Genomic DNA, 56,855 nt, shown 5'->3' with positions numbered 1-56,855 from the left:
ACCAGAACGCGTCCTCGGAGACGCCGAGCTGTTCCTCGCACAGGGGTGAGAGATAGCGGAAGACGCCGACGAAGAGACCGGAGTGGATGAACTGGGTGAGGAAGGACGGCTCCTCGGTGAGGAGTACCGCGCGCACCTCGTCGGGCATGGTGGCGTGTTCCGGCAGCGGGTGGGCGCTGATGTTGACGTCGTCGACGAAGTCCTTGATGGCGAGCCGTACGGGCACGTCGCTCTCGTCGAACACGACGATGGCGTTCTCGCCGTGCGGGGAGAAGACGGTGCCGTAGCGGTAGAGGAAGTGCAGCAGGGGCGGCAGGAGCGCGGCGAAGAGCCGCTTCAGCCAGGCGTCCGGGGAGAGGCCGGAGCGCTCGACCAGCTCCGCGGTGAACGCGCGGCCCGCCGGATCCGTATGGAGGAGGGAGGCGAGCGTGCGGGCCCTCTCGCCCGGGGCGAGGCGGGGCGGCAGGGGCTCCCGCCAGATCGCGCCGAGGAGTTCCTTGTACTGGTAGGGGGCTTCGGGGAGATGGTCGTAGAGCGGGTGCTCGACGGCGACGGAGGCGACCTCGCCGAGGAGGACGACCCGGCAGGTGTCGCGCAGGAACGCGTCGTCCTCGCAGAGCCCTTGGACCCAGGCGGTGACGGCGGGGGCGGCGAGGGTCCGCTCGGTCGGCAGGCCGCGCCAGACCAGGGTGTTGAGGATGGAGAGCGGGAGCTTGACGGTGTGCCGCTCGGGCCGTTCGATGTTCGCGAAGGTGCGGATGGACTGCTGCGGGAGGCGGGCGTCCCCGTCGCCGTGCAGGGCGACGATGTCGCCGTCAGCGATGGCCGGGGCGAACAGGGGCACGATCCACTCGTCCCACTGCCAGGGGTGTACGGGGAGGTAGAGGTAGTCCCGCGGGTCGCGCCCCCGGGCCCGCAGCACCTCCGCGAAGGCCTCCCGGACGTCCTCGTCGAGCTCGCCGGCGTACAGCTGCTCGGGGGTGCCGACGGGGCCCACGCCCCGGTACTGCGCGATGCGGGTGCTGACCGCGATCCACGGCAGCCGGAGCGGGCTGCGGGTCTCGGGGGTGAAGCGGGACGCGTCGGCGGCGGAGAAGCCGAGCCGTCCCTTGCTCGCCACCAGCCAGGGGTGGCCGGTCTGATGGCCTTCCAGCTCCGCGTAGTCGAGCGCGGCGAGCTGTTCCGCGGTGAGCGCGGTGTGGTCGAGCCGGGCGTCCGCGGAGAGCGTCAGGGTCAGTTCGCGGATGAGGTGGCCCAGCGTCGTGCCGTCGAGTCCGAGGAGGCGTCGGGCCCGGGTGAGGAAGGTCAGCGGGTCGCGGAACGGCCGGGGGCCGACGGCCGCGCCGTTGGACCGCGCCTCGGCGCTCACGGCGCCGGGTGTGCCGTTGGCCTGGGCGGCCGACGGCCCCGTCGTGGCCTCGATCGAGTCGGGGTCGACGCGCCAGCTGCCGTAGACGCCGCGTCGGGCCGTGAAGGCGAGTGCTCCCCCGTCGTCGAGGGTCAGCCGGTGGCGTCCGCCGGTCCCGGGCTCGGGGACCGGCTCGATGATCTTCTCGTAGGCGAACTCGCCGAGCATCTTGGCGAGGAGCCGTGCGGCGGCCCGGTCCCAGATCTGTCGGCTCAGCTCCGGAGGGCTGAACAGCTGCGGGGACTCGGCTGATTCACGGCTCGCGGGATATATCGGCACGGGGACTCCTCCGGATGGAACCTCTGGGGTTCGAGCGGTGTGGAAAGTGCGGTGAGTAAGTCACAGCTGGGCTCGGTACGTTCGGTCGCGGATCATCAGCGCGGCGCGTTTGTCGGGGAGATCCACTTCGGCGGAGAAGCGGAAACCGGCGCTGAGGAACGCGGATACGGAGGGGGTGTTGCGCAGGTCCGGCTCGGCGACGACCCGTCCGCACCGCGGAAGGTTGTCCAGGACGAGGTCGGCGACGGCGCGGAGCAGGGTGGTGCCCACGCCCCGGCCGCGGTTGTGCACGCCCCCGATGAGGAGGTGGATCCCGGTGTCGTGGGGGCGGGCGGGGTAGTGGCGGGCCAGGGGGTCGAGGTCGGCGCGGTAGATCTCCCAGTAGCTCATGGGGGTGCCGTCGAGCACGCCCAGGCACGGGATGCTGCGTCCGTCCCCTTCGAGCTGGGGCCTGAGGTGGTCGGCGGTGACGGATTCGGGTCCGGCCAGCTCCCAGAAGGCCGCCACGGCAGGATCGTTCATCCAGCGGCTGACCACGGCGAGATCACGCTCCGGCCGGACGGGGAGGAGGGCGAACTCTCCCGCCGTCGTGGCCGCGGGCGGCCAGGCCCCCGGGTCGCCCAGCAGCTCGTGGGTGACCCGGGTCCGGGCCGCGCCGGTGTCTCGATCCCCGGCGATGAGGGCGAGGAGCTCCTCGGTGAGCTCCAGGTCGAGGGTGTCCTCGACGCCGGCGCCGCCGTCCTCGCGGCCGCCGGAGCGCTCGCGGAAGGGCGGTTCGCTGCCGGTTCGTTCGCTGATGGGCCGTTCGGGCCGGGACCGTTCGGTGCCGGACCGCTCGGCGGAGCCTCGGCCGGCCGGTATCGCGTCGGATTCCGCTGAGGGTTCGGCGGGAGGCACGGTGGCGCTCTCCTCTCTCGACCGGGTGCGGTCGGTGGGCGTCTCCGGAGGGGTGCGGTCGGATTCTGCCCGGGGCGGGTGGTGCTCAGCTGTACAGCGGGTTGGCGATGGTGACGTACACGGACTGGGTGTCGACCGGTCCGACCAGCTCGTCGAGGCCGTGGAGCCGGGTCAGCAGGTTGGCCTTGCAGCGCAGTTGCCGGTTCTGCAGGAGATACGCGGGCAGGGGCGAGCCCAGTTCCGCGGTCTCGGTGAGGAAGTCGCTCAGGACGGTGAGGAGTTCCCGCTCGTCGGCCAGGCGCTGGGCGCCGAACGCCCCGATCAGGCCGAGGACGTTGTTGATGCCGAGGTAGTAGGCGAACCGTTCGTCGGTGACGGGGTCGGAGACGAAGGTGTCGCTGACGGCGCCGATGCCGGGGAGGCGGCGTTCCAGCTCGTCGCGGCGGGAGTCGCGGAAGTAGTAGCCCTGGTTGTCCCGGTAGCGGCCGCCGACGGGCCAGCCGTCCGGGTCGAGGAGGACGAGGGTGTTCTGCTGGTGGGCCTCCAGGGCCACTCCGGCGTGGGCATCGAGCCAGAGGACGGGGCGCACGACGTGGTGCAGATAGCGGCGGAACCATTCGGTGGAGACGGCGCCGGCACCGCGGCCGCTGCGCGCGGCCAGACCGGAGACGACCTCGGCGAGCCGGGAGCGCATACCGGGCCGCCCGGGCCGGGGGCGCTCGGCGGTGAGTCCCGCGATGCAGGCGGCGTCGTCGCCGGGGCCGAAGGGGTTGTGGCGGAGCACGACGTCGAGCCCCGTGACGGGCGCACCCTCGGGGTCGTCGACGGCGAGCCAGGCGGGGTCCCGGACCACGTCGAAGCCGGGGTGCTCCCGCTGCCAGCGCTCGGCGAGTCCGGTCGACAGGAGGCGGTGGACCTCGACGCCCCGGTGCAGTTCCTTGCGGAGGTTCTCCCGGCGGGAGTTGGTGATGCGTACGCCGAGGGAGAGCTTGAGCATCACCCGCGCACCCGGCCGGTGCACGGTGCGGATGGAGGAGGTGGGGTGCCAGGGTTCGCCGTGCGGGCCGAGGTCGTGGAGCAGGCCGGTGTCGGCGAGGGCACGGACCTGGGGGCGGTGGATCAGGTCGGCGGCCTGCCAGGGGTGTACGGGGACGGCGACCGTGCCGGGGGGCAGGGCCAACCCTTCGGCGTGCGGGGCGAGCAGTTCGTCGGCGGTGGCAGGGCCGCCCTCGGTCCAGGCGGAGTCGGTGGCCACCAGAGACCGGTCGACGGCGAACCAGTGGAGCGGGAAGGACCCGTGGAGCTCGGGGGAATAGCGCCGGGACTCCGCTTCGGAGAGGCCTTCGCGGCTCTTGGGCGTGGGGTGGAGGGGGTGGCCGAGCAGCAGGGACTGTTCGGCGGTGAGGAAGAGGTCGGCCTCGGCGGGGTCGGCCGGGTTGCGCCGCCGCTGGTCGATGAAGCCGGCGGTGTGGCGTACGGAGTCGGCGACCCGGCCGACCAGATCGCCCGCGCCGCTCTCGCCGCCCTCGCGGCCGATGAGGACGGCGACGGTGGCGGCGTCGGCGTGCGGAGCCCCGGCGGGGGCGTTCTCCAGGACGGGCGGGCCGAAGCGGTGGGTGCCGGTGGCGGACCAGTAGTGGACGGGGACGAGCAGGGCGGTGCCGCTGGCGGGGAAGGGGATGCGCAGGGTGTCGCCGGCCGGGCGGGGCAGGTCGCTCTCTCGGGTCCAGCAGCGCAGCAGGCTCTCCGTGCCCGCCGCGTCGGCGGCCCGCAGCGGGTCCGGGTCGTCGAGGGGGTCGGGGGCCGGGCCCTGGCCCGCCGGGGCCCGGAGGTCCGGACCGGGCGCGTACGCGGCGGGGTCGGGATCGCGCGGGGACTTCTGGCGGGGCACGGTCGTCGCCTCGACCGTGCCGGGGGCGGCCGGTCCGTCCTGCCCTCGGTGCTGGGGGGTGCCGTGGCCGTCGGCCTCGGACGCGGGGGTGGGGTTCACGGCGTTCTTCCTTGTGGGGATTCCGGGTTCAGGTGGTCGGCCCGGCGGTGGTCCGACGGTGCGGGGAGCGCGTCGCGGCTGCCAGCGCGTCGGCGAGACGGTCGACGACGGCACTCGCCTGTTCGTCGGTGAGGGTGAGGGGCGGCAGGAGGCGGACCACGGCGTCGTGGCGGCCGCCCAGTTCGACGATGAGGCCGCGCCGCAGACATTCCTGCTGGACGGCGAGGGCGAGGGCCGGGTCGGGGGGTGGGGCGGGGTGGTCGTCGCCTGCTTCGGCGGGCAGGGGCGCACGCTCGGGATCCACCAGCTCCATGCCGATCATCAGTCCACGCCCCCGTACGTCACCGATTCCCGGGTGATGTGCCCGCAGCTCCCCCAGACGGGCGAGCATGCGGGCCCCCAGGACCGCAGCGCGGTCCGCCAGTTGATTCTCCCTGACGTACGCGAGCGTGGCCGCGCCCGCCGCCATGGCGAGCTGGTTGCCACGAAACGTACCCGCGTGTGCGCCCGGCTGCCAAAGATCCAGTTCAGCGCGGTAGACGATCACGGCGAGGGGCAGGGAACCGCCGATGGCCTTGGAGAGGACCATGACGTCGGGGACGACGCCGCTGTGCTCGACGGCCCAGAAGGCGCCGGTTCTGCCGACCCCGGTCTGCACCTCGTCGGCGATCAGGGGGATGGAGCGGTCCTGGGTGATCCGGCGCATGCGGCGGAGCCAGGGGTCGGGGGCGGGATGGACACCGCCCTCGCCCTGGACCGGCTCCACGATCATGCCCGCGGGGGCCGGGACCCCGCCCTTGCGGTCGTCCAGCAGGTGTTCGGTCCAGCGGGCGGCGAGCTCCGCGCCGCGCTCGCCGCCGGTCCCGAACGGGCAGCGGTAGTCCTGCGGGAAGGGCAGCCGGGTCACCGTGACGTCGGTGGCGCCGCCGGAGGCCGCGAGGGCCCCGGCGGTCATGCCGTGGTAGGCGCCGGTGAAGGTCAGCAGGCCGGTGCGGCCGGTCGCGGTGCGGACCAGCTTGAACGCGGCCTCGACGGCGTCCGTGCCGGCCGGGCCGCAGAACTGGATGCGGGCGTTGTCGGCGAACTCGCGCGGCAGGGTGGCGAACAGCTCGGTGGTGAAGGCGTCCTTGACCGGGGTGGCGAGGTCGAGCACGTGCAGGGGCGCGCCGGAGTCGATGACCTTCCGGATCGCTTCGAGCACGACGGGGTGGTTGTGTCCGAGGGCCAGGGTGCCGGCGCCCGACAGGCAGTCGAGGTAGCGGCGTCCGTCCGCGCCCTCGATGGTGAGCCCCCGGGCGCGCACCGGGACGATCGGCAGGGACCGCGCGTAGGTCCGGGCCGCCGATTCGCGCTGGGTCTGGCGGCGGAGAATGCCCTCGTGGGCGGGGGGCGGCACCACCGGAGCGGGTTCGGTCACGGACACGGCTCTTGATCCTCCTGCGGTAACGGTCGCGTTGCACGTCGGTACGGTCTCGCCCGGACGCACCAAGGGCGTGAACGCCGTCCTGGTGTCCCCCGTCCGTACCAACGACGCCGTCCGCGATGGATCACGGGTGATTCGGAACATCCTCGCGGCGACGGAACCGTGGACCTGCCGCTCACCGTCACCATCGGCACCGGCATAGTGGGGGCCGCACAGCGGCGCGGAAACACCTGCTCCGGCGCCCGAAGTGTCCGCAATGCAGCACGAGTACCGAGTGACGAAGTCCCAGGGGGATCACGAGATGCGACCCATTCGCCCGACCGATACCGCACGGCGCGCCAGGCGCGCACGGCGCATGCCCTCCTCCGCGCTCGCCGCGACCGCCGTCGCCGCCGTGCTGGCGCTCACCGCCACGGCGTGCGGTCCGGAGGAGGACAACCCGGGCGGTACGCCCAGCGCCTCGGCCGAGCAGCCGTCCGACGGCAAGGTCGTCATCCCGGACGACCTCAAGAACCGGCTCAAGGAGCACGGGATCGACCCCGACAAGTGGCGGGACGGGGAATGGAAGAACTGGGACAAGGACAAGTGGCTGCGTGAGGCCAAGGACTTCGTCAACCCGATCATCGACGGGCTGTGGGACCCGGACCGGATGCGGGAGGCCGACAAGCCCCCGGAGAACCCGGTCGACAACGACATCTCGGGCGACGACGGCGTGACGGACCCGACGCCCGCCCCGGTCCGGGCCGCCGGAGTCGCGACGCCGTACCACGACAACGCCCCCGAGTCCGGGAAGCTTCTCTTCGACGGTCCGCAGGGCTCGATGGTCTGCTCCGCGACCGTGGTGAAGGACCCGGCGAACCCCGGCAAGTCCAACATGGTGTGGACGGCCGGGCACTGTGTGCACGCGGGCAAGAAGGGCGGTTGGTACCGCAACATCGCCTTCGTCCCGGCGTACAACAACGACGGCCTGTCGACGGCCGAGCTGGAGAACGCGCCCAAGGAGAAGATCGCTCCCTACGGTGTGTGGTGGGGCCAGTGGGCCCAGACCTCCGAGCAGTGGATCGAGCAGGGCGCTGCGGTCGGCGGGCAGGGCGCCCCGTACGACTTCGCGGTGCTGCACGTGACCCCGGAGAAGGGGGCGGGCGGCAAGTCGCTGGAGGAGACGGTCGGTTCGGCCCTGCCGGTCGAGTTCAACGCTCCCGCCGTGCCGGAGATCGACTCCATGACGGCCACGGGTTACCCGGCCGCGCCGCCGTTCGACGGCCAGAAGCTGCTCCAGTGCCAGGACGAGCCGGGTCGGCTCTCCGTCTTCCAGGACCAGCCCACGATGTACCGCGTCGGCTGCACGATGACCGGTGGTTCCTCCGGCGGCGGCTGGGTCGCGGCCGGGCAGGACGGCAAGCCCGCCCTGGTCTCGAACACCTCGATCGGCCCGGTCACCGCGGGCTGGCTGGCCGGACCCCGGCTCGGCAAGGAGGCCGAGGGCGTCTACCGCGCGGTGAGCGAGAAGTACGCGGGCCGGTAGGGCTCGCGAGCACATAGGGCCGAGCGCTCCGGGGTGTCCAACACCTCGATCGGCCCGGTCACTTCGGGCCGGCCCGCCCCCGGCTCGACGACGACGCCCGGCGTGCCTGCACGATGATGAGCGACAGGTTCGCCGGGCGGTAACCACGGCCGCCGACCGCCCGACAGGACGAAGGCCCGGCCCCGACTCTCCGGAGAGTCGGGGCCGGGCCTTCGTCCTGTCGGGCGGTCCCTGATCCGTCAGTGCGCGGCGGGGACGAACGTCCCGAGCTCCGCGGCCAACTCCTCGTGGACCTGGGCCTTGAGCAGGGTGCCCTCGGCGGTGTGCTCCTCGGAGAGCACCTCGCCCTCGGCGTGCACCCGGGAGACGAGAGCCCCCTGGATGTACGGCACGAGCACCTCGATCTCGACGGACGGCCGGGGCAGCTCGGTGTCGATGAGCGCGAGCAGCTCGTCGATTCCGGCGCCGGTCCTGGCCGAGACGGCGATGGCGTGCTTCTCGTTGCGCAGCAGCCGCTGGAGGACCAGGGGGTCCGCCGCGTCCGCCTTGTTGATCACGACGATCTCGCGCACATCCACCGCCCCGACGTCCCGGATCACCTCGCGGACCGCCGCGAGCTGCTCCTCGGGCACCGGGTGGGAGCCGTCCACCACGTGGAGGATGAGATCGGACTCGCCGACCTCCTCCATGGTGGAGCGGAACGCCTCGACCAGGTGGTGCGGCAGATGCCGGACGAACCCGACGGTGTCGGCCAGGGTGTAGACACGGCCGCTGGGCGTCTCGGCCCTGCGGACGGTCGGGTCCAGGGTGGCGAACAGGGCGTTCTCCACCAGGACACCGGCTCCGGTCAGACGGTTGAGCAGCGAGGACTTGCCCGCGTTGGTGTATCCGGCGATGGCGACGGAGGGCACCTTGTTGCGCTTGCGCTCCTGCCGCTTGATCTCGCGGCCGGTCTTCATCTCCGCGATCTCCCGGCGCATCTTCGCCATCTTCTCGCGGATCCGTCGCCGGTCTGTCTCGATCTTGGTCTCACCGGGACCACGGGTGGCCATGCCGCCACCGCCGCTGGAACCGCCGCCGCCCATCTGGCGGGAGAGCGACTGGCCCCAGCCGCGCAGCCTGGGCAGCATGTACTGCATCTGGGCCAGCGAGACCTGCGCCTTGCCCTCACGGGACTTGGCGTGCTGGGCGAAGATGTCGAGGATCAGGGCGGTCCGGTCGACCACCTTCACCTTGACGACGTCTTCCAGGTGGATCAGCTGGCCGGGACTCAGCTCACCGTCGCAGACAACGGTGTCGGCACCGGATTCGAGCACGATGTCCCGCAGCTCCAGCGCCTTGCCCGAGCCGATGTAGGTGGCCGGGTCCGGCTTGTCGCGCCGCTGGTACACCGCGTCCAGCACCTGCGCGCCCGCCGTCTCGGCGAGTGCGGCGAGCTCCGCGAGGGAGATCTCCGCGTCGCGCACCGTCCCCGAGGTCCAGACGCCCACCAGCACCACGCGCTCCAGGCGCAGCTGGCGGTATTCGACCTCGGTGACGTCCTCGAGCTCCGTGGAGAGACCGGCCACGCGTCGCAGCGCGGCACGCTCGGAGCGGTCCAGCTGGTCGCCGTCCCGGGCTCCGTCGATCTCGTGGCTCCAGGCGACGTCCTCTTCCATCAGGGCGTCGGCCCGAAGGCTCTCGGTGAGGCTCTCGGTGGTGTTCTCCGTGGCGCTCCGCGCGTCCTGCGCGTCCTGGGGAAGGGAAGAAGAGGAGGTCATTGGATCCTTACGTCGATAGAAGTCTTTACGTCAGTCACAACGTGTGATGTTCCCGGATGATTCCCTGCCGGGAACTCCGGTGCGGTCCGCCGCGCCGACGCGTCGATAGTGGCACGGCCCCACCGGGCGCGTCACGCGGGTTTCGCGCTGCTCCAGTCGGGGTGGCCCGGCATCGGCGGGGTCTTCTTCCCGTACAGCCAGCCGTCGAAGAAGGCGGTCAGATCACGCCCGGCGATACCGGACGCCAGCCGGGTGAAGTCGGCGGTGGACGCGGTGGAGTCCCGGTGCACCCGGACCCAGGTGCGCTCCAGCCGGTCGAAGGCGGCCTCGCCGATCTCCTGGCGCAGGGCGTAGAGCACGAGGGCGCTCCCGTCGTACATGACCGGCCGGAAGAGGCTGAGCTTCTGACCCGGGGCCGGTCCGTCCGGGTGCGCCGGAGGGCCGCCGTCGGCGCGCCAGCCGTCGGAGAGGCGGTAGGCCTCGCGCATCCGCCGCTCCAGGGTCCCGCCGCCGTTCTCCTCGGCGTACCGGGCCTCGTACCAACTGGCGTGCCCTTCGTTGAGCCACAGGTCGGACCAGCTAGCGGGCGAGACGCTGTCGCCGAACCACTGGTGGGCCAGCTCGTGGATCATCACCGATTCGACATACCACTCCGGGTAGGCGGGCTCGGTGAAGAACGACTTCCCGAACAGCGACAGCGTCTGGGTCTCCAGGGCGAACCCGATGGGGCTGTCGGCGACGAGCACCCCGTACGTCTCGAAGGGGTAGCGGCCGACCCGCCGCTCCATCCACTCCAGCTGGGCCGGGGTCTTCCTGAGCCAGGGCTCCAGCTTCTTCCGGTCGGCGGCCGGGACGACGTCGCGCACCGGCAGTCCGTGCGGGCCGGTGCGGTGCGGCACGGCGGAGCTGCCGATGGAGACCTGGGCCAGCTCGGTCGCCATGGGGTGCTCGGTGCGGTAGGTCCAGGTGGTCGTGGCCCCGTGCCGGGTCTTCCCCGCCGGCAGACCGGAGGCCACCGCCGTCAGCTTCTCGGGCGCGGTGATCCGGAAGGTGAAGTACGCCTTGTCGGAGGGGTGGTCGTTGCCGGGGAAGACCCGGTGGGCGGCGTCGGCCTGATTGGCCAGGGCGAGGCCGTCGGCGGTGCGGACCCAGCCGCCGTCGTCCCCGGATCCGCTCGGGTCGCTGGTGTGCCGGACGGTGATGTCCAGCGGGACGCCCGCGGGGAGGCGGCGGGGGGCTTGGACGACGAGGTCCTCGCGCTTGCCGCCGAAGTCGGCGGTCCGCCCGTTGACCTCGACGCCGTGGACGGTTCCCCGGGCGAAGTCGAGGTTGATCCGGTCCAGCGGGGCGGTGGTGCGGGCGCTGATCTTCGTGACCGCGTCCAGGGGCCGGGTGTTGCGGCCGTGGTACGTGAAGGCGATGTCGTACGCGAGGACGTCGTATCCGGGGTTGCCCAGTTCGGGGAAGAGGCGGTCGCCGATGCCCAGGGGCTCGGGCGCGGGCAGGGCGGCGGCGACGAGGGTGGCCGAGGCGGTCGCCAGCAGGGCGACGCGCAGGCGGCGGGTGAGGGACGGCATGGACTACCGCTATCAGCGCGTCGCCGCCCGGCCGGGGAGCCGCGCGCCGCACCACCCGAACGAGGTCGGCCCGCATGGGAGGACGGGTTCGGCCGGCCGGTACGCGCTGCCTCGGGCCGGGCGGCCTGAGGAGATCACCGCCGCGGACCGCTCCCGGTGCGCGCCGCTTTCGTGGGGCGGCTCAGCCGGCCGGGGCCGGGTGCTGCGCGCGGCTGACGTCGTAGACCCCGGCGACCTCGCGCATGGCGCGCATCAGGGCGGGAAGGCCCGCCGCGTCGGGAAGCTGGAGGGTGTACGTGTGGCGGACGCGCTGCTCGCTGGGCGGTTCCACGGTGGCGGAGACGATCGCCGCCTCGGCTGTGGCGATGGCCTCGGTGAGGTCGGCCAGGAGCCGGGGGCGGCCGAAGGACTCGGCGACCAGGGTGACCCGGCAGCCCGCGTCGGACTCCCGGCCCTCCGCGGCGGCCCAGCGGGCCCCGACCGGGGCACGGCCGATCTCCCGCATGGCGGCCACGGCGGGGCACTCCCGGCGGTGCACGGTGACGGCGCCGCCGCGGACGACGAAGCCGGTCAGCTCGTCGGGGGGCACCGGCGTACAGCAGCCGGCGAGCCGCACCGGGGCGTCCGGCCTGTCGACGAGGACGCCGGTGGCGCGGGGGCCGGAACGGGTGCGCGCCGGCGCGGCGGGCTGGGCGTCGCGCTCCGGGGCGGCGGCCCCGTCCGCTCCGGGTCCGCCCGCGTCCACGGTCTCCGGGTCGGGCTTCGCCTCGTCGGGGTGGTCGGCGAGCCAGCCGGTGATCGCGATCCGGGCGGCGGGGGTGCGCGCGTGGTCGAGCCAGTCGGGCGAGGGGCCGGAGGCGGTGTCCTGGGCGAGGAGCAGCTGCACCGTGTCGCCGTCGCCGAGGACGGTGCTCAGGGTGGCTAGGCGCCCGTTGACCCGGGCTCCGATCGAGGTGTGGGCCCGGTCGCCGTACTGCGCGTAGGCGGCGTCGACGCAGCTGGCCCCGGCGGGCAGCCCGAGGGTGCCGCCGTCGGTGCGGAACACGGTGATCTCGCGGTCCTGGGCGAGGTCGTCGCGCAGGGTGGTCCAGAAGGTGTCGGGGTCGGTGGCGGACTCCTGCCAGTCCAGCAGCCGGGAGAGCCAGCCGGGCCGGGTGGGGTCGGCACGCTCGTCGGTCGGCTCGCTGGCCGCGTTGGCGGCGTGGTCCTGGGCGTACGGGTTGCCCAGGGCGACGACGCCCGCCTCGGCGACCTTGTGCATCCGGTGCGTACGGATGAGGACTTCGGCGACGGCTCCCCCGGGCCCGACGACCGCGGTGTGCAGCGACTGGTACAGGTTGAACTTGGGGGCGGCGATGAAGTCCTTGAACTCGGAGATCACCGGGGTGAAGCAGGTGTGCAGCTCACCGAGGACGGCGTAGCAGTCGGCGTCGTCGGTGACGAGGACGAGCAGCCGGCCGAAGTCGGTGCCGCGCAGCTCTCCGCGTTTCCTGCGGACCCGGTGCACGGAGACGAAGTGGCGGGGCCTGATGAGGACTTCGGCGCTGATTCCCGCGTCGCGCAGGGTGCCCCGTACGTTGTCGGCGATGGTGTCGAGGGGGGCGTCCGGGCCCGTCGCGGCGGCGATCAGGGCGCGGGTGTGCTCGTACTCCTCGGGGTGCAGGATCGCGAAGACCAGGTCCTCCAGCTCGGTCTTGAGCGCCTGCACGCCGAGCCGTTCGGCGAGCGGGATGAGGACGTCCCGGGTGACCTTGGCGATCCGGGCCTGTTTCTCGGGGCGCATCACCCCGAGGGTGCGCATGTTGTGCAGCCGGTCCGCGAGCTTGATCGACATGACCCGGACGTCGTTGCCGGTGGCGACGAGCATCTTCCGGAAGGTCTCCGGTTCGGCGGCGGCGCCGTAGTCGACCTTCTCCAGCTTGGTGACGCCGTCGACGAGATAGCAGACCTCGTCGCCGAACTGCTCCTTCACCTGATCGAGCGTCACCTCCGTGTCCTCGACGGTGTCGTGGAGCAGGGAGGCGGTGAGTGTGGTGGTCTCGGCGCCGAGCTCGGCGAGGATCAGGGTGACGGCCAGCGGGTGGGTGATGTAGGGCTCGCCGCTCTTGCGCATCTGGCCGCGGTGCGAGGACTCCGCGAGGACGTAGGCCCGGCGCAGGATGGTCAGGTCGGCGTCGGGGTGGTGGGCGCGGTGCGCCTCGGCGACATGCCCGATGGCGTCGGGCAGCCGGTCGCGGGAGACCGGGCCGCGCAGCGCCACCCGGCCCAGTCTGCGCAGGTCGATCCGGGGGCGGCTCCGCCTGCGAAGGGGAGCGCCCGGATCGGCGGCCTCTGCACTCATGGGCACCTCCGGCGACGTCGACCGGCACGGGGGAGGAGCGGATGCCCCTCGGGGCCGGTGCTTGATGCTACCGACCCCACCACGTGGCGCAGTCCCGCTCTCGCCCAGCGTGAAACGGATCACCCATTCGAGCGAAGCTCGGGGCGGTCATCGTTTCGAGCGAGCCATTCCTCAGGAGGTTTCGAGCCACGCCCGGTCGATGACGCCCTCGGCGACGATCACCGCGGGGCCGGTCATGTCGATCGCGCCGTCGGGGTGCTCGGTGATGACGAGGGTGCCGCCGGGGAGGTCCACCCGGTAGGTGGCCGGGAGGCCGGTCGTCGCGGGGTCGGCGCCGTCCCGGCGGGCGGTGGCGACGGCGACCGCGCAGGCGCCCGTCCCGCAGGAGCGGGTCTCGCCGGAGCCGCGCTCGTGGACGCGCATGCCGACGTGGCGCGGGCCCCGGTCGACGACGAACTCGACGTTGACGCCGTCGGGGTAGACGGTCCCGGGGCTGACGGGCGGGGCGGTGAGCAGGTCGCCGGCGTGGTCGAGGTCGTCGACGAAGGCGACCGCGTGCGGGTTGCCCATGTTGACGTTGCGGGCGGGCCAGCTGCGGTCGCCGACGCTGACCGTGACGCTCTCCCCGGGCAGCAGGGCGCGTCCCATGGAGACCGTGATGTCGCCGTTCTTCGCGAGGTGCACGCGCTTGGGGCCGCCCCGGGTGGCGACGGTGAGGTCGCCCTCCTCGACGAGGCCGGCGCGCTGGAGGTAGTGGGCGAAGACGCGCACCCCGTTGCCGCACATCTCGGCGATCGAACCGTCCGCGTTGCGGTAGTCCATGAACCACTCGGCCGCGTCCGCCATGGACCGTGCCTCGGGGTGCGCGGCGGACCGCACGACGTGCAGCAGGCCGTCCCCGCCGATGCCGGCCCGGCGGTCGCAGAGCCGGGCGACGGTGGCGGCGGGCAGGGTGAGGGCGTTGTCCGGGTCCGGGACGATCACGAAGTCGTTCTCGGTGCCGTGGCCCTTGAGGAAGGCGATCTGCGAGGTGCTCACAGGCCAACTGTACGAGGCGGCGCCGACCACCCGCACGGGCGGACCCGGCCGCGCGCCGACTCGCCGCGACGCCGTCAGCGCAGTCGGGCCACGCGCCAGACGGCGAGGGCGACCAGGGCGCCGCCGGTCGCCACGTACAGCGCGATCACCCGCCAGTCGGGGCGGGCGCCGGAGCCGCGGGAGGGCAGGCCCGGCCAGGTGTGCCCGACCCGGCGGGCGGCCATCATGCCCCAGCCGGCCGCGCAGCAGCTGATCAGGAGCCCCAGCATGGCGACGATGGCGCCGCCGTCCCCGAACTCGAAGGCGAGGGGGAAGGCGAACATCAGCGAGCCGACCGCGGCCAGCACCACGATGGGGGCGAGCTGCCAGATCCGCAGCTTGCGGGTGGGCCGCAGCTCGACCTCGACCTCGGGGGCCACGTCCTGCTCGTCGGGCCCGTCGGGACTCAGCCGTCCCGCGGTCTCCCGCGGCGACGGCACGTCGTGCTCGGTGTCGCGCTGCTCCGTGTCGCGAGGGCCGGCCTCCATCGCCACGCGCCCTCCCAACTCGGACTCCACTGGTGGATCGATGCTCGATGATGGCACGATCACGGGTGCCGCATTGACGGCCGGAGCTTCCCGATGCCATCACGTGATCAGGCTGTGACCGCCCGTTCGACCAACGTCAGCGCCCGGTGCGGGAGTTCCCCCCGGTCACGGTGTCCGCCGCCGAGCCACACGACACGCGCGTCGCGGCGGAACCACGAGTCCTGACGGCGGGCGAAGCGCTTGGTGGCGCGTACGGTCTCGGCCCGGGCGTCGTCCTCGGTGCACTCCCCCGCGAGCACGGCGAGGATCTGCTGGTATCCGAGGGCGCGCGAGGCCGTGAGGCCCTCGCGCAGACCGGCCGCCTCCAGGGCGCGCACCTCGTCCACGAGCCCCGCGTCCCACATCCGGTCGACGCGCCGGGCGATGCGCTCGTCCAGTTCGGGGCGCTCCACGTCGACGCCGATCTGCACGGCGTCGTAGACCGGCTCGTCGCCGGGGAGGTTGGCGGTGAACGGCTTGCCGGTGATCTCGATGACCTCGAGGGCGCGGACGATGCGTCGGCCGTTGCTCGCCAGGATGGACCGGGCGGCGTCCGGGTCGGCGGCGGCGAGACGTTCGTGCAGCACGCCCGAGCCGCGCTCGGCCAGCTCCGCTTCGAGGCGGGCACGCACCTCGGGGTCCGTGCCGGGGAACTCCAGGGCGTCGATGGCGCCCTTCACGTACAGCCCGGATCCGCCGACGAGGATCGGTGTGCGGCCCTCGGCGAGCAGCCGGTCGATCTCCCGGCGGGCCAGTCGCTGGTACTCGGCGACGCTGGCGGTCTCGGTGACGTCCCAGATGTCCAGCAGCCGGTGCGGCACGCCCTCGCGCTCGGGCAGCGTCAGCTTCGCTGTGCCGATGTCCATGCCCCGGTAGAGCTGCATGGAATCGGCGTTGATCACCTCGCCGCCGAGCCGCTGGGCGAGGAAGACCCCCAGATCCGACTTTCCGGCTGCGGTGGGGCCTACGACGGTGATGACGCGGGGGGCGGAAGCGGGAGGGGTCACCGGGACAGTCTCCCAAATCCGGGGCCTCCCGAACACGCCGGGTGTCCGGCCGGGTGTCCATGGGTACGCGGCCGGGCGCGGAGAGCGACGTCGAGGAGGCGTCGGGGAAGCGCGACAGGCGTGTAAAAACGGCAGGAACGGACAAGTGACGGACAATGGGGGCGGGAGAGACCTCCCGCGAACAGCTCTCAACAGTCCTCACTGCACGGAAGGTGACCCAATGGGGTTCCTGGACAACCTGAAGGCCAAGCTGGGACCGGCCAAGGACAAGGTCGGCGACCTCGCGCAGCAGCACGGGGGCAAGATCGAGCAGGGCCTCGACAAGGCCGCGCGCACGGTCGACCAGAAGACCAAGGGCAAGTACAGCGACAAGATCGACTCGGGGACGCGCAAGGCCAAGGAGGCCGTGGACAAGCTGGGGAACAAGGACGGCGGCGCCCCCGGTGCTCCCGGCGCCCCCGGTGCGTCCGGCACTCCCGGGGCCCCTGGTACGCCCGGTGCTCCCGGTGCGCCGGGGACCCCTGGTGCTTCGGGTACCCCCGGCAACACCCCTCCGCCGCCGCCCGCCTCCTGACCCGGTGACCGCGGACCGGCGGCGGGCACGGGGCCAGGCGCTCCGTGCCCGCCGCCGGTGCGTTCAGGACCAGGCGGCGACGGTGTAGCCCACGCCGTAGGGGGCGTCCTCGTACAGCAGCCGGCCGGCGAGTCCGGCGTCCCGCGCGGCGCCGCCGAGCAGTTGCCAGGGGGCCCTTCCGGCCGCCTTGAGTTCACGGGCGAGCGCCACGTCGAGGGCCGCGAGGGCGTCGAGGTCCGCGGAGCCCAGGGCCTCGGTGGCGCCGGCGTCGAAGGCCGCGGCCCGCTCGTCGAGGTAGCCGGGGGCCTTGAGGGTGCGGCAGGCGCTGCCGTCGCCCATCACCAGGAGCGCGACCCGTTCGGCACGCCGGGCGAGGGAGCCTCCGACCGCCGCGCACTCCGGGGCGCCCTCGCTCTCCGCCAGGACGAAGCCTTCGACGGGCGCGCCCGTCCATCGGGCCCGGCCCAGCAGCCAGGCGCCCACCGCGAGGGACTGCGGCAGCGGCCGGTCCGGGGCGGCGGCGTCCGGTGGTGCGTCGCCGAGCGTCACGTCGAGGTCCACGCCGACGCCCCGGAAGGAACCGCGCGCCCCGGCCGGACGGGGCCCGGCGGAACGGTCGTCGCCCGGTCCCACGACGACGAGCAGCTCCGGGCGCGAGGCGGCGAGCACCCCCACCGCGTCGAGGCACGCGTCACGCGCGGCGTCGAGCTCGGGGGCGGCCCCGGCGGCGACCTCGGGCACCAGGAGCGGCGGGCAGGGGCACACGGCGGCGGCGACAAGCATGCCGGTCAGCGTACTTGCCGGAGGCCGTGCACCGACGCGGATGGACCAGCGCGGGTCGTGCGCGAGGCCGTGGAGAGGCCGGTGGCCCGGGGCGGCCCGGCGGGGCCCCGGGCCGGGCCGGCGGGGTCCGCGGTTCACGCCGGCCGCGCGCCACATGACCGGTCGACGGCCTTCGGCCGGGGCAGCCGGCCGGCCCGGGGCCCCGGGCCGGCAGTCAGCCGATGCCGCAGGCCGGGGCCCCGGCGGCCGGAAGCGGCTCCGGGGCGCCGATGCCGGGGAGGCCGAGCATCACTCCGGCGGGCTTGGCGGCCGCGCCGGTGGTGCGCTTCTCCCAGGCGTCGCCCGCTCGGGTGGACCGTACGGCGAGCGGGGTGCCCTCGGCGAGCAGGTGGTGCGGGGCGGCGTAGGTGATCTCGACGGTCACCACGTCGCCGGGGCGCACGGCCTTCTCGGGCTGGGTGAAGTGGACCAGCCGGTTGTCGGGGGCGCGGCCGGAGAGGCGCTGCGTGGCACCGTCCTTGCGGCCCTCGCCCTCCGCGACCATGACGTCCAGGGTGCGGCCGACCTGCTTCTTGTTCTCGTCCCAGGAGATCTGCTCCTGGAGGGCGGACAGGCGCATGTACCGCTCCTGGACGACCTCCTTGGGGATCTGGCCGTCCATGTCGGCGGCGGGGGTCCCGGGGCGCTTGGAGTACTGGAAGGTGAACGCGTTGGCGAACCGCGCCTCGCGGACGGCGTGCATCGTCTGCTCGAAGTCCTCCTCCGTCTCGCCGGGGAAGCCCACGATGATGTCGGTGGAGATGGCGGCCTCCGGCATCGCGGCGCGCACCTTCTCGATGATTCCCAGGAAGCGCTCCTGGCGGTACGAGCGGCGCATCGCCTTCAGGACGGTGTCCGATCCGGACTGCATCGGCATGTGCAGCTGCGGCATCACGTTGGGCGTCTCGGCCATGGCGGCGATGACGTCGTCGGTGAAGTCGCGGGGGTGCGGCGAGGTGAAGCGGACGCGCTCCAGGCCCTCGATCCTTCCGCAGGCGCGCAGCAGCTTGGAGAAGGCCTCGCGGTCGCCGATGTCGGAGCCGTACGCGTTGACGTTCTGGCCGAGCAGGGTGATCTCGCAGACGCCCTCGGCGACCAGGGCCTCGATCTCGGCCAGGATGTCGCCGGTGCGGCGGTCCTTCTCCTTGCCGCGCAGCGCCGGGACGATGCAGAAGGTGCAGGTGTTGTTGCAGCCGACCGAGATGGAGACCCACGCGGCGTAGGCGGACTCGCGGCGGGTGGGAAGCGTGGAGGGGAAGGCCTCCAGGGACTCGGCGATCTCGATCTGCGCCTCCTCCTGGACGCGGGCGCGCTCCAGGAGCACCGGCAGCTTGCCGATGTTGTGGGTGCCGAAGACGACGTCGACCCAGGGGGCCCGCTTGACGATGGTGTCGCGGTCCTTCTGCGCGAGGCAGCCGCCGACGGCGATCTGCATCCCGGGGCGCTTGGTCTTCATGGGCGCGAGGCGGCCGAGGTTCCCGTACAGCTTGTTGTCGGCGTTCTCGCGCACCGCGCAGGTGTTGAAGACGACGACGTCGGCGTCGCCGTCGGAGCCTTCGGGGGCCCGGACGTAGCCGGCGCCCTCCAGGAGACCCGACAGCCGTTCGGAGTCGTGGACGTTCATCTGGCACCCGTAGGTGCGCACCTCGTAGCTCTTCTGGACGTCCACTGCTTCGCTCCGGTTGCCGCTGCTCATGGGACAAGGGTAGGCGGTGGCCGGACCGCGCCTTCCCCGGCTGCTCCCGTCCCGCGCGCTCCCCGCCCGCTGTGGGCCGGTCCTCACGGGGAAGCCTGGTCAGAGGGGTGGTCGAGCTGGCAGGATCGCGCGCATGTTCCACGCTCTGTCCCGATTCGGCCGCCGCCGCACCCTGCAGACGGGCGCCGTCCTCGCGGTCGTGCTCGGGCTGCTCGCGTGGTGGCTGCAGCCCCGGGGGGACGAGGGGGTCCCGAGCGGGTCGCTCACCTTCTCCACCGGAGTGCCGAGCGGCGTCTACCAGCGGTACGGGGAACGGCTGGAGGGCGCGCTCGCCAACGACATCCCGGAGGTGTCGATACGGCTGCGGACCAGCGAGGGCTCGCAGCAGAACCTCGCCCGGGTGGCGACGGGCGAGGCCGACTTCACCATCGCCACCGCCGACGCGGTGGCCACGTATCTGCGCGACGGCAGGCCGGGGGCGCAGCGACTGCGCGGCTGCGTCCGGCTGTACGACGACTACGTGCAGCTGGTCGTCCCCCGCGACTCCGATGTGCGGACGGTCTCCGACCTGCGGGGCAAGCGGGTGGGCGTGGGCCAGGAGGGGTCCGGGGTGCGGCTGGTCGCGGACCGGCTGCTGGCGGCGGCGGGGCTCGATCCGGCCGCCGACGTCACACCGGTGCCGGTGGGCATCGACACCATGCCCGTGAGGCTGTCCCAGGGCGATCTCGACGCCTTCTTCTGGTCGGGCGGGCTGCCGACAGCGGCCGTGCAGGAGCTGTCGCAACGCTTCGACATCCGGTTGGTGCCGCTGGAGGCGGAGCTGGTCGCGAAGCTCCAGGCGGCGACCGGTCCCACCCGCTTCTACCGGTCCGCCATGATGCCCGCCGACGTGTACCCGCAGGCCCAGCAGGGGCAGGCGGTGCCCACGGTCGCCGTCGCCAACCTGCTCGTCACGACCGACCGTACGGACGCGGCCCTGACCGAGGCCTTCACCCGGACGGTGATCAACAGCCGGGACCGGATCGGCCGTGAGGTGCACGCGGCGCAGCTGGTGGATCTGCGGACGGCGATCTACACGGATCCGCTGATCGTGCACGACGGCGCCAAGGCCTACTACCGCTCGGTGAAGCCGTGAGGCCCCGCCGTTCCTGAGGCCCGGCCGTCCCGCCCCGTCAGCTCCCCGGCTGGTCGCGGGGGACGGTGACGGTCACCCGCAGGCCGTGCGGTTCGTGGTGCTCGTACGCGATCGAGCCGCCGCCCGCCGCGAGCAGCACCCGGGAGATGGAGAGGCCCAGGCCCGATCCGCTGACGTTCTGGTGGCGGGTGCTGCGCCAGAAGCGGTCCCCGACGCGTTCCAGCTCCGCTTCGGTGAGGCCGGGGCCACGGTCGGCGACCACGACGGTCGCCTCGCGGGCTCCGGCGGCGACGGTGACGGTGACGTCCTCTCCGGCGGGGGTGAACTTCAGGGCGTTGTCGACGACCGCGTCCAGGGCGCTGGAGAGCGCGACGGGGTCGGCCCAGGCGGTGGCCGCCGGCGCCCCGTCCAGGGTGAGGTTCACGCCCTCCCGCTCCGCCATCGGGCGCCAGGAGGCGACCCGCTCGGCGGCGAGCGGGACGATGTCGATCAGCTGGAGGTCCGCCTCGGCGTGCTCGGCCAGCGCGAGGTCCAGGAGGTCGTCGAGGACCCGGGCCAGCCGCTTCCCCTCGGTGCGCACGGCCGCGATCTCCTCGCTGTCCTCGGGCAGCTCCAGGGCGAGCAGCTCGATGCGGAGCAGCAGGGCGGCGAGCGGGTTGCGCAGTTGGTGCGAGGCGTCGGCGACGAAGGCGCGCTGCTGCTCCAGCACGTCCTCGACGTTGTCCGCCATCTCGTTGAAGGAACGGGCCAGGCGTCTGAGTTCCGGCGGCCCGGCGGAGGCGGCGACCCGGGAGCGCATACGGCCGCCGGCGATGTCGTGGGTGGCCGCGTCGAGGGTCCGTACGGGCAGCAGGACCCAGCCGGTGAGCCGTACCGCGGCGCCGACCGCCACCAGCAGCGCCAGGGCCTCGCCGAGGCCGATGAACAGCCATGTCCGCAGGATCCGCGACCGCATCTCGCCGGTGGGCGAGTCGAGGACGACCACGGCGACGACGTCGCCGTCGCGCACGACGGGCGAGGCGACGACGACGCGGCCGTCGCGCCAGGGCCAGACCTGCGGGGGGTCGTGCGAGCGGCGGCCCAGCAGCGCCTCGTTGAAGGCCGTGCGCCCCTCGCCCTCGGCGGGCAGGGTCCAGTAGCCGGGGGCCTTGGCCAGGGCCCGGTCGTCCCGGAAGAAGACGCCGGCGCGGATGTCGTACACCGAGGCGTAGAGCTCCAGGTCGGTCTGGAGGGTGCGGCGCCGCTCCTCGCTGTCCGGGGAGGTGTCGGTGATGGACTGCGCGAGGGCGGCGAACCGTGCGGTGTCGTCGATCCGGTCGATCACCAGCCGCTGCTGCTCGGCGGCGGCCACGCTGATCGCGAGCGGGAAGCCGAGGGTGACCAGGACGGCGGCCATCAGGACGATGAGCAGCGGGAGCAGACGGGAGCGCACCGGGAGACGTCCCCGCCGGTTACGCGGACGGTGCGACGAGCCGGTAGCCGACGCCCCGCACGGTCTCGATCAGGGCGGGGAGCCGCAGTTTGGAGCGCAGGGAGGCGACGTGGACCTCCAGGGTGCGTCCGGTCCCCTCCCAGCTGGTGCGCCAGACCTCGCTGATGATCTGCTCGCGGCGGAAGACGACGCCGGGGCGCTGGGCGAGCAGGGCCAGCAGGTCGAACTCCTTGCGGGTGAGCTGGACTTCCGCGCCGTCGACGCTGACCCGGCGGGTCGGCAGCTCGATGGCGACCGGGCCGAGGCGCAGGGCGGCGACGGGGGTCGGCGCGGTGTCCTCGCCGCTGGTGGTGCGCCGGGCGACCGCGTGGATGCGGGCGAGCAGTTCGCCGGTGTCGTACGGCTTGGTGACGTAGTCGTCGGCGCCGAGGTTGAGCCCGTGGATGCGTGAGCGCACGTCGGCCCGGGCGGTGACCATGATCACGGGGGTCGCGGTGCGTTTGCGGATCTTCCCGCACACCTCGTAGCCGTCCTGGTCGGGCAGTCCGAGGTCCAGGAGGATGACCCCGAAGGGCTCCTTCTCGGCGGGCAGCAGGGCGCGCAGGGCCTCTTCGCCGTTACGGGCGTGCACGACCTGGAAACCGTGCCGGGCGAGCACGGCGGACAGGGCCGCCGCGACATGGTCGTCGTCCTCGACGAGCAGCAGTCTCATGGCCCTCCTCTCCGTTTCTCCCGGGGCCGTGAGGCTTCTCGGGTCCCTGTGCTTCTCCGGTGGCCGTGCGGCTCCCGTGGTTCGTTCGCGCCGTCGGCACCGTCGCACGGTGTCACCGGGCAGGGCCCGACATTAACCCGCGCGTCATCCGCGGGACTCCCCGAGAGCCCCGATGAGGCTTCCCGTTCCGCGGTGTTTCACGTCTTCCCCGTTCAAGGCATCCACGCCGATGAACGGCGTACCAGTCAAGAGCCTCCCGGTTACAGCAGGGTTTCCGTTATGCACCCGGTACGCCCCCGGGGCGGCGCGTGACGTCCCGTTCACACGGAGTGTCCGGTTGCCGCCGGATCGTTATGCTCAATTTCCGCTCAGATGTAATGACGTTGGTAGCACTGCGTCATTACTGTCCTTGTTCAACCGAGGAGGACGGAGCAAGAAGCCGATGAGCGGAGTTTCAGTGACCAAGGACGCCGAGGGTGCCGCGCCCGCGGCGAACGACCTGGTCGTACTGAGCAACGTCAACAAGCACTTCGGCGCGCTGCATGTGCTCCAGGACATCGACCTGACCATCGCCCGTGGCGAGGTCGTGGTCGTCATCGGGCCTTCCGGGTCCGGCAAGTCCACGCTGTGCCGCACGATCAACCGCTTGGAGACGGTCGACTCGGGAGCGATCTCGATCGACGGCAAGCCCCTGCCCCAGGAGGGCAAGGAGCTGGCCAGGCTGCGTGCCGACGTGGGCATGGTCTTCCAGTCGTTCAATCTCTTCGCACACAAGACGGTGCTGGAGAACGTGATGCTGGGCCAGGTCAAGGTCCGCAAGGCCGACAAGAAGGCCGCGGAGGAGAAGGCCCGGACCCTGCTCGACCGGGTGGGCGTCGGCGTACAGGCCGACAAGTACCCGGCGCAGCTCTCCGGTGGCCAGCAGCAACGCGTCGCGATCGCCCGGGCCCTGGCGATGGACCCGAAGGTCATGCTCTTCGACGAGCCCACGTCCGCGCTCGACCCGGAGATGATCAACGAGGTCCTGGAGGTCATGCAGCAGCTGGCCCGGGACGGGATGACGATGATCGTCGTCACCCACGAGATGGGCTTCGCCCGTTCCGCCGCCAACCGCGTCGTGTTCATGGCCGACGGGAAGATCGTCGAAGAGGCGACCCCCGACCAGTTCTTCAGCAACCCGCGCAGCGACCGGGCCAAGGACTTCCTGTCGAAGATCCTTCACCACTGACGACAACGACCCACGACCTAAGGATTGTTCACATGAAGCTCCGTCAGTCCGCCGCCGTCGCGGCCATCGCCGTCCTCGCCCTGACCGCGACCGCCTGTGGTGGCAAGGAGGGCTCCGCCGGTGACAAACCGGGGGGCACGAAGCCCGGTTCCTCCGAGGCCCCCGCGCTGCCCACGTACACCGCGGCCAAGGACGTCACCCTGGACTCCCCCGTCTTCAAGAAGGCCAAGGAGCGCGGCAAGCTCGTCATCGGCGCCAAGGCCGACCAGCCGTACCTCGGCTTCGAGGACCAGGCGACCAAGGAGCGTTCGGGCTTCGACATCGAGATCGCCAAGATGATCGCGGCCGACCTCGGTTTCTCCGACAAGCAGATCGAGTGGAAGACCGTCGACTCCGGCGTCCGTGAGACGGCCATCTCCAAGGGCCAGGTCGACTACTACGTCGGCACGTACACGATCAACGACGAGCGCAAGAAGCAGGTCGGCTTCGCCGGGCCGTACTACAAGGCCGGCGCGGACCTCCTGGTGCGCAAGGACGACAAGTCGATCACCGGCAAGGACTCGGTGAAGGGCAAGAAGGTCTGCTCGATCGTCGGCTCCACCCCGCTCCAGGAGATCAAGAAGCCCGAGTACGGCGCGAGCGTCGTCGAGCTGGCCAAGTACTCCGACTGCGTGCAGCAGCTGCTGACCAAGCAGGTCGACGCCGTCACCACGGACGACTCGATCCTCAAGGGCTACGCCGCCGCCAACTCCGGCAAGCTCCACGTCGTCGGCGACCCGTTCACCGACGAGCCCTACGGCGTCGGCCTGAACAAGGACGACAAGGTGCTCCGCGAGGCCATCAGCAAGTCGCTGGAGGAGCGCGTCAAGGACGGCACCTACAAGAAGATCTACGAGGCCACGCTGGGCCTGTCCGGTTCGGACTACGTCGAGCCGCCGGCCATCGAGCGCTACTGACGCGTCGGCCCTCGGACCGCGGGCTCCGGCCCGCCGTCCGACGGCCGGCACCCCGTCATCCGTCACGACGCCCCGCGAGTGACCCAGGCGTCCCGTACGCCACCGCCGTCCCGGTCCTCCCGGGGTGCGCGGGCGTACGGGGCGCCCCTTCCCCTGCCCTGATGCCGCTGACCGCCGACGCGGAGACCTCATGAACGTACTGCTCGACAATTTCCCAGAGTTCCGCGACGGCTTCATAGGAACCGTGTCGATCACCGCCGTCAGCTCGGTTATCGCCCTGTTCCTCGGTGTGATCATCGCCGGATTCCGGGTCTCGCCGGTGCCGCCGCTGCGGTACTTCGGCACCGCCTGGGTGACGCTGATGCGCAACACCCCGCTGACGCTGCTTTTCCTGATCTTCTTCTTCGTCGTGCCCGAGATCCTCTTCCCGGGGATGAGCCCGTTCGTGCTCGGCTCGCTGGCCCTCGGCTTCTACACCTCCTCGTTCGTGTGCGAGGCGGTCCGCTCCGGCATCAACACCGTGCCGCTGGGACAGGCCGAGGCCGCGCGCTCCATCGGCATGACGTTCGCCCAGACGCTGCAGATCGTGGTGCTCCCGCAGGCCACGCGGACCGTGATCCCGCCGCTGAGCAGCATCTTCATCGCGCTGACGAAGAACTCCGCGATCGCCGGGGCCTTCAGCGTCGCCGAGCTGTTCGGCTGGCAGAAGCTGATGAGCGACAAGGGCTACGACATCGTGCCCGTCTTCATCTGGGTGGCCATCGGCTACCTCGTCGTCACGTTTACCATCAGCGGCCTCTTCCGGCTGCTGGAGCGTCGCATGGAGGTCGCCCGATGAGCGCCAGCGTTCTCTACGACGCCCCGGGCCCCAAGGCCGTCGTCCGCAACCGGATCTACGCGGTCGTCGGCAGCGTCGCCATCGCCGCGCTGATCGCCGTCAGCATCGTGCGGCTCGCGGACAAGGGGCACCTCGCCCCCGAGATGTGGGACATCTTCAACTACGCGGGCATCCGGCAGAACATCGCCGACGCCCTGCTCGCCACGCTCAAGGCGTTCGGCCTCGCCGCGGTCGGTTCGCTGGTCCTCGGCGTGGTCCTGGTGGTGGGCCGGCTCTCCGACCACAAGCCGGTCCGCTGGGCGGCGACCACCTTCATCGAGCTGTTCCGCTCGCTGCCGCTGCTGATCACCATCTACGCCATCTGGGTCGGCTTCCTCACCGACCACTCGATGTGGGCGCTGGCCGCGGGCCTCTCCGTCTACAACGGCTGCGTCCAGGCCGAGGTGCTGCGGGCCGGCATCAACTCGGTGCCCAAGGGCCAGAGCGAGGCCGCGTACGCGCTCGGCATGAGCAAGACGCAGGTCATGGTCAGCGTCCTGATGCCGCAGGCCGTCCGGTCGATGCTGCCGACGATCATCGGTCAGCTCGTGGTGACCCTCAAGGACACCTCGCTCGGCTTCATCATCCTGTACCCGGAGCTGCTCCAGACCGCGCGGCTGATCGCCTCCAACACGCAGGTGAACGGCCAGTACCCGTACGTCTCGACGATCGTCGTCATCGGCACGCTCTACATCGCGATGTGCCTGCTGCTCTCGGCGCTGGCGACCTGGATCGAGAAGCGCGGCCGCCGTGCCAAGACCGGCATCAAGGTGGCGCCCGGCGCCCCGGCCGCCGGCATCCCCGAGGTCGAGGCCGTTCCCGGCCCGGACGCGGGGGGCGCAGGGGGCGCAGGCCCGACGGCCGACGGTGCCGGTGGGGCCGGTGTGACGAAGGGCTGACCGCCCCGGGCCCTTTCCGGCCCTGACGAGCAGGAGCATTCGAGGCAGCGGCGCACGCGTCGCTGCCTCGGTCACTTGACGCAAGCACCACCAGTGGGTTGCATACGTTCTGTGATCACGCACCCGGCTTCCTATGCCACGTTCCGCATGACCGTACGGGCCGGAGGGTACGAGCCGTGGACCCGGTGATCGTCGTCGGCGCCGGGCCGGTCGGCCTGACGCTGTCGCTGGCCCTCGCCGCCCAGGGCGTCCCCTCGGTCCTTCTCGACGAGGGCCCCGGCACGGAGGAGCCCCGCCCCGCCCGCACGGTCGTGCTGCGCGAGGACTCCGCCGACCTGATGGGCCGGCTGGGCTGCCGGGAGCTGGACCGGGTCGGGCTGCGCTGGTCCGGATGGCGTTCGATCCGCCGGAAGCAGCTGGTGAGGAACGTGCCGCTGAGCGGGGGCGGCGGCGCCGAGGACGACACCGCGCTCACCGGGCTGCTTCCCGCGCCGCTCCACGTCCCGCAGCACGAGCTGAGCGCCGCGCTGCGGGCGGCGGTGGACAAGGCGCCGCTGGTCCAACGGGTGCCGCTCAGCCGGATCGACACGCTGGAGCAGGACCCCGACGGCATCACGGTGCACACCAGGGAGCCGGGTTCCACCTGGTGGCGCGGGAGTTATCTGGTCGGCTGCGACGGCGCCCGGTCGACGGTGCGCAAGCTGCTGGACATCCGGTTCCCCGGCCGTACGGCGGTGGAACGGCATGCCGTGGCCGCGCTCCGGGCCGAGCTGCCCTGGCCCGACGAGGCGGTCCTGCACCGGCAGCCTCCCTGGCGGACCGGGGGTGCCGAGGTCTCCGCCCGGCCGCTGCCGAACGGCGTCTGGCGGCTGGACTGGCTGCTGCCGCCGCGTGGCGAACTGGTCACCCCCGAAGCGCTGATCACCCGGATCCGGGACACCCTGGCCGGCTGGTGCGGTGAGACCCCGGCCTACGAACTGCTGGACACCGGCGTCCACACCCTCCACCACCGGCTCGCCCGACGCTGGCGCAAGCAGCGTGCGTTCCTGGCGGGGGACGCGGCGCACCTGCTGGGCGCCGTGGGCACGCAGGGGCTGGACGAGGGGATCCGGGACGCCGAGAACCTGGCCTGGAAGCTGGCCCACGTCTGGCACCACGGCCCGGCCGAGCACCTCCTCGACAGCTACCAGGCGGAGCGCCGGGCGGCGGTGGCCGCACGGCTGCGCGCCGCCGACCAGTCGCTGCCGATACTGCGCGGCGGAGGCGGTCTGCGGACCCTGGTCCCGGGCGCCGCACGTGGTCACGACACCCTGCTCTCCGACGGGCATCTGGGCTGCGGAGCCCTGGGTGCGCCCCCTTCGTACTCGCACTCCCCCCTCGCACCGCCGCACACGGAGGCGCACGCCGCCGTCGGTACGCCCCCCGGTGCGCCGGTCGCCGATGTGACGGTGACGGCGCCGGACGGGACGACGACCCGGCTGCGGGAGCGGCTCGGTCAGGGCCACCCGCTGGTGGTCCTCGTCGCGCCGGGGACCGGGGTCTGGGACCGGCGGCACTGGCAGACCGCGGGTGTCATGCCCCGCCTCACGGACGCCGTGGCGGCACTCCCCGGGTCGACGGAGCTGCTGGTCACCGAGAGCTACCCGGGAGCGTCGGCGCACACGGTCCTGCTGGTGAGGCCGGACGGTCACCTGGTGGCCGCTTTCGGCGGCGTACGGCCCGCCGAGCTGTTCACCGCGGCGCGCACCGCTCTGGGCGGCGCGCCCCACGAAGCGCGGGAGCCCGTGGAACCGGGTGACGGCGAGAGCGGCGGCGACGGCGACGGACCGGACACGGGGCGCGGACAGGGCTCCCGGGCACGGGTCCACGCAGATGGGAGCGCCGGGCTCCATTGATCGATTGACCGTCACGGGCGCGCGTGGTGTACTCCAGATCATGACCGACACCGATGTGCGCCTGTGGCGGAGGGTCCATATGGACCTCGTCCGTTACGCGGGCTGCGTGTGTCGCCCGTCCTGCTGACTCGCCTCCCTCTGCCGGTGCGTGCCGCTTGCCGCACGGCCGGAACCTCGCGCGAACTCCCAGGACGGTCCTCGTGTCTTCCCCCCGCTCCGCCGTGCCCACGGCTGCCTCTGTTCCTTCTCCTTCCGCCGCCCCCTCCGCCCCCGTCGCCGGGGGCTCCACGACCACGTCCGCCGCGCCGACGGTGGCGGAGCTGATGGACTTCGTCCGCGGCGCCGCCCGGGACGAGGCGCTCATCGCCTCGCTCCCCCTCGATCCGGAGGGCCGCACCTGGATCAGGCTCGACGGACCGGCGGGCAGCGAAGCGTGGCTGATCGGCTGGCCGCCGGGCACCGGCACGGGCTGGCACGACCACGCCGACTCGTTCGGCGCGTTCACCACCGTGGCGGGCGCTCTCAAGGAGCACTCGCTGGCCGTGCGGCTGCCCACCGACGGCTGGAAGACCCTGGAGCTGACGGAGGGGGTGGACCGGTCGAGGAATCTGGCGACCGGTCAGGGCCGGGCCTTCGGACAGAACCACGTCCATGAGGTCCTCAACGAGTCGGAGACCGCGCACGCGGTCTCCGTCCACGCCTACTACCCGCCCTTGCCGCGGATCCGCCGGTTCAGCCGCACCGGTGCCGTGCTCCGCCTGGAGCAGACCGAGAGCCCGGAGGACTGGCAGTGAGCGAGGACCGGAACACGCACCGGGACGGGGCCGAGCGGGACGGGGCGAAGCCCGACGGGACGGCCGTGCCGGACGCCCCGACGCCCGTGGGCATCGACGATCTGCTGGAGCGGGTCAGGGCCGGCTACGACCGGGTCGGCCCGGCCGAAGCCGCCGCGGCGGCGGAGGCCGGGGCCCTCCTGGTGGACATCCGGTACGCGGCACTCCGCGACCGGGACGGACTGATCCCGGGCGCACTGGTCGTCGAGCGCAACGAACTGGAGTGGCGGCTCGACCCCCGGGGCAGCCACCGCGCCGCCGAAGCGGTCGGCCACGACCTCCGGATCGTCGTCATCTGCAACGAGGGATACGCCTCCAGCCTCGCGGTCGCCTCGCTGCGGCAGCTGGGCCTGCACCGGGCCACCGATCTGATCGGCGGCTTCCAGGCGTGGCGCGGTGCGGGCCTTCCGGTCACCTCCGCCTGACCTTCCCCCGCCCCCGTCCTTCCCGCCCTGACGCCTCTTCGCCTCTTCCGGCCTCCGGAGCGCGGCGTCAGGCGTCAGGCGTCCGGCGTCCGACACCCGTGATCGGGCGTCGGACGCCGGATCCGTCGGGATGCCACACACCCGAACGCCACGTTCCACTGGAGCAATCGCCGCGCGTGACCGACATTCGCCTCACACAGAGGACGAAATGTACGGAGATGACGCATTCATGGCGACTGCTCTCCTCACTCCCGACCGGCTCGACGACCAGGCTTCCCGGCTGTACGACACCCGGGCGTGGCAGCGGATCGTCACGGACTGGGAGCGCACGGGTCCCGAGGACTCCGGGGCCTCCGGTTCCGTGCCCGCTCCGGCGGAGCCGACGCCCGCGCGGCTCGTGGAACCCCCGGCACCTGCGGAAACCGCGCCCGCGGAGCCCTTCGACTGGCGGACCCTGCTGTCCGTGCCCGTGGACCGGCTGGTCGACGACACCCTGCGGACACTGTCCGTCGCACCCCTGCGGGAGCGCCCGCTGCCCGGGAGGCTGGGCGCGATGCTGCCCGACCGGGTCCATCTCTGGCGGCGGGTCGGACAGGGCGACCTGCGCCCGTCGACCCATCTCGGCTACGCGCGGCGAATCCTGGTCGAGTGGGGCTGGCAGAACACCCCGTACCGACTGCGGAACGCCCATGGGGCACGCTGCGTCTGCGGCGCTCTCATCTCAGCGCACCGTCTCGGCTACGGCTCCCTCGACACCGTGGACCGGGCCGGCGCCTGGCTGATCACGGAGTTGCGCGCGCAGGGGTGGCCCGGACTGATCGGCTCCTGGAACCGCCATCCCGGCCGCACCGCGGCGGACGCTCTGGCCCTCGTCGACGCCACCATCCGCCGCGCGTCCCTGGCGGGACAGTGACCGAAGGCTCCTGGCCGAGACCCCCGGCCATGGGCCCCGCCCGTCGGACGCGTGTCGTCGCGACGTCACCGTCGACCGCCGGACAGTGCCGCCCGAGCCTGACCAACGGCCGACCGACCACCGACCGCCTGACGGCGACCACCACTCCCCCCGAGCGCCCCCTGCCGCCCCTGACCCCTGACCCCTGACCGCTGACCGCTGACCGCTGACCGCTGACCGCTGACCGCTGACCGCGAGCATCCCCGGGCCGCGCGCGTTCAGAAAAGCTCGTCCAGGCCTTCCGTGTCCTCGCCCTCTTCCTCCAACGCCTGCCGCACCACCCGTAGGGCCATGCCTTCCCCGTATCCCTTGCGGGCGAGCATCCCCGCCAGGCGGCGCAGCCGCTTGTCCCGGTCCAGGCCCCGCGTGGAGCGGAGCTTGCGGGCCACGAGCTCCCGCGCCGTCTCCTCCTCCTGTTCCGCGTCGAGCTGACCGACCGCCTCGTCGATCACGGTGGAGTCCACGCCCTTCGTCCGCAGTTCGCGGACGAGGGCACGGCGCGCGAGACCCCGCCCGTGGTGCCGTGACTCCACCCACGCTCCGGCGAACGCGGCATCGTCGATCAGCCCGACGTCCTCGAAGCGCGCGAGCACTTCCTCGGCCGCCTCGTCCGGGATCTCCCGCTTGCGCAGGGCGTCCGCGAGCTGTTTGCGCGTACGCGGGGTCCCGGTGAGCAGCCGCAGGCAGATGCTGCGCGCCTGCTCGACCGGGTCACGCGGCTCCCCCTTCTCGGCCCTCGACGAGGAAGGGGAGCCGCTGCTTCTGGTGCTGGAGCGGGCGCGTGGGCCCGCCCCCTCGCCGAATCCGCTCCCGGCGCCCGCTCCACCGCGCGAGCGGCGTCCGGGCCGCGCCCCCGCACCCGCCTCCGGCTCGACGGGCCCGTGGTCGGACGCGGGATCGCCGCCGGGCTCGGCAGACCCGCCCGGCCACTCCGTACGACGTGTCACGGCCTAGCTCTTGGCCGCCGCGGTCTTGGCCGGCTTGGCCTTGGCGGCAGAAGTGGCCGCCGGCTTCGCCGCCCCGTCGGCCGCCGGCGCCGCTGCCGCGGCCGCGTCCGCGGCGGGCTCGCCCGCGTCGGCGTCCGGACGGACTCCGACACCCAGCTTCTCCAGGATCTTCTTCTCGATCTCGTTGGCGAGGTCGGGGTTGTCCTTGAGGAAGTTGCGGGCGTTCTCCTTGCCCTGGCCGAGCTGGTCGCCCTCGTAGGTGTACCAGGCGCCGGCCTTGCGGACGAAGCCGTGCTCCACGCCCATGTCGATCAGGCCGCCCTCGCGGCTGATGCCCTGGCCGTAGAGGATGTCGAACTCCGCCTGCTTGAACGGCGGGGCGACCTTGTTCTTGACGACCTTGACGCGGGTGCGGTTGCCGACGGCGTCGGTGCCGTCCTTGAGCGTCTCGATCCGGCGGATGTCGAGGCGCACCGAGGCGTAGAACTTCAGCGCCCGGCCACCGGTGGTGGTCTCCGGGGAGCCGAACATCACGCCGATCTTCTCGCGGAGCTGGTTGATGAAGATCGCGGTGGTCTTGGACTGGTTGAGCGCGCTGGTGATCTTGCGGAGCGCCTGGCTCATCAGACGCGCCTGGAGACCCACGTGCGAGTCGCCCATCTCGCCCTCGATCTCCGCACGGGGCACCAGGGCCGCCACGGAGTCGATGACGATCAGGTCCAGGGCGCCGGAGCGCACCAGCATGTCGACGATCTCCAGCGCCTGCTCACCGTTGTCCGGCTGGGACAGGATGAGGCTGTCGATGTCGACGCCGAGCTTCTTCGCGTACTCCGGGTCCAGCGCGTGCTCGGCGTCGATGAACGCCACCGAGCCGCCGAGCTTCTGCGCGTTCGCCACCGCGTGGAGCGTCAGCGTCGTCTTGCCGGAGGACTCCGGCCCGTACACCTCCACCACACGGCCGCGCGGCAGACCGCCGACGCCGAGGGCGACGTCGAGAGCGGTCGATCCCGTGGGGATGACCTCGATGGGCTCGTTCGGCCGCTCGCCCAGGCGCATCACCGCGCCCTTGCCGAATTGCCGTTCAATCTGTGCGAGTGCGGCGTCCAGCGCCTTCTCGCGGTCGTTACCTGCCATGGGTTCCACCCGATTTGCTTGAGTCGATCGCTTCACGTCTCAGACGCTAACCCCTGCCACTGACAATGGGCCTCGACGTCCTCCCGACCTGTGGACAACTCCACGGCCGGGCCCGGGAAAACCCGGCCGGAATCCCATCAGAATGGATGTTCGATTTTCATGTCAAGCGCACCACGCGCCACCGCAGCCACCCCTTGACCGAACACTCCGCGCCATCGAGCCCCGATCGCGCGCCGTCGGACTTCGGCGGGCGGGAGTTCACATCACCCGAGCCCGTCTCCCGACCAGGGCGCCGGGCGGGGCGGCTGACGGGCCGGGCGGGGCGGCTGACGGACCGCGGGCCGGCGGACCCGTCCGGGCCCATCGGCCGGCACCGCGGACGCGCCCCCTCAGCCGCCGCACGCGCAGCTCGCGGCCGCCGGTTCGGCCTCGGGCGCCGACCGACCGGCGCAGCAGGCGTCCCCGCCGCCGACGGACCCCTTGCCCATCCGGTCGGCGTCGGCCTTGACGACGTAGACCTCCCAGGGCTCCCCGCCGGGGCCGTGGACCCAGACCTTGTCCTGGAGGGCGTAGCAGCAGGAGGTGTCGTTCTCCTCGAACGTGGCGAGGCCGGCGCCCTTGAGGCGGTCGGTGGCCGCGGCGACCGTCCGGGGTGATGCGACCTCGACCCCGAGGTGGTCCAGGCGGGTTTCCCGGCCGGGCTCTCCTTCGATCAGGACGAGCTTGAGCGGCGGCTCGACGATCGCGAAGTTGGCGTAGCCGGGGCGGCGCTTGGCCGGTTCGACGCCGAACAGCTTGGAGTAGAAGGTCACCGAGGCATCGAGATCGGCGACGTTGAGTGCGAGCTGGACACGGGACATGGCGGTCTCCCCGATCACTTGATTCGACATCTGTCGATGCAAGCTTGCGCTCTGGATAGAAGAACGTCAACATAGACACATGTCGAAACAAGAGCTCGTGGTGGTCGGCCAGGACAGTGCCGAGGGGTGCTGCCCCACGCTGCTGACCGCCCCGCTGGACGAGGACCAGGCCGCCGACCTGGCGAAGGTGTTCAAGGCGCTGGGCGATCCGGTGCGTTTGCGGCTGCTGTCGATGATCGCGTCCCGGGCGGGCGGAGAGGTCTGCGTCTGCGACCTCACCCCGGCCTTCGACCTGTCGCAGCCGACGATCTCCCACCATCTGAAGCTGCTGAAGCAGGCCGGGCTCATCGACTCCGAGCGGCGCGGGACCTGGGTGTACTACCGGCCGCTGCCGCAGATGACCGACCGGCTCGCGGCGGTCCTCACCCGCCCCGCCGAGCCGTCCATGCCCCCGACGACGCCCGCCGGGGCAGCCTCGTGACCGCCCGGGCCGCCACCGCGGCGGAGCCGACGGCCCCGGTCACCGGGCGGCTGTCCTTCCTCGACCGGTACCTCGCCGCATGGATCCTGTTCGCGATGGCGACCGGCCTCCTCCTCGGCCGCCTCGTGCCCGACCTCGGCAACGTGCTGGCCGGGGTGACCGTCACCGGGGTCTCCCTGCCCATCGCGCTGGGCCTGCTGGTGATGATGTTCCCCGTGCTGGCCAAGGTCCGGTACGACCGCCTCGACACCGTCACCCGCGACCGACGCCTGCTGGGGACGTCCCTGGTCCTGAACTGGGTTCTCGGGCCGGCCCTGATGTTCGCGCTCGCCTGGATCTTCCTGCCGGACCTGCCCGAGTACCGCACCGGCCTGATCATCGTCGGTCTGGCCCGCTGCATCGCCATGGTCATCATCTGGAACGACCTCGCCTGCGGCGACCGTGAGTCGGCCGCCGTACTGGTCGCCCTGAACTCGGTCTTCCAGGTGGTCGCGTTCGCCGCGCTCGGCTGGTTCTACCTGTCCGTCCTGCCCGGCCGGCTCGGACTGGAGCAAGCCGCCCTGGACGTGTCGGTGTGGGAGATCGCCCGCTCCGTCCTGATCTTCCTCGGCATCCCCCTGCTGGCCGGGTTCCTCACCCGCCGCATCGGGGAGAAGGCCCGGGGCCGCACCTGGTACGAGACGAAGCTGATCCCCCGGATCAGCCCGTTCGCCCTCTACGGGCTGCTGTTCACCATCGTCGTACTCTTCGCCCTCCAGGGCGACGCCATCACCTCCAAGCCGTTCGACGTCGCCCGGATCGCGCTGCCCCTGCTGGCCTACTTCACGCTCATGTGGGCCGGGTCCATGGCCCTCGGCGGCCTCGTCGGACTGGGCTATCCGAAGGCGACGACCCTGGCGTTCACCGCGGCCGGCAACAACTTCGAACTCGCCATCGCCGTCGCCATCGCCACCTTCGGCGCGACCTCGGGCCAGGCCCTCGCCGGAGTCGTCGGCCCCCTCATCGAGGTCCCCGTCCTGATCGGCCTCGTGTACGTAGCGCTGGCCGCCCGCCGCTACTTCCCCCGGACCGCGCCCGCGGCCGACCCGGAAGGCTCCGCCCGTGCCTGATTCCAAGCCGTCCGTGCTGTTCGTCTGCGTCCACAACGCCGGCCGCTCGCAGATGGCCGCCGCCTTCCTGACCCACCTCGCGCGAGGACGCGTCGAGGTCCGTTCCGCCGGGTCCGCACCGGCCGACTCAGTGAACCCCGCCGCCGTCCAGGCCATGGCGGAAGTCGGCATCGACATCTCCGCCGAAACCCCGAAGGTGCTGACCACCGGGGCCGTCCAGGCATCCGACGTCGTGATCACCATGGGCTGCGGAGACACCTGCCCCGTCTTCCCCGGCAAGAAGTACCTCGACTGGGCCCTCGAAGACCCCGCCGGCCGAGGCATCGAGTCCGTCCGACCGATCCGCGACCAGATCGAGCGACACGTCCGCAGCCTCCTCTCCGACCTCCGGCCCCGGTGACAGCGGCCCAAGCCGTTGAGCGCAACCCCTGACGGAACGCGGCCACGCCTGCACACCTCGGAACATCGCCCTATATTCATGCGCTATGGGAGCAATTGCGGGGCACGGAACATCCGGCGGAGGCCGGGCCCCCGGATCCGATCTGGCCGGCCGTGTGGCGCTCGTCGCCGGAGGGACCCGCGGGGCCGGGAGGGGCATCGCCGTCCAGCTCGGCGCCGCCGGGGCGACCGTGTACGTGACCGGCCGTACGAGCGGGTCCGAGCGGTCCGAGATGGACCGGCCCGAGACGATCGAGGAGACCGCGGCCCTGGTCGACGCGGCGGGCGGGCGGGGCATCGCCGTCCAGGTCGACCATCTGGTTCCCGACCGGGTCAGGGCGCTGGTGGCCCGCATCGCGAGCGAGCAGGGCGCCCTGCACATCCTGGTGAACGACATCTGGGGCGCCGAGATCGAGTGGAACAGGCCCGTGTGGGGGTCGTCGCTCGACACCGGGCTGCACACCCTGCGGCTGGCCGTCGACACCCATGCCATCACCAGCCACTTCGCACTGCCGCTGCTGATCGAGACACCGGGCGGCCTGGTCGTCGAGATGACCGACGGGACGGACGAGTACAACGCTTCCCACTACCGCGTCTCGTTCTTCTACGACCTGGCGAAGGCCGCGGTGAACCGGATGGCCTTCGCCCTCGGCCATGAACTCGCGCCGCACGGTGGGACGGCCGTGGCGCTGACCCCGGGCTGGCTGCGCTCCGAGGCCATGCTCCAGGCCCACGGGGTGACCGAGGCGACCTGGCGCGACGCCGTCGCGCACACGCCCCACTTCGCGATCTCCGAGTCCCCCGCGTACGTCGGCCGCGCCGTGGCCGCCCTCGCCGGCGATCCGGAGGTGGCCCGCTGGAACGGCCGGTCGCTCTCCAGCGGGCAGCTCGCCCGGGAGTACGGCTTCACCGACGTGGACGGGGACCGGCCCGACGCCTGGCGGTATCTGACCGAGGTCCAGGACCCCGGCCTGCCGGCCGATGTGACGGGCTACCGCTGAGGCCCGTCCCGACGGACCACGGGAAGGTCCTGTCTGACAAATGATCACCTGGCCGCTTCACGGAGCCAGAGGATCAGGGAGGCCAGGACGACTCCCGCGCGGTACCGGTTCGCGAGCTTGTCGAACCTGGTTGCGATCGCGCGGGACTGTTTGAGGCGAGCGAAGCATCGTTCGACCACGTTGCGGTCGCGATAGATCTCCGTGTCGAAGACGGGTGGCCGACCACCGCGGCGCCCACGGCGCCGACGGTTGGTCACCTGGTCGCGGCGCTCGGGGATCGTGGCAGCGATACCCCGACGCCTCAGCAGATGACGGAGGCCCTGCTGGAATATGCCTTGTCACCCAGCACACGGTCCGTTGTCGTGCGCGGACGGCCCGTGCCGGCCCGAGGAGTGCGTACCCCTTTGAGGACATCGGCGAACGCTGTGGCGTCGTTGACGCCTCCGGGTGTGAGCACAATCGACAGCGGCAGCCCCCGGCAGTCGACGGCGAGATGGACCTTGGTGGTCAACCCGCCCCGAGACCGACCGAGTGCCTGGCACGCCTGCGAGTGGACCGGATCTTCCGGTTCGTCCCCGTCCACGTCCCCCTTGTACAGGCGCCTGCGGCATGCTGATGGGCCCGGTTGACCGTGGAGTCGACGGCAACGGTCCACTCCCCCCGGCCCGCCGCATCGTCACGGACCTGGACGTGTTCCAGCAGCTTCGCCCATGTGCCATCGGCCTCCCAGCGGGCGAACCACTCCTAGACGGTCTGCCACGGCCCATACCGCTCGGGTAGGTCGCGCCACGGGGCCCCGGTCCGCAGCCGCCCCAGCACCCCGTTGACCACCTGCCGGTGATCACGCCACGGACGGCCGCGTCCGTCCACCTGCGGCAACAGGGGCTCTATCCGCCCCCATGCCGCATCCGTCAACTCACCTCGACCCGCCACAAGATCAATGATCAGACCGGCTATAGAGTCCTGCCCGTGGCAAATCATCAGGACGACACCAGGACGGCCTACGACGGTGTCGTCGAGCTGTACGCATCGCTGTTCGCAAACCGGCTGGAGACACAGCCTTTCTCCCGGGCCATGATCGGCACCTTCGCCGAACTGGTGCGCGCGACGGGCAACCCGCGGGCAGCGGACGTCGGGTGCGGGCCCGGACATCTGACAGCCATGCTGCACGAACTGGGCCTGGACGCCTTCGGACTCGACCTCGCCCCCGGCATGGTCGACCACGCCCGGCAGGCCCATCCGGCGCTGCGCTTCCAAGAGGCGCGGATGGAATCCCTGCCGATCGAGGACGGCGCGCTCGGCGGCGTGCTGGCCCACTACTCGATGATCCACACCCCTCCGGAGGAGCTGCCGGAGCTACTCTCCGAACAGGTACGCGTCCTGGCGCCGGATGGCCTGCTCCTGGTCTCCTTCTTCGGGACCGACGGACAAGAACCGGTTCGCTTCAACCACAAAGTGGCGCCCGCCTACAGCTGGCCGGCAGACAGCCTCGCCGAACTGCTGGCCGATGCCGGGCTCGATCCCTTCGCCCGGCTGCTCCACGATCCGGCCTCTGAACGGGGCTTCCTCGACGCCCATCTACTGGCCCGCCGCTCGTAGGTCCTGCCCGGCAATACCCGCCATACGTCGGCGCATATCCGGGCTGCCAGCTCGACGGACGCTCGCTGGTCCGACGGGAATTGTCAGCCATGCCCTAGCGCCGGGGCCACACCAGGCGGCGGATCCGGGACGGCAACGGCGTCCCGGGCGTACGGCTGCTTCCCCCGTGCACGCGTGGATCGTCGGTGACGTCGTACCGCTTCACATAGGCGCCGAGGAACGCCTGGAGCGTGGCGACGGCGGGAATGGCGACCAGCGCTCCGACCGCGCCGAGCAGGGCCGTGCCGGCGATGACCGACCCGAAGGCGACCGCGGGGTGGATGTCGACGGTCTTCGCGGTCAGCTTGGGCTGGAGCACGTAGTTCTCGAACTGCTGGTAGATCACGACGAACCCGAGCACGTACAGCGCGTACCAGGGGTCGACCGTGAAGGCGATCAGCATGGGCAGGGCGCCCGCGAGATACGTGCCGATGGTCGGGATGAACTGGGAGACGAGTCCGACCCAGACGGCGAGGGCCGGGGCGTAGGGCACCCCGAGGATCACCAGCAGGACGTAGTGCGCGACGCCGGAGATCAACGCCATCAGTCCGCGCGAGTAGATGTATCCGCCGGTCTTGTCGACGGCGATCTCCCAGGCGCGGAGCACTTCGGTCTGCCGGGCCGGCGGCAGGACGGAGCACAGGGCGCGGCGGAGGCGGGGGCCGTCGGCCGCGAAGTAGAAGGAGAACAGGAAGATCGTCAACAGCCGGAACAGCCCGCCGAGGACCGTGGTGGAGACGTCGAGCACTCCGGTGGCGCTGTTCTGGACGTACTTCTGCAGCCAGTCGGAGTGCAACAGGCTGTCCTGGACCTCGACCCGGGAGAGTTCGGTGCGGAAGGTCTGGTTGACCCAGTTGATCACCGAGTCGATGTACTTCGGGAACTCGTCGACCATGTCGACGATCTGTCCCGCGAGCATCGACCCCAGCAGCACCACGAATCCGAGGCCGAAGATCGTCACCGCGAGGAACACGAGGAACGTGGCCAGCCCGCGGCGCATGCCGCGGGCGGCCATCCGGCCGACCGCGGGCTCGATGGCGAGCGCGAGGAAGAACGCGATCAGCACGTTCGTCAGCAACCCGATGAGCTGGTGGAACGCCCAACTGCCGAGTTGGAAGCAGGCGTAGAGCGCCAGGGCCAGCACCATCGCGCGCGGCAACCAGCCGGGCATGCGGACCCCACCGGCGCCGGCGGGCGGCGCGGGTGGTGCGGACGGCGGGGCGGGCGGGGATGCGGACGGCTGGGCCGGGGCGGTCTCGTCTGTCGATGACACGGGACAAGTCTGGCCCATGCCGCCGGCCACCGGTCCCCCGCCCCGAGCGGGCCCTTCCGGTTCCGCCCCGCCCGGAACGGGGTCGGGCGCCCGCCCGCCGGAAGGGCGGACGGGTTTCAGCGCCGGTCGGCCGGAACGTCCATGGCCGTACACACCCCGCGCCAGACGTCCTTGGCGTCCCATCCCGCGTCCAGCGCCTGGTGCACGGTGCGCCCGCCGAGTTCGGCCATCACATGGTCCCGGGCGAAGGAGTCGGCGTACGCCGCACCGAAGTGGTCGGCCATCCGCTCCCAGAAAATCGTCAACCGCATGCCACCAGTATCCCGCTCCTGAGAGTGCAGCCGGTCCACCGGGCATGTGCCGGACGACTTTCCCCTCTACGGTCGGTCCATGGCTGCAACCGGAGCAAGCACCCTCGCGCGAGCCGAGCAGTTCATCTGGCTCACGGCCCGTGTCCTCGAACAGCGGAGGTTCGCCCATGGCTTTCTGGACGGAGATCCCGGCGCCGTCGAAACGGCTCTCTCCGCCTATCTGAACGAGGACGGCGGCTACGGCCACGCGCTGGAACCGGATCTCCGGGGTCCGGTCAGCCAACCGTTGCACACCGCCCACGCGCTGAGCGTTCTTGATTCGATCGGCCGCTGCGCCGGACAGCGTGTGGAAAGGATCTGTCGCTTTCTGACCGATGTGTCAACCAAAGAAGGCGCACTTCCCGCTCTGCTCCCTACCCAGCGCGGGTATCCGGCGGCCCCGTTCATCCCCATCGTGGACGATCCCCCGGCGGAGCTGCTCGCCACCGGCCCGGTCGTCGGGCTGCTCCACGGCAATCAGGTGTGGCACGCCTGGCTGTTCCGGGCCACGGACTTCTGCTGGAGTGCCGTCGACGCTCTGGAACAGTCCCACCCCTACGAGGTCGAGGCCGCGGTCGCCTTTCTGGACTGCGCCCCGGACCGGGCACGCGCCGAGGTGGCGGCCGACCGGCTCGGCCGCCTGGTGCGCGATCAACGGCTGGCGGTGCTCGATCCCTCCCGGCGGGCGGAGTACCCGGTGGCGACGGGCTACGCGCCGGGCGAGCACCACTTCCCGCACGACTACGCCCGTACGCCCGGGTCCCTGGCCCGCCGCTGGTTCACGGACGAGGAGCTGGAGCGCTCCCTGGACCACCTGGCCGCCGAGCAGCAGGACGACGGCGGATGGCCGGTGACCTGGCGGCAGTGGGCGCCGGGAACCGCGCTGGAGGGGCGCCCCCTGGTGACGCTCAGGGCCCTGGGGACGCTCCGCTCGTACGGTCGGTCGCTCGGCTGAGCGCGCGTCCGGCGGGGTCGGGACGGCCCCCGCACCTTCCTCGGTCCCGGGCGTTCGGCCCGCTCAGGCCAGCGCCCGGACCCCGGCCGTGACCAGGACCCCGGCACCCACGACGACCAGGAAGGGGGCGCGGAGGACCAGAGCGAGTGCCGCTGCTCCGAGACCGGCGGCGCGGGCGTCGAGGACGAGCTGCTGCCCGTCGCCGAAGGTCTGCTGTGCGGTGAGCGCCGCCAGCAGCGCCACCGGCAGCAGGGCGGCCATCCGCTGGACGAGCGGTCGCTCCAGCACACCCGCGGGCACCAGCAGACCCAGCAGTTTGGCGAGGTAGCAGCCCGCCACGGTCAGTCCGATGGCGATCCAGACGTTCATGAGTGCCGCTCCTCCTTCTCCTGCCGCGCCGTCTTCCCGCGCCGGGTCGCCGGTGTGTCCTCGGGGTCTTGGGGGGTGGCCCCCGGTTTCGTCCGTCCGCTGAGGAAGAGGACGACGGGCGCCGCCAGCGCCGACAGCAGAACGGGGACGCCCGCCGGCAGAACGGGCAGCAGCGTCAGGGCCAGCACGACGGCCAGCCCCGCCGTGACGCGTTCGACGGTGCTCTTGAGCATCGGCGCGAGCAGCGCGAGGAACACCGCGGGACTCGCCGCGTCCAGCCCCCACGCGTCCGTGTCGCCCAGCGCCTCGGCGCCCAGCGCGCCCACCAGGGTGGTGAGGTTCCACAGCACGTACAGGGTGAGTCCGGTGACCGTGAACCCGATGCGCGCGGCCCGCCGGGTGGGCTGGGGCAGGGTGACCGCGGTCGTCTCGTCGATGACCCAGTGGGCGGCGAAGGGCCGTACGGCGCGGGGGAACGCGAGCAGTTGCGAGAGCCGCAGACCGTAGAAGGCGTTCCGGACGCCCAGGAAGAACGCCCCCGCAGCCGCGGTGTACGGGTTGCCGCCCGCGGCCAGCGCGCCGACCAGAGCGAACTGCGAGGCGCCGGTGAAGACGAGGAGACTCAGGACGCAGGTCTGGAGCAGGCTGAGGCCGGAGCCCGCGGAGGTGACGCCGAAGGCGAAGCCGGAGAGCCCGACGGCGATGCCGACGCCGAGCGCGTCCCGGACGACGGCCGCGTCCGGCTTGTCCGGTCGGTCCGCGGCCGCCGGTCCGGGCGGACCGGCGGATCGGGCACCGGGCGTGCCGGTGCTCTCTGGGGGTGCTGTCTGTTCTGCCACGTCCGGAACGCTACGGGGATCGCCGGAGCCCGGTCTTGTACGTTCTTGCACGCCCGAACGGTGCTTCGGGCGGCCCCGGCCCCTTCGCGCGTGCCTCAGCGGCCGGGACGCAGCACTCCGCGTTCGCGCTGGTAGGCCCCGGGCGGCACGCCGACGATCCGGGTGAAGTGCCGGTTGAGGTGGGGCTGATCCGTGAAGCCGACGGCGGTCGCGGCCTCGGCCGGGGCGGTCCCCGCGTCGAGCAGGCGACGAGCCCTGCGCACCCGGGCGTCGGTGAGCCAGGTGTGGGGCGGCATCCCGTACTCCTTCTTGAAGGCCCTCAGCAGCGCGAACGGGCCGGTGCCCAGCTCGGCGGCGAGCGTCTCCAGCGTGGGCGGGTCGGCCATGCGCTCCTCCAGCGCCGCGCGGGCGCGCACCGCGTTCCGCGCGCTCCCGGCGTGCGCGGCCAGGCCGGGCAGCGGGCTGCCGTGCCGGCTGAGGAGCCGGGTGACCAGGATCCGCAGCAGGCTGTCCGCCGCCAGCGCGTTGCCCTCCTCCGCCGCCCGGTGCACCTCGGTGATCAGCCGGGACGCGTGGGGGTCCGTCACCCGGGTCTCGGCGAAGCCGACCGTGCCGCGCAGGGACGTCACCTCGGCCGCGATGTCGTTGACGACCCGGGCCGACGGGTAGAGCGTGGAGTAGGCCCAGCCCTCGGGCGCCCCGGAGCGTGCGGTGTGCGGCACCTCCGGGTTGATCATGACGACGGTTCCGGGGACCGCGTGGACCGTGCCGCCCGGCAGCCCCACGTCCTCCACCCCGCCGGTGACGGCGCCGAGGACATAGCCCTCGTGGCTGTGCCGGGGAAAGGTGTGCCGGACGTAACGGGCGCGCAGCAGATCGAGGTCGGGCAGTGCGTCGTACTGCCAGTGCCGTGCCCACTCCGCCACGCCGTCCGCTCCCGCCATGGGGACATTCTCGCAGGTCCGGGGCGTGTGTGACCGGCCGGGCGGGCCACGGCGTGCGGGTCACCGCCCGTTGTCAGTGGCGGGGTGCACGATGGGGGACATGACCGGATCCGCGCTCGACGCGTTCTCGCCCGCGACCCGCAGTTGGTTCGCCGGGGCCTTCAGCGCGCCCACCGCCGCGCAGGAGGGCGCCTGGCGGGCCATCGGCGAGGGCAGTGACGTGCTGGTCGTCGCGCCGACCGGTTCCGGCAAGACGCTGGCCGCGTTCCTCGCCTCGCTGGACCGGCTGGCCGCCGAGCCGCCACCCGCCGATGCCAAGAAGCGCTGCCGCGTGCTGTACGTGTCCCCGCTCAAGGCCCTCGCGGTCGATGTGGAGCGCAACCTCCGCTCGCCGCTGACCGGCATCCGCCAGGAGTCGGTGCGCCTGGGTCTGCCGGAGCCGGAGGTGCGGGTCGGCATCCGGTCCGGGGACACTCCGCCGGCCGAGCGGCGCTCCATGGTGACCCGGCCGCCGGACATCCTGATCACCACGCCCGAGTCGCTGTTCCTGATGCTGACGTCCTCTGCCCGGGACGCGCTGGCGGGCGTCGAGACGGTGATCCTCGACGAGGTGCACGCGGTCGCCGGGACGAAGCGGGGCGCCCATCTCGCCCTCTCCCTGGAGCGGCTCGACGAGCTGCTGGCCCGGCCCGCCCGGCGTATCGGCCTGTCCGCGACGGTCCGGCCGGTCGACGAGGTGGCCCGGTTCCTGTCGCCGCAGCGCAAGGTGGAGATCGTCCAGCCCCGGTCCACGAAGGAGTTCGACCTCTCGGTCGTCGTCCCGGTCGAGGACCTGGGCGAGCTGGGCGGCTCCCCCGCCACCGACGGCGAATCCGGCCAGGCGGACAAGCCCTCGATCTGGCCGCACGTCGAGGAGCGCATCGCCGATCTCGTCCAGTCGCACCGCTCCACCATCGTCTTCGCCAACTCCCGGCGGCTGGCCGAGCGGCTGTGCAACCGGCTGAACGAGATCGCCTACGAGCGGGCGACCGGCACCGCCTTCGACCCCGACGACCCGGCCCCCGCGCTGCCCGAGGCGCACGCCCCCGCCGAGATCATGGCCCAGTCCGGGGTGGGCAGGGGCGCTCCCGCCCTGCTGGCCCGCGCCCACCACGGCTCGGTCTCCAAGGAGCAGCGCGCGCAGGTCGAGGAGGACCTCAAGGCGGGGCGGCTGCCCGCCGTGGTGGCCACCTCCAGCCTGGAGCTGGGCATCGACATGGGCGCGGTCGACCTGGTGGTCCAGGTGGAGTCCCCGCCCTCCGTCGCCTCCGGCCTCCAGCGGGTGGGACGGGCCGGGCACCAGGTGGGCGCGGTCTCCACCGGGGTCGTCTTCCCGAAGTACCGCGGCGATCTGGTGCAGGCCGCCGTGGTCACCGAGCGGATGCGCGAGGGGGCCATCGAGGCGCTGCGCATCCCGTCCAATCCGCTGGACGTCCTGGCGCAGCAACTGGTCGCCATGGTGGCGCTGGACAGCTGGCAGGCCGACGACCTGCTGGCCCTGGTCCGGCGGGCCGCCCCGTTCGCCTCGCTCCCCGAGTCGGCGTTCACCGCCGTGCTCGACATGCTCGCCGGGCGCTATCCCTCGGACGCCTTCGCGGAGCTGCGCCCCCGGGTCGTGTGGGACCGCGTCGGGGGCACGGTCACGGGCCGCCCCGGGGCGCAGCGGCTCGCCGTCACCTCGGGCGGCACCATCCCGGACCGGGGTCTCTTCGGGGTCTTCCTGGCCGGGGCGGACCCGAAGAAGGGCGGTGGCCGGGTCGGCGAGCTGGACGAGGAGATGGTGTACGAGTCCCGCGTCGGGGACGTCTTCACCCTGGGCACCACGTCCTGGCGGATCGAGGACATCACCCGGGACCGGGTCCTCGTCTCGCCCGCCCCGGGCGTCCCGGGGCGGCTGCCGTTCTGGAAGGGCGACCAGCTGGGCCGTCCCCTGGAGCTGGGGCGCGCCCTGGGAGCCTTCCTCCGGGAGATCGGCGGCCTGTCCGAGGAGGACGCCCGGCTGCGGCTGCTCGCCGCCGGACTCGACGCCTGGGCGGCGGACAACGTCCTGGCCTATCTGGACGAACAGCGCCGGGCCTGCGGCCATGTGCCGGACGACCGGACGATCCTGGTCGAGCGGTTCCGGGACGAGCTGGGCGACTGGCGAGTCGTCGTGCACTCCCCCTTCGGCGCCCAGGTGCACGCCCCCTGGGCGCTCGCGCTCTCCGCCCGCCTCGGTGAGCGTTACGGGATGGACGCCCAGGTCATGCACGCCGATGACGGGATCGTGCTGCGGCTGCCCGACGCGGACATGATGGGCCTGGATCTGTTCGACCTCGACGCCCCGGGGGCCTCCGGGACCTCGGAGACCGGGAACGGCGGACCTGCGCCGGCGGCCCTGGCGTACGACAGCGACCAGCCCCCGGTGGCGGCGGCCGACGTCGTCTTCGACCAGGGCGAGGTCCAGCAGATCGTCACCGACCAGGTGGGCGGATCGGCCCTGTTCGCCGCCCGGTTCCGGGAGTGCGCCGCGCGCGCCCTGCTGCTGCCCCGGCGCTCCCCCGGCAAGCGCACCCCGCTCTGGCAGCAGCGCCAGCGGGCCTCCCAGCTGCTCCAGGTCGCCTCGGAGTTCGGCTCGTTCCCGATCGTCCTGGAGGCGGTCCGCGAATGCCTCCAGGACGTGTTCGACGTCCCCGGGCTCACGGAACTGATGGGCGACCTGGAGGCGCGCCGGGTCCGGCTGGTCGAGGTCACCACCCAGGAGCCCTCGCCGTTCGCCCGCTCGCTCCTCTTCGGCTACGTGGCCCAGTTCCTGTACGAGGGCGACTCCCCGCTCGCCGAGCGGCGCGCCGCCGCCCTCTCCCTGGACTCCCACCTCCTCGCCGAGCTGCTAGGCCGGGCGGAGCTGCGCGAACTGCTCGACCCCGAGGTCCTCACCGAGCTGGAGCGGGAGCTGCAGTGGCTCACCGAGGACCGCCGGATCAAGGACGTCGAGGGGGTCGCCGACCTGCTGCGGGTGCTCGGCCCGCTGACCGACGCCGAGCTCGCCGAACGGGGCGCCGAGCCGTCCTGGGCGCCGGAGCTGGCGTCGGCCCGCCGGGCGATCCAGGTCCGGATCGCCGGCGCCGACCACTGGGCGGCGATCGAGGACGCCGGCCGGCTCCGCGACGCCCTGGGCACCGCGCTCCCGGTCGGCGTTCCCGAGGCGTTCACCGAGCCGGTGAAGGACCCGCTCAGCGACCTCCTCGCCCGGTACGCACGGACCCACGGCCCGTTCACCGCCGCCCGGGCCGCCGAGCGCTTCGGGCTGGGCACCGCCGTCACCGACGGGGCTCTGCAACGGCTGTCGGCCTCCGGCCGGACCGTCCAGGGCGAGTTCCACCCGGCGGGCATCGGCCAGGAATGGTGCGACGCGACGGTGCTGCGCCGGCTCCGCCGCCGTTCGCTGGCCGCGCTCCGCCAGGAGCTGGAGCCGGTCCCGCCCGCCGCGCTGGCCTCCTTCCTCCCCCAGTGGCAGCACTTCGGCTCCAACCGCCTGCGGGGCATCGACGGGCTGGCCCGCGCCGTCGAGCAGCTCCAGGGCGCGCCCGTTCCCGCGTCGGCGCTGGAGAAGCTGATCCTGCCGAGCCGGGTCATGGGCTACGCCCCGGCGATGCTCGACGAGCTGACGACCACCGGGGAGGTCGTCTGGGCGGGCGCGGGGGCGCTGCCCGGCAAGGACGGCTGGGTCTCCCTCTACCTCGCCGACAGCGCGCCGCTCCTGCTGCCTCCCCCGCACCCGCTGGAGCTGTCGGCGCTCCACGAGTCCGCGCTCACCACCCTCTCCGGCGGGTACGGCCTCTTCTTCCGGCAGATCGCCGACCAGGTCCGGGCCACCACCCACCCGGACTGCACGGACCAGCAGCTGGCCGACGCCCTGTGGGACCTGGCCTGGTCCGGGCGGCTCACCAACGACACCCTGGCCCCGCTGCGTTCGCTCCTGGGCTCGGGGCGGACGGCGGGCTCCACGGCCCACCGCTCCCGGCGCAGTGTCCCGCGCGGGCGCTACGGCTCGCTCACCGCCGCCGCCCGCACCGCGTCCCGCACCGGCCAGCCGACCGTGTCCGGTCGTTGGTCCCTGCTGCCCCCGGCCGAACCGGAGCCGACACACCGCGCCCACGCCCTGGCACGGACCCTCCTCGACCGGCACGGCGTGGTGACCCGGGGCGCCGTGCAGGCCGAAGGGGTGGAGGGCGGCTTCTCCGCGACGTACCGCGTCCTGGCCGCCTTCGAGGACAACGGGCAGGCGCGGCGCGGCTATGTGGTCGAGGGGCTGGGGGCCGCCCAGTTCGCGATGGACGGGGCGGTGGACCGCCTGCGGGCGGCCTCCACCGACCGCGACCGCCGGGACCCGGACTCCGCTCCCCGGGCTCTGGTGCTCGCCGCGGCCGACCCGGCCAACGCGTACGGCGCCGCCCTGCCGTGGCCCGAGTCCCCGGACGGCGCCGGACACAAGCCCGGCCGCAAGGCGGGGGCGCTGGTGGTCCTCGTCGACGGCGAGCTGACGCTCTACATGGAGCGGGGCGGGAAGACCCTCCTGGCCTGGCCGTCCGACCCCGAGGCCCCGGCCCTGCGGGCGGCGGCCGAAGCCCTGGCCGCCTCGGCCCGCGCCGGCGCCCTCGGCACGGTGACGGTCGAGCGGACGAACGGCGTCTCCTCCCTCACCTCGCCGCTGGGCCGGACTCTGGAGTCCGCCGGATTCCTCGCCACTCCGAAGGGCCTGCGCCTGCGCGCCTGACCCGGGCCGGCGATGATCCGCGGCGCCACCCCGGCCCGTCCCGGTCCCCGACACCTCGGCGGACGGCCCGTCCGCCGACCGCACCCGCCCCGCCGACGAACGGCGCCTCGGCCGGAACCCTCGCCCTGCCCCCGGCCGGACACCGCACGACCCGACGGCCGACCGGCCGGGCCGTCGCGCGAAAGCCCCGGCCCGGCCCATCATGGAGGCATGCCCGAAGGAGACACCGTCCTCCAGACCGCCGCCCGGCTCCACGAGGCGCTGGCCGGGCAGGTGCTGACCCGGTCGGACCTGCGCGTCCCCCGCTTCGCCACCGCCGATCTCTCCGGCCGGACCGTCCTGGACGTCACCGCCCGCGGCAAGCACCTGCTGACCCGCTTCGAGGGCGGCCTGACCCTGCACAGCCACCTCAGGATGGACGGCGCCTGGCGGGTGTACGGCCCGCACGAACGCTGGCGGGGCGGCCCGGGACACCAGATCCGAGCGATCCTCGCCAACGCGGAGCACACCGCGGTCGGCTACCGGCTCCCGGTGCTGGAACTGCTGCGCACCAGCGAGGAGGACCGGGCCGTGGGCCATCTGGGCCCCGATCTGCTGGGGCCGGACTGGGATCCCGGCCGGGCCCTGGACCGGCTGCTCACCGCGCCGGAGCGCCCCCTCGGCGAGGCGCTCCTGGACCAGCGCAATCTGGCGGGCATCGGCAATGTCTACAAGTGCGAGCTGTGCTTCCTGGCCCGCGTCACACCGTGGCTCCCCGTGGGCGCCCTCCCCGACGGCGCGCTCCTCCGGCTCGTCACGCTGGCCGAGCGCCTGCTGTACGCCAACCGCGACCGCCCCACCCGGACCACGACGATCACCTCCGAACTCCGCACCCCGCGCCCGCCGCCACCCAGACCGGAAGCCGAAGCCAAAGCCGGAGCCGAGGCACATGCCGGAGCCGGATCCGGAGCTGAGCGCCCACGCAGCCGGGCGGCGCCCCGCCCGGCCCGGCCGCCCGTTCGCGTACAGGAGCGGCTGTACGTCTACGGGCGGGCCCGTCGCCCCTGTCTGCGCTGCGGAACCCCGATCCGGCTCACCGACCAGGACGACCGCCCCACCTACTGGTGTCCCGGCTGCCAATCAGGCCCGACCCCCTAGTTGACGGACCGTCAGGTCCGGTCGTACGGTCCCGTCATGCCCCTCTCCGCGTACGACCTCACGGGCCGCGCCGCGTTCGTCACGGGCGCGGCGAGCGGCATCGGACGGGCCAGCGCCCTGCTCCTCGCGGAGGCCGGGGCGACGGTGCACTGCGCGGACCGTGACGAGACCGGGCTGCGCCGGACGTACGACCTGATCGCCGACGCGGGCGGCAGCTCCCGGAGCCACCCTCTCGATGTCACCGATCGCGGCCAGGTCCGTGCGGCCGTTGGCGCGGCCGGACCCCTCGACGTCCTGGTCGCCGCGGCCGGGATCATGCACACCAGCAGCGTGCTGGAGACGGCGGACGAGGACCTGGACCGCGTGCTGGCGGCCAATTTCAAGGGGGTGCTGTACGCCTGCCAGGAAGTGGCCCGCTCCCTGACCGCCCGCTCCGCACCCGGCTCACTGATCACGATGGCGTCCGGCGCGGTGGACTCCGCGAGCGCCGGCCTGCTCTGCTACAGCGTGGCGAAGGCCGCCGTGGTGCAGCTCACCAGGACGCTCGCCACGGAGCTGGGGCCTCAGGCCATACGGGTGAACGCCGTCGCACCCGGCTGGATCCGTACGCCGATGACCGACCGGCACGACGCCTCGGGTCAGCACCGGGTCGAGACGGCGATGGCCCGGATCTCCCCGCTGGGCCGGGTCGGCGAACCGGAGGACGTCGCCCACACCGTGCTGCACCTGGCATCGGACGCCTCGGCCTTCATGACCGGTCAGATCCTCCGGCCGAACGGCGGCGTCGCCATGCCCTGGTAGACCACCGCGCCGACGGGCCCGACGGCCCGCGCGGAACCGACCACCCCCACCGCCCCGAAGGCCCCACCCGACTCGCCGGCACGACCGACGCGACATGGACGGGCAGCAGGCTCAGCCCCCAGCCCCCCGCCGCCACCGCCCCCTCCACCAGCCCCGCCTGTTCCGGACGCAGCACCAGCCGGAGCACCGCCCACCACCACAGCCCGCCGAGAACCAGCGCCGGCACCCATCGCCGTATCATCGCTGCCTCCCGCGGCCGACGTCCTTTCCGGCAGTTTCCCCTGGCAGCGGCGGCGGTGCATCCAGAACGCCCGGCCGAGGGTTCACCCCGCACAGGAGTGCCCCCGCCGGTACGGCGGGGGCACTCGAACCCTGATGCAGAGGTTCCGCGGGCTCAGGACTCGGTCTCGTCGTCCTGAGTCGGGGCGACGACGTGCCGCTGCCCCGGCGGAGAAAGGACTACTTGTCGTCGTCCCGGCGGAGGGAGTCCGTCACGCCCTTGGCGCGGTCGCCGATTCCGCCTGCCGCGTCCTTGGCACCGCCCTTGGCCTGGTCGGTCTTCCCCTCGGCCTCCTTGCGGCGGTCGCCGGTCAGCTTGCCGACGGCCTCCTTGCCCTTGCCCTTCAGCTTGTCCATGGCTCCGTCGCTCATGATGTCGCTCCTTCTCCTCGGGGACGTATGCGCGGTCGTCGGTCGGGGCTCCGGTTCAGGCACTCTCCGCCTGGAACATCCAGGCGTGCTTCTCGAGCTCCGCCGTCAGCGCGATCAGCAGGTCCTGGGTGACCGGATCCGGCTCGTCGGTCGCCTCGATGCGCTCGCGCATGCGGCCGATGACCACGCCCAGCGCGTCCACCAGGATCCGCACGGCGTCGGTGTCCTTGATCCAGCCCTCGGGCACGGACGCGATGGCCGTCTCCTTGGCCACCGTGCCGGAGCGCCCGTCCGGATTGACCCCGACGGCCGAGGCGCGCTCGGCGACCGTGTCGGAGTGCTGCCGGGCCGTGACGACGACGTCGTCGAGCTGGAGGTGCACGGAGCGGAACCGTGGACCGACCACGTTCCAATGGACCTGCTTGGCCACCAGGGAGAGGTCGACGAGGTCGACCAGAGCGCCCTGCAGCGCCGCTCCCACGACCTTGAGGTCGCTCTCGGACAACGTGCTCTTGACCACAGACATGTGCGCTACTCCCATCCGTCAGCCGTTTCTCTGACCGTTTCGGTGCATCACCCACGATGGCACATATGAAGCAAAACGGTCATGCGGGCCTTGTCCTCCGTCTGCCCGCCCGTGGAGAGCTCACACCTGTACGAGTCACACAAAAACGCAGATCACCCATCACACGGGGCACCGGCCGCCACAGGGCCGCCACAACGCGAAAGTCCCGGCCGGCCCCGGTGGGGCCGACCGGGACTCCGGTCGGGCAAAACTGCGCCGCGTGGATCAGGCGGCGACGACGTCCACCGCTTCCGCGGGCGCCTTGATGGTCACCCGGCCCGACGGCACACCTGCGACCGACGAGACGGAGACGGAATTGAGCATGGGACGAACCGGTACTGGGACCGGATCACTGGCAGCTGCCGACTCGGCCAGCTCAGCGAGCGAGAGCTCGTCGCTCACTTCACGCATGAGCTCGGACATCCGTACGTCAAGCGCGTCGCAAATCGCGGAGAGCAGCTCGGAGGATGCCTCCTTCTGCCCCCGCTCCACCTCGGAGAGATAACCGAGCGAGACCCGGGCGGACGAGGAGACTTCGCGCAGAGTACGGCCTTGGCGCTGGCGCTGCCGACGCAGCACGTCACCCAGCAGGCGACGGAGCAGAATCATCGGTGGCTCCCTCCTCGGACCGCGTAGCCGCATCCTTCTCGCCCTACCGTACCGCCTTGCGCTGCGGCTGTGCGGGGAGCGATGTCGTGTTCACTCAGGGCTGCAAACATCAATTCCCCCCGTTCTGTTCCGTATCCTGTGCCCGCGCGTTCCCACCGAGTTCGCCCGCAAGCAGTTCGAGGGCGCCTCGCACGCTCTCACCACGGATATCCGCCCTCTCCCCATTCAACCGCAGAGCCGTCACTTTCTCGATGCCCAAGGGTCCGGCCACGGCGACGTAGACCGTGCCGACCGGCTGCCCGTCCTGTGGTTCCGGTCCCGCGACCCCCGTCGTGGAGACGCCCCAGTCCGCGCCGAGGACCCGGCGCACACCGGCCGCCATCTGCAGCGCGACCTCGGGGTCCACGGCTCCGCGTTCCGCCAGCAGCCGCCCGTCGACGCCCAGGACGTCCCGCTTGAGGGGGGTTGCGTACGCGGTCACCGACCCGCGGAAGGACCGGGAGGCGCCGGGTACGGAGGTCAGGTCGGCGGCGACCAGGCCGCCCGTCAGCGATTCGGCGACGGCGAGCGTCTCGCCCCGCGCTCCGAGCAGCCGGAGCACCCGGGCAGCGGCTGTCACCGCTCGGCCTCCGCGGCGTCACGGGCCTCGGCGGCGCGCAGGTCCTTCGCACCGGCCACGGCCTCGGCGGCCGGACCGGCGTCCGCCGCGGTGCCCGCGGTGCCCCGGAGGGCTTCCGCGGTGCGCTCGGCCGCCGCGGTGCGCTCGGCCGCGATACCCCGGCGACGCAGGACGACGGCCTGACGTACGTAGTCGAGTCCGGTGACGACCGTCAGCACGACGGCGACCATCATGACCCAGAAGCGCAAGGTCGCCAGGGGCCCGGTGAGCACCAGGACGTACATCCCGGCCGCCGTCCCCTGCGCCAGCGTCTTCAGCTTGCCGCCTCTGCTGGCCGGGATCACCGCGTGCCGGATGACCCAGAACCGCATCAGCGTGATGCCCAGCTCACGGGCGAGGATCACCCCGGTGATCCACCACGGCAGATCGCCCAGGACGGAGAGGGAGACCAGCGCGGCGCCCATGATCGCCTTGTCGGCGATCGGGTCGGCGATCTTCCCGAAGTCCGTGACCAGGTTGTACGCCCGTGCCAGATGACCGTCGAACAGGTCGGTGATCATCGCGACGGCGAAGGCCGCCCAGGCGAACGCGCGCCAGACCGGGTCGTACCCGCCGTCGTGGAACAGCAGCAGGACGAACCCGGGCACGAGCAGCAGCCGCACCATGGTCAGGATGTTGGCGATGTTCCACAGGCTGGCCTGGTTGACGGCCGCAGTGCCCAGCTTGCCGCCGCGGACCGGCTTCGCGCCGGAGCCGCCTGCCGCGGATGCCGGGACTCCGGTCATCTGGCTACCTCCGCAAGCTCATGGTGTTCGGCCACCAGGTCGACGCCCTCGGTGCCCACTGCCTTTGCCTCGACCATAAGGCCCGGCACGAGCCCCTCGCGTGTGGTGAAGACCACCTGGCCATCCGTTTCGGGGGCCTGGTGCGCCGCGCGCCCGATCGCGACCTCGCCGTCCTCCTCCGACTCCACGGACTCCACCAGCACCTGGAGGGTCTCACCGACGCGCTCCTCGGCCCGCTGCGAGGTCAGCTCCTCGGCCAGCTGGGAGATGTGGGCGAGGCGCTCCGCGATGGTGTCGGCGTCGAGCTTGTTCTCGTAGCCGACCGCTTCGGTGCCCTCCTCGTCCGAGTAGCCGAAGACACCGATCGCGTCGAGGCGGGCGCCGGTGAGGAAGCGTTCCAGCTCGGCGAGGTCCGCCTCGGTCTCGCCGGGGAAGCCGACGATGAAGTTGGAGCGGGCGCCGGCCTGGGGGGCCTTGCTCCGGATGGTGTCCAGGAGCTCCAGGAAGCGGTCGGTGTCGCCGAAGCGGCGCATCGCGCGCAGCACGCCGGGGGCGGAGTGCTGGAAGGAGAGGTCGAAGTACGGGGCGACCTTCGGCGTCGAGGTGAGGACGTCGATGAGGCCCGGGCGCATCTCGGCGGGCTGGAGGTAGCTGACCCGGATCCGCTCGATGCCGTCCACGTCGGCCAGCTCGGGCAGCAGGGTCTCCAGGAGGCGGATGTCGCCGAGGTCCTTGCCGTAGGAGGTGTTGTTCTCGGAGACGAGCATGACCTCCTTGACGCCCTGCTCGGCCAGCCAGCGGGTCTCCTGGAGCACGTCCGAGGGACGCCGCGAGATGAACGAGCCGCGGAAGGAGGGGATGGCGCAGAAGGAGCAGCGGCGGTCGCAGCCGGAGGCGAGCTTCACCGAGGCGACGGGGCTGGTGCCGAGCCGGCGGCGCAGCGGTGCCCGAGGCCCGGAGACCGGGGCGACGCCCTCGGGGAGGTCCTCGGGTGCGGGGGCGGGCGCCTCCTGGGCGTGGCCGGGCAGCGCCACGGCGGTGTCCTGCCGCTCGGCGGGGCTGATCGGCAGCAGCTTGCGGCGGTCGCGCGGGGTGTGCGAGGCGTGGATGCCGCCGTTGAGGATGGTCTGGAGCCGGTCGGAGATGTCGGCGTAGTCGTCGAATCCGAGGACGCCGTCCGCCTCCGGCAGGGCCTCGGCGAGGTCCTTGCCGTAGCGCTCGGCCATGCAGCCGACGGCGACGACGGCCTGGGTGCGGCCGTGGTCCTTCAGATCGTTGGCTTCGAGCAGGGCGTCGACGGAGTCCTTCTTGGCGGCTTCGACGAACCCACAGGTGTTGACGACTGCGACATCCGCGTCGGAGGCATCCTCGACGAGGTCCCAGCCGTCCGCTGCCAAGCGGCCTGCAAGCTCCTCCGAGTCCACCTCGTTACGGGCGCAGCCAAGAGTGACAAGGGCGACGGTACGGCGTTCGGGCATGGACTCAAGACTACTTCGTTCCGGCGGGCCCCCTGCCGTGCAGGGTTGCCTGCCCCTGCCGCCGCCCCTCCCCCGCTACGGGGAGTGACAGAGTCGGGGCCGGGGAACGCCGACGGGCGTCCGGCACGAGGCCGGACGCCCGTCGGGACGTGCGAGGGAGCCGGGGGCGGCGGATCAGCCGGCCTCGGGATCGCCCTTGGTGTAGGAAAGCCGTTCGACCTGGCCCGGACCGAAGCGGTCCTCGACCTGCTTGCCGTTGACGAAGAGGTCGATCGCCCCGGCGTCGCCGAGGACGAGGTCGATGCGCTCCTTGTCCTGGAAGGTCTTGGACTCGCCCTGGAGGAGCAGCCCGTCGAAAAGCTGCCGCCCGTTGTGGTCCTTGGCCGAGATCCAGCTCTTGCCCCGGTCCGCGCTGAGCTTGACCGTCACCTTGTCCCGGGGGGCGGCGGCGATGGCGCTCTCGGAGGGCACGGGCTTGGGATCGGCGGGCTTGGTGGCGGTGGGCTTGGCCGCGGTCTTGTCGGGCTGGGAGCCCTCCGCGATCTGCGCAGTGTTGGAGGGTTCGTCCTCGCCGCTGAACAGCGTGAAGCCGACAAACCCGATCACGGCGACGATGGCGGCGACCATGGCGGCGGTCCAGTTGGGCCGTCGGGGTTCGGAGCGGATGCGTTCCGCCTCGAACAGCGGAGCCGCGGGGGTCGGTGCGGGACGGCCGCCGTGGTCGGCGTCGTACTCCTCGACCAACGGTTCCGGATCGAGGCCGACGGCACGGGCGAGCGTGCGGATGTGGCCGCGGGCGTAGACGTCGCCGCCGCAGCGGGAGAAGTCGTCCTGCTCGATCGCGTGCACGATGGGGATGCGCACCCGGGTGGAGCTGCTGACTTCCTCGACCGTCAGACCTGCGGCGATACGAGCCTGCTGAAGGGCACGACCGATCGAAGGCCGGTCGTCTTCGGGGGAGTTGCCGATGGACACGGGGGCGCCTTTCGAGCGTGAGCCACCTGCTGGATGTTCAGTCTAGGGGGGGTACGAAAGGGAGGGGCAACCGGGAGGGACGACTTTGTACGCCATCGGGTTCGCCGGACGGCCCCGCCGCCGACTCCGGGGCGGAGCGGGGGCGGAGCACAGCCCCGATCGAGGACTGGTCAACCTGTAGTGGGCCGAACGGGGTGGGGGTACGGGCGGGGTGACGACGGAGCGAGCTGCGGGGAGGAGCACGGTTCCGTCCCTCCCTTCAACTGGACGTACGACCGAACGAAACGGTTGCCCACAGAACCTTTACGGAGCGGATTCCCCGCGGATGACGGCCAACACTCCGTCGAGCTCGTCGGGTTTCACCATGACGTCGCGGGCCTTGGAGCCCTCGCTGGGTCCGACGATGTTGCGGGATTCCATCAGGTCCATCAGACGGCCCGCCTTCGCGAAGCCGACCCGGAGCTTGCGCTGGAGCATCGAGGTCGATCCGAACTGGGTGGAGACGACCAGTTCGGCGGCCTGGCAGAGCAGGTCGAGGTCGTCGCCGATGTCCTCGTCGATCTCCTTCTTCTGTTTCGTTCCCACCACGACGTCGTCCCGGAAGACCGGGGCCATCTGGTCCTTGCAGTGCTGGACGACGGCGGCGACCTCGTCCTCGGTGACGAACGCTCCCTGCATACGGGTCGGCTTGTTGGCGCCCATCGGGAGGAACAGCCCGTCGCCCTTGCCGATGAGCTTCTCGGCGCCGGGCTGGTCGAGGATGACGCGGCTGTCGGCGAGGGAGGAGGTGGCGAAGGCGAGCCGGGAGGGCACGTTGGCCTTGATCAGACCGGTCACCACGTCGACCGAGGGCCGCTGGGTGGCGAGCACCAGGTGGATGCCGGCCGCGCGGGCCAGCTGGGTGATGCGGACGATCGAGTCCTCGACGTCGCGCGGGGCCACCATCATCAGGTCGGCCAGCTCGTCGACGATCACCAGCAGATACGGGTACGGGGACAGCTCCCGCTCGCTGCCCTCGGGCGCCTTGCACTTGCCGTTGCGCACCGCGTGGTTGAAGTCGTCGATGTGCCGGTAGCCGAAGTTGGCGAGGTCGTCGTAGCGCAGGTCCATCTCCCGCACGACCCACTGGAGTGCCTCGGCGGCCTTCTTGGGGTTGGTGATGATCGGGGTGATGAGGTGGGGGATGCCCTCGTACGCGGTGAGCTCGACGCGCTTGGGGTCGACGAGCACCATCCGCACGTCGTCCGGGGTGGCCCGCACCATGATCGAGGTGATCAGGCAGTTGATGCAGGAGGACTTGCCGGAGCCGGTGGCGCCGGCGACCAGGACGTGCGGCATCTTGGCGAGGTTGGCCATCTCGTAGCCGCCCTCGACGTTCTTGCCGAGCGCCACGAGCATCGGGTGGTCGTCCTCGGCCGCGTCCGCGAGGCGCAGCACGTCGCCGAGGTTGACCATCTCGCGGTCGGAGTTGGGGATCTCGATGCCGACGGCGGACTTGCCCGGGATCGGGGAGATGATCCGGACGTCCGGGCTGGCCACGGCGTAGGCGATGTTCTTGGCCAGGGCCGTGATCTTCTCGACCTTCACGGCGGGGCCGAGCTCGATCTCGTAACGGGTGACCGTCGGGCCCCGGGTGAAGCCGGTGACCGCGGCGTCGACCTTGAACTCGGTGAAGACGTTGGTCAGCGAGGCGACGACCGCGTCGTTGGCGGCGCTGCGGGTCTTGCCCGGTCCGCCGCGCTCCAGCAGGTCCAGCGAGGGCAGGGAGTACGTGATGTCCCCGGACAGCTGAAGCTGCTCGGCGCGGGCGGGCAGGCCCTCGGAGCGCTCCGGCGCGGGCTTGGTCAGATCGAGA

Annotated in this window: 52 protein-coding genes and 1 pseudogene (1 of these 53 running past the window's edge); 21 read left to right on the top strand and 32 right to left on the bottom strand. The window is 72.2% G+C overall.

Features of this window, described 5'->3' with window-relative positions; genetic code table 11:
- The 4 genes from DTB53_RS27375 to DTB53_RS27360 all read right to left on the bottom strand — a co-directional run.
- Positions 1–1,687: the 5' portion of an IucA/IucC family protein gene (locus DTB53_RS27375; protein WP_012378731.1), read on the bottom strand. The gene continues 221 nt to the left of window position 1, outside the view; the window shows 1,687 of its 1,908 coding nt (coding positions 1–1,687); the start codon lies at positions 1,685–1,687; its stop codon lies beyond the left edge, outside the window.
- 60 nt (positions 1,688–1,747) lie between these two features.
- A complete protein-coding gene (locus tag DTB53_RS27370; RefSeq protein ID WP_012378732.1) occupies positions 1,748–2,584 on the bottom strand; it encodes a GNAT family N-acetyltransferase in 837 nt (278 codons plus the stop codon).
- Positions 2,585–2,669: 85 nt separating this feature from the next.
- Entirely contained in the window at positions 2,670–4,574 is a 1,905-nt protein-coding gene (locus DTB53_RS27365) for an IucA/IucC family protein (RefSeq protein ID WP_012378733.1), read from the bottom strand.
- A 28-nt stretch (positions 4,575–4,602) separates the two neighbouring features.
- The gene (locus DTB53_RS27360; RefSeq protein ID WP_012378734.1) at positions 4,603–5,997 is read right to left on the bottom strand and encodes a diaminobutyrate--2-oxoglutarate transaminase family protein; all 1,395 of its coding nucleotides are present in this window, start codon (positions 5,995–5,997) and stop codon (positions 4,603–4,605) included.
- A gap of 355 nt (positions 5,998–6,352) precedes the next feature.
- On the opposite strand from DTB53_RS27360, the gene DTB53_RS27355 reads away from it, so the two are divergent.
- Positions 6,353–7,522 carry a trypsin-like serine peptidase gene (locus DTB53_RS27355; RefSeq protein WP_042495936.1) on the top strand — a complete coding sequence of 390 codons (1,170 nt, stop codon included), beginning with the start codon at positions 6,353–6,355 and terminating at the stop codon, positions 7,520–7,522.
- Between the two features lie 239 nt (positions 7,523–7,761).
- On the opposite strand, the gene hflX is transcribed toward DTB53_RS27355, so the two are convergent.
- The 6 genes from hflX to miaA all read right to left on the bottom strand — a co-directional run bounded on the left by hflX (position 7,762) and on the right by miaA (position 15,811).
- Entirely contained in the window at positions 7,762–9,282 is a 1,521-nt protein-coding gene (hflX, locus tag DTB53_RS27350) for a GTPase HflX (protein ID WP_012378736.1), read from the bottom strand.
- 131 nt (positions 9,283–9,413) lie between these two features.
- Positions 9,414–10,859 (bottom strand): M1 family metallopeptidase, encoded by a 1,446-nt coding sequence (locus tag DTB53_RS27345; protein ID WP_012378737.1) that lies wholly within the window; start codon positions 10,857–10,859, stop codon positions 9,414–9,416.
- Positions 10,860–11,040: 181 nt separating this feature from the next.
- A complete protein-coding gene (locus tag DTB53_RS27340; protein WP_012378738.1) occupies positions 11,041–13,200 on the bottom strand; it encodes a RelA/SpoT family protein in 2,160 nt (719 codons plus the stop codon).
- Positions 13,201–13,371: 171 nt separating this feature from the next.
- Entirely contained in the window at positions 13,372–14,238 is an 867-nt protein-coding gene (gene dapF / locus DTB53_RS27335) for a diaminopimelate epimerase (protein ID WP_012378739.1), read from the bottom strand.
- A gap of 74 nt (positions 14,239–14,312) precedes the next feature.
- Positions 14,313–14,765 (bottom strand): hypothetical protein, encoded by a 453-nt coding sequence (locus DTB53_RS27330; RefSeq protein WP_003965802.1) that lies wholly within the window; start codon positions 14,763–14,765, stop codon positions 14,313–14,315.
- A 107-nt stretch (positions 14,766–14,872) separates the two neighbouring features.
- The gene (miaA, locus tag DTB53_RS27325; protein WP_012378741.1) at positions 14,873–15,811 is read right to left on the bottom strand and encodes a tRNA (adenosine(37)-N6)-dimethylallyltransferase MiaA; all 939 of its coding nucleotides are present in this window, start codon (positions 15,809–15,811) and stop codon (positions 14,873–14,875) included.
- 220 nt (positions 15,812–16,031) lie between these two features.
- Here miaA and DTB53_RS27320 point away from each other — a divergent pair, with 220 nt between their 5' ends.
- Positions 16,032–16,385: an antitoxin gene (locus tag DTB53_RS27320; protein ID WP_012378742.1), complete on the top strand. Its 354-nt coding sequence runs from the start codon at positions 16,032–16,034 to the stop codon at positions 16,383–16,385.
- Between the two features lie 63 nt (positions 16,386–16,448).
- Here the strand turns inward: DTB53_RS27320 and DTB53_RS27315 are convergent, their stop codons facing one another.
- Positions 16,449–17,168, bottom strand: coding sequence for a class III extradiol dioxygenase subunit B-like domain-containing protein (locus tag DTB53_RS27315; protein WP_003965805.1), 720 nt, complete (start codon positions 17,166–17,168; stop codon positions 16,449–16,451).
- Between the two features lie 214 nt (positions 17,169–17,382).
- The gene (gene miaB, locus DTB53_RS27310) at positions 17,383–18,903 is read right to left on the bottom strand and encodes a tRNA (N6-isopentenyl adenosine(37)-C2)-methylthiotransferase MiaB (protein ID WP_012378743.1); all 1,521 of its coding nucleotides are present in this window, start codon (positions 18,901–18,903) and stop codon (positions 17,383–17,385) included.
- Between the two features lie 133 nt (positions 18,904–19,036).
- On the opposite strand from miaB, the gene DTB53_RS27305 reads away from it, so the two are divergent.
- The gene (locus tag DTB53_RS27305) at positions 19,037–20,038 is read left to right on the top strand and encodes a TAXI family TRAP transporter solute-binding subunit (RefSeq protein ID WP_012378744.1); all 1,002 of its coding nucleotides are present in this window, start codon (positions 19,037–19,039) and stop codon (positions 20,036–20,038) included.
- A 37-nt stretch (positions 20,039–20,075) separates the two neighbouring features.
- On the opposite strand, the gene DTB53_RS27300 is transcribed toward DTB53_RS27305, so the two are convergent.
- Positions 20,076–21,470 carry a sensor histidine kinase gene (locus DTB53_RS27300; protein WP_012378745.1) on the bottom strand — a complete coding sequence of 465 codons (1,395 nt, stop codon included), beginning with the start codon at positions 21,468–21,470 and terminating at the stop codon, positions 20,076–20,078.
- A gap of 19 nt (positions 21,471–21,489) precedes the next feature.
- Entirely contained in the window at positions 21,490–22,182 is a 693-nt protein-coding gene (locus DTB53_RS27295; protein WP_003965809.1) for a response regulator transcription factor, read from the bottom strand.
- Between the two features lie 442 nt (positions 22,183–22,624).
- On the opposite strand from DTB53_RS27295, the gene DTB53_RS27290 reads away from it, so the two are divergent.
- From DTB53_RS27290 to DTB53_RS27255, 9 genes are all read left to right on the top strand, one after another.
- Positions 22,625–23,410 (top strand): amino acid ABC transporter ATP-binding protein, encoded by a 786-nt coding sequence (locus DTB53_RS27290; protein ID WP_003965810.1) that lies wholly within the window; start codon positions 22,625–22,627, stop codon positions 23,408–23,410.
- Positions 23,411–23,442: 32 nt separating this feature from the next.
- A complete protein-coding gene (locus DTB53_RS27285; protein ID WP_003965811.1) occupies positions 23,443–24,366 on the top strand; it encodes a glutamate ABC transporter substrate-binding protein in 924 nt (307 codons plus the stop codon).
- Between the two features lie 190 nt (positions 24,367–24,556).
- Positions 24,557–25,204 (top strand): amino acid ABC transporter permease, encoded by a 648-nt coding sequence (locus DTB53_RS27280; RefSeq protein ID WP_012378746.1) that lies wholly within the window; start codon positions 24,557–24,559, stop codon positions 25,202–25,204.
- Positions 25,201–26,142 (top strand): amino acid ABC transporter permease, encoded by a 942-nt coding sequence (locus DTB53_RS27275; protein WP_003965813.1) that lies wholly within the window; start codon positions 25,201–25,203, stop codon positions 26,140–26,142. Before DTB53_RS27280 ends, DTB53_RS27275 begins: the two co-directional genes overlap by 4 nt.
- 176 nt (positions 26,143–26,318) lie before the next feature.
- Positions 26,319–28,037 carry an FAD-dependent monooxygenase gene (locus tag DTB53_RS27270; RefSeq protein ID WP_012378747.1) on the top strand — a complete coding sequence of 573 codons (1,719 nt, stop codon included), beginning with the start codon at positions 26,319–26,321 and terminating at the stop codon, positions 28,035–28,037.
- Entirely contained in the window at positions 28,015–28,164 is a 150-nt protein-coding gene (locus DTB53_RS38035; protein ID WP_356203881.1) for a putative leader peptide, read from the top strand. Before DTB53_RS27270 ends, DTB53_RS38035 begins: the two co-directional genes overlap by 23 nt.
- 73 nt (positions 28,165–28,237) lie before the next feature.
- Positions 28,238–28,831 (top strand): cupin domain-containing protein, encoded by a 594-nt coding sequence (locus DTB53_RS27265; RefSeq protein ID WP_003965815.1) that lies wholly within the window; start codon positions 28,238–28,240, stop codon positions 28,829–28,831.
- On the top strand, positions 28,828–29,295 hold the full coding sequence (locus DTB53_RS27260; RefSeq protein WP_012378749.1) for a rhodanese-like domain-containing protein: 468 nt from the start codon (positions 28,828–28,830) through the stop codon (positions 29,293–29,295). The genes DTB53_RS27265 and DTB53_RS27260 overlap by 4 nt, the downstream gene beginning before the upstream one ends.
- 229 nt (positions 29,296–29,524) lie before the next feature.
- Positions 29,525–30,208 carry a DUF6197 family protein gene (locus DTB53_RS27255; protein ID WP_172595299.1) on the top strand — a complete coding sequence of 228 codons (684 nt, stop codon included), beginning with the start codon at positions 29,525–29,527 and terminating at the stop codon, positions 30,206–30,208.
- Positions 30,209–30,465: 257 nt separating this feature from the next.
- Here the strand turns inward: DTB53_RS27255 and recX are convergent, their stop codons facing one another.
- The 3 genes from recX to DTB53_RS27240 form a co-directional block, all read right to left on the bottom strand.
- A complete protein-coding gene (gene recX, locus DTB53_RS27250; protein ID WP_012378751.1) occupies positions 30,466–31,194 on the bottom strand; it encodes a recombination regulator RecX in 729 nt (242 codons plus the stop codon).
- Positions 31,195–31,197: 3 nt separating this feature from the next.
- Positions 31,198–32,328, bottom strand: a complete 1,131-nt coding sequence (recA, locus tag DTB53_RS27245; RefSeq protein WP_012378752.1) for a recombinase RecA — start codon at positions 32,326–32,328, stop codon at positions 31,198–31,200.
- Between the two features lie 389 nt (positions 32,329–32,717).
- Complete coding sequence (locus DTB53_RS27240) at positions 32,718–33,188, bottom strand: ArsI/CadI family heavy metal resistance metalloenzyme (protein ID WP_012378753.1); 471 nt, start codon at positions 33,186–33,188, stop codon at positions 32,718–32,720.
- A 79-nt stretch (positions 33,189–33,267) separates the two neighbouring features.
- Between DTB53_RS27240 and DTB53_RS27235 the strand changes: the two genes are divergently transcribed.
- From DTB53_RS27235 to DTB53_RS27220, 4 genes are all read left to right on the top strand, one after another.
- Positions 33,268–33,669 carry an ArsR/SmtB family transcription factor gene (locus DTB53_RS27235; protein WP_012378754.1) on the top strand — a complete coding sequence of 134 codons (402 nt, stop codon included), beginning with the start codon at positions 33,268–33,270 and terminating at the stop codon, positions 33,667–33,669.
- Positions 33,666–34,778, top strand: a complete 1,113-nt coding sequence (gene arsB, locus DTB53_RS27230) for an ACR3 family arsenite efflux transporter (RefSeq protein ID WP_012378755.1) — start codon at positions 33,666–33,668, stop codon at positions 34,776–34,778. The genes DTB53_RS27235 and arsB overlap by 4 nt, the downstream gene beginning before the upstream one ends.
- On the top strand, positions 34,771–35,178 hold the full coding sequence (locus DTB53_RS27225) for an arsenate reductase ArsC (RefSeq protein ID WP_012378756.1): 408 nt from the start codon (positions 34,771–34,773) through the stop codon (positions 35,176–35,178). Before arsB ends, DTB53_RS27225 begins: the two co-directional genes overlap by 8 nt.
- Positions 35,179–35,263: 85 nt before the next feature.
- On the top strand, positions 35,264–36,217 hold the full coding sequence (locus tag DTB53_RS27220; protein ID WP_237528397.1) for an SDR family oxidoreductase: 954 nt from the start codon (positions 35,264–35,266) through the stop codon (positions 36,215–36,217).
- 25 nt (positions 36,218–36,242) lie between these two features.
- Here DTB53_RS27220 and DTB53_RS27215 read toward each other — a convergent pair.
- A pseudogene (locus DTB53_RS27215) lies at positions 36,243–37,150 on the bottom strand (IS5 family transposase); the annotation flags it as partial.
- A 36-nt stretch (positions 37,151–37,186) separates the two neighbouring features.
- Between DTB53_RS27215 and DTB53_RS27210 the strand changes: the two are divergent.
- Positions 37,187–37,816 (top strand): class I SAM-dependent methyltransferase, encoded by a 630-nt coding sequence (locus DTB53_RS27210; protein WP_012378760.1) that lies wholly within the window; start codon positions 37,187–37,189, stop codon positions 37,814–37,816.
- 94 nt (positions 37,817–37,910) lie between these two features.
- On the opposite strand, the gene DTB53_RS27205 is transcribed toward DTB53_RS27210, so the two are convergent.
- Together DTB53_RS27205 and DTB53_RS27200 are read right to left on the bottom strand one after the other, a co-directional pair.
- Entirely contained in the window at positions 37,911–39,026 is a 1,116-nt protein-coding gene (locus DTB53_RS27205; RefSeq protein WP_003965826.1) for an AI-2E family transporter, read from the bottom strand.
- A gap of 218 nt (positions 39,027–39,244) precedes the next feature.
- A complete protein-coding gene (locus DTB53_RS27200) occupies positions 39,245–39,439 on the bottom strand; it encodes a DUF3046 domain-containing protein (protein ID WP_003965827.1) in 195 nt (64 codons plus the stop codon).
- A gap of 79 nt (positions 39,440–39,518) precedes the next feature.
- Here DTB53_RS27200 and DTB53_RS27195 point away from each other — a divergent pair, with 79 nt between their 5' ends.
- Positions 39,519–40,433, top strand: a complete 915-nt coding sequence (locus DTB53_RS27195; protein WP_003965828.1) for a hypothetical protein — start codon at positions 39,519–39,521, stop codon at positions 40,431–40,433.
- A gap of 63 nt (positions 40,434–40,496) precedes the next feature.
- On the opposite strand, the gene DTB53_RS27190 is transcribed toward DTB53_RS27195, so the two are convergent.
- From DTB53_RS27190 to DTB53_RS27180, 3 genes are all read right to left on the bottom strand, one after another.
- The gene (locus DTB53_RS27190) at positions 40,497–40,802 is read right to left on the bottom strand and encodes an AzlD domain-containing protein (protein ID WP_003965829.1); all 306 of its coding nucleotides are present in this window, start codon (positions 40,800–40,802) and stop codon (positions 40,497–40,499) included.
- On the bottom strand, positions 40,799–41,641 hold the full coding sequence (locus DTB53_RS27185; RefSeq protein ID WP_012378761.1) for an AzlC family ABC transporter permease: 843 nt from the start codon (positions 41,639–41,641) through the stop codon (positions 40,799–40,801). The genes DTB53_RS27190 and DTB53_RS27185 overlap by 4 nt, the downstream gene beginning before the upstream one ends.
- A gap of 95 nt (positions 41,642–41,736) precedes the next feature.
- On the bottom strand, positions 41,737–42,585 hold the full coding sequence (locus DTB53_RS27180) for an AraC family transcriptional regulator (protein WP_012378762.1): 849 nt from the start codon (positions 42,583–42,585) through the stop codon (positions 41,737–41,739).
- A 100-nt stretch (positions 42,586–42,685) separates the two neighbouring features.
- Between DTB53_RS27180 and DTB53_RS27175 the strand changes: the two genes are divergently transcribed.
- From DTB53_RS27175 to DTB53_RS27165, 3 genes are all read left to right on the top strand, one after another.
- A complete protein-coding gene (locus DTB53_RS27175) occupies positions 42,686–47,380 on the top strand; it encodes an Lhr family ATP-dependent helicase (protein WP_042495945.1) in 4,695 nt (1,564 codons plus the stop codon).
- Between the two features lie 210 nt (positions 47,381–47,590).
- Positions 47,591–48,517, top strand: coding sequence for an Fpg/Nei family DNA glycosylase (locus tag DTB53_RS27170; RefSeq protein ID WP_012378764.1), 927 nt, complete (start codon positions 47,591–47,593; stop codon positions 48,515–48,517).
- 36 nt (positions 48,518–48,553) lie between these two features.
- Entirely contained in the window at positions 48,554–49,318 is a 765-nt protein-coding gene (locus DTB53_RS27165; protein WP_012378765.1) for an SDR family NAD(P)-dependent oxidoreductase, read from the top strand.
- On the opposite strand, the gene DTB53_RS37580 is transcribed toward DTB53_RS27165, so the two are convergent.
- The 9 genes from DTB53_RS37580 to DTB53_RS27120 all read right to left on the bottom strand — a co-directional run.
- A complete protein-coding gene (locus tag DTB53_RS37580) occupies positions 49,266–49,559 on the bottom strand; it encodes a hypothetical protein (RefSeq protein ID WP_012378766.1) in 294 nt (97 codons plus the stop codon). The genes DTB53_RS27165 and DTB53_RS37580 overlap by 53 nt on opposite strands.
- 218 nt (positions 49,560–49,777) lie before the next feature.
- Positions 49,778–49,969: a CsbD family protein gene (locus DTB53_RS27155; protein ID WP_003965835.1), complete on the bottom strand. Its 192-nt coding sequence runs from the start codon at positions 49,967–49,969 to the stop codon at positions 49,778–49,780.
- Positions 49,970–50,024: 55 nt separating this feature from the next.
- Entirely contained in the window at positions 50,025–50,495 is a 471-nt protein-coding gene (locus DTB53_RS27150; RefSeq protein ID WP_003965836.1) for a Dps family protein, read from the bottom strand.
- A 264-nt stretch (positions 50,496–50,759) separates the two neighbouring features.
- A complete protein-coding gene (locus tag DTB53_RS27145) occupies positions 50,760–51,143 on the bottom strand; it encodes a helix-turn-helix domain-containing protein (RefSeq protein ID WP_003965837.1) in 384 nt (127 codons plus the stop codon).
- A 109-nt stretch (positions 51,144–51,252) separates the two neighbouring features.
- Entirely contained in the window at positions 51,253–51,762 is a 510-nt protein-coding gene (locus DTB53_RS27140) for a CinA family protein (RefSeq protein WP_003965838.1), read from the bottom strand.
- Entirely contained in the window at positions 51,759–52,547 is a 789-nt protein-coding gene (gene pgsA, locus DTB53_RS27135) for a CDP-diacylglycerol--glycerol-3-phosphate 3-phosphatidyltransferase (protein WP_012378769.1), read from the bottom strand. Before pgsA ends, DTB53_RS27140 begins: the two co-directional genes overlap by 4 nt.
- Positions 52,544–54,025 (bottom strand): 30S ribosomal protein S12 methylthiotransferase RimO, encoded by a 1,482-nt coding sequence (gene rimO, locus DTB53_RS27130; protein ID WP_003965840.1) that lies wholly within the window; start codon positions 54,023–54,025, stop codon positions 52,544–52,546. The genes pgsA and rimO overlap by 4 nt, the downstream gene beginning before the upstream one ends.
- A 174-nt stretch (positions 54,026–54,199) precedes the next feature.
- Positions 54,200–55,000, bottom strand: a complete 801-nt coding sequence (locus tag DTB53_RS27125) for a helix-turn-helix domain-containing protein (RefSeq protein ID WP_003965841.1) — start codon at positions 54,998–55,000, stop codon at positions 54,200–54,202.
- 303 nt (positions 55,001–55,303) lie between these two features.
- Positions 55,304–56,855, bottom strand: a 1,552-nt coding sequence (locus tag DTB53_RS27120; protein ID WP_146777732.1) for a DNA translocase FtsK, incomplete at its 5' end; no start/stop codon positions are given.

This window comes from Streptomyces griseus, from assembly GCF_900460065.1.
In the GTDB taxonomy this organism is placed as follows: Bacteria; Actinomycetota; Actinomycetes; order Streptomycetales; family Streptomycetaceae; genus Streptomyces; species Streptomyces griseus.
The sequence above is the reverse complement of the archived record's forward strand: the minus strand, read 5'-3'. Positions and strand labels throughout refer to the sequence as shown.

Bases quoted from the DNA above. Each gene is read 5' to 3' on its own strand.
- DTB53_RS27355 (WP_042495936.1), top strand. From the start codon at position 6,353: ATGCCCTCCTCCGCGCTCGCCGCGACCGCCGTCGCCGCCGTGCTGGCG.
- hflX (WP_012378736.1), bottom strand. From the start codon at position 9,282: ATGACCTCCTCTTCTTCCCTTCCCCAGGACGCGCAGGACGCGCGGAGC.
- DTB53_RS27345 (WP_012378737.1), bottom strand. From the start codon at position 10,859: ATGCCGTCCCTCACCCGCCGCCTGCGCGTCGCCCTGCTGGCGACCGCC.
- DTB53_RS27340 (WP_012378738.1), bottom strand. From the start codon at position 13,200: ATGAGTGCAGAGGCCGCCGATCCGGGCGCTCCCCTTCGCAGGCGGAGC.
- DTB53_RS27330 (WP_003965802.1), bottom strand. From the start codon at position 14,765: ATGGAGGCCGGCCCTCGCGACACGGAGCAGCGCGACACCGAGCACGAC.
- DTB53_RS27320 (WP_012378742.1), top strand. From the start codon at position 16,032: ATGGGGTTCCTGGACAACCTGAAGGCCAAGCTGGGACCGGCCAAGGAC.
- DTB53_RS27315 (WP_003965805.1), bottom strand. From the start codon at position 17,168: ATGCTTGTCGCCGCCGCCGTGTGCCCCTGCCCGCCGCTCCTGGTGCCC.
- miaB (WP_012378743.1), bottom strand. From the start codon at position 18,903: ATGAGCAGCGGCAACCGGAGCGAAGCAGTGGACGTCCAGAAGAGCTAC.
- DTB53_RS27305 (WP_012378744.1), top strand. From the start codon at position 19,037: ATGTTCCACGCTCTGTCCCGATTCGGCCGCCGCCGCACCCTGCAGACG.
- DTB53_RS27295 (WP_003965809.1), bottom strand. From the start codon at position 22,182: ATGAGACTGCTGCTCGTCGAGGACGACGACCATGTCGCGGCGGCCCTG.
- DTB53_RS27290 (WP_003965810.1), top strand. From the start codon at position 22,625: ATGAGCGGAGTTTCAGTGACCAAGGACGCCGAGGGTGCCGCGCCCGCG.
- DTB53_RS27285 (WP_003965811.1), top strand. From the start codon at position 23,443: ATGAAGCTCCGTCAGTCCGCCGCCGTCGCGGCCATCGCCGTCCTCGCC.
- DTB53_RS27280 (WP_012378746.1), top strand. From the start codon at position 24,557: ATGAACGTACTGCTCGACAATTTCCCAGAGTTCCGCGACGGCTTCATA.
- DTB53_RS27275 (WP_003965813.1), top strand. From the start codon at position 25,201: ATGAGCGCCAGCGTTCTCTACGACGCCCCGGGCCCCAAGGCCGTCGTC.
- DTB53_RS38035 (WP_356203881.1), top strand. From the start codon at position 28,015: ATGGGAGCGCCGGGCTCCATTGATCGATTGACCGTCACGGGCGCGCGT.
- DTB53_RS27255 (WP_172595299.1), top strand. From the start codon at position 29,525: ATGGCGACTGCTCTCCTCACTCCCGACCGGCTCGACGACCAGGCTTCC.
- recA (WP_012378752.1), bottom strand. From the start codon at position 32,328: ATGGCAGGTAACGACCGCGAGAAGGCGCTGGACGCCGCACTCGCACAG.
- DTB53_RS27240 (WP_012378753.1), bottom strand. From the start codon at position 33,188: ATGTCCCGTGTCCAGCTCGCACTCAACGTCGCCGATCTCGATGCCTCG.
- DTB53_RS27235 (WP_012378754.1), top strand. From the start codon at position 33,268: ATGTCGAAACAAGAGCTCGTGGTGGTCGGCCAGGACAGTGCCGAGGGG.
- DTB53_RS27220 (WP_237528397.1), top strand. From the start codon at position 35,264: ATGGGAGCAATTGCGGGGCACGGAACATCCGGCGGAGGCCGGGCCCCC.
- DTB53_RS27205 (WP_003965826.1), bottom strand. From the start codon at position 39,026: ATGCCCGGCTGGTTGCCGCGCGCGATGGTGCTGGCCCTGGCGCTCTAC.
- DTB53_RS27200 (WP_003965827.1), bottom strand. From the start codon at position 39,439: ATGCGGTTGACGATTTTCTGGGAGCGGATGGCCGACCACTTCGGTGCG.
- DTB53_RS27195 (WP_003965828.1), top strand. From the start codon at position 39,519: ATGGCTGCAACCGGAGCAAGCACCCTCGCGCGAGCCGAGCAGTTCATC.
- DTB53_RS27190 (WP_003965829.1), bottom strand. From the start codon at position 40,802: ATGAACGTCTGGATCGCCATCGGACTGACCGTGGCGGGCTGCTACCTC.
- DTB53_RS27180 (WP_012378762.1), bottom strand. From the start codon at position 42,585: ATGGCGGGAGCGGACGGCGTGGCGGAGTGGGCACGGCACTGGCAGTAC.
- DTB53_RS27175 (WP_042495945.1), top strand. From the start codon at position 42,686: ATGACCGGATCCGCGCTCGACGCGTTCTCGCCCGCGACCCGCAGTTGG.
- DTB53_RS27170 (WP_012378764.1), top strand. From the start codon at position 47,591: ATGCCCGAAGGAGACACCGTCCTCCAGACCGCCGCCCGGCTCCACGAG.
- DTB53_RS27165 (WP_012378765.1), top strand. From the start codon at position 48,554: ATGCCCCTCTCCGCGTACGACCTCACGGGCCGCGCCGCGTTCGTCACG.
- DTB53_RS37580 (WP_012378766.1), bottom strand. From the start codon at position 49,559: ATGATACGGCGATGGGTGCCGGCGCTGGTTCTCGGCGGGCTGTGGTGG.
- DTB53_RS27155 (WP_003965835.1), bottom strand. From the start codon at position 49,969: ATGAGCGACGGAGCCATGGACAAGCTGAAGGGCAAGGGCAAGGAGGCC.
- DTB53_RS27150 (WP_003965836.1), bottom strand. From the start codon at position 50,495: ATGTCTGTGGTCAAGAGCACGTTGTCCGAGAGCGACCTCAAGGTCGTG.
- DTB53_RS27145 (WP_003965837.1), bottom strand. From the start codon at position 51,143: ATGATTCTGCTCCGTCGCCTGCTGGGTGACGTGCTGCGTCGGCAGCGC.
- pgsA (WP_012378769.1), bottom strand. From the start codon at position 52,547: ATGACCGGAGTCCCGGCATCCGCGGCAGGCGGCTCCGGCGCGAAGCCG.
- rimO (WP_003965840.1), bottom strand. From the start codon at position 54,025: ATGCCCGAACGCCGTACCGTCGCCCTTGTCACTCTTGGCTGCGCCCGT.